Origin of the sequence: Pseudomonas sp. NBRC 100443 (genome assembly GCF_030268185.1) — a bacterium.
Classification (GTDB): domain Bacteria; phylum Pseudomonadota; class Gammaproteobacteria; order Pseudomonadales; family Pseudomonadaceae; genus Pseudomonas; species Pseudomonas citronellolis.
In genome coordinates, this window is sequence record NZ_BSQE01000009.1 from 1 (window position 1) to 56,144 (window position 56,144).

The window sequence follows — 56,144 nt, forward strand, 5'->3', positions numbered from 1 at the left end:
CGCCGCGAGGCAGCGCTTTTAGTACATCGTGAAAACGGCTTATCCTGAACATCTTGCGGGGGCTGTGAGGTTGAGTTGGCGCTCAACGGTTTAACCCGTGCCTTCAGCCCCCGCAAGCCCTCCAGACTTTCCCCGATAAATATTCCGGACAGTAGTGCGCGTTTGCGGGAATGACGGGGTGAGGTTAGGCGTTTCAGGATGACTCCGAACTTCCCACCCACTCCGAACAGCCCCCTCTCCCTTCAGGGAGAGGGTTGGGGAGAGGGCGCTCTTAACCCCAACACCTACGCCCCCGGCAAACCCCCTGCGCGAGCAAGCTCGCTCCTACAAAAAACGCCCCAGCCTCACCCCAGCCCCTACGTAGCCTTGCGCACTGCCTTGGGAATCTGGATCACCACGCTCTCCGAATAGCGGTCGTGCCAGGTGCGCTTGTCCTTGTCCCAGAGCATCCACAGGAAGCCCAGCCCGCCGCAGGCCCAGGAGCCAATGGCGATCATGAAGCGCAGCAGCGCCTGCATCAGGCTGATCGGCGTGCCGTCGGCGTTCTGCACGCGCACGCCCCAGACCTGCATACCGAGGGTCTGGCCCTTGTGCGTCCAGAACTTGGCGAAGAAGGCGAACAGGCTGATGAACAGCAGGCTGGACAGCAGCGGGTCGCCGACCAGAGCGCCCTGGTCGGCAAGCTGCCTGAGCTTTTCGCCGCCCAGGATCAGCCGCAGCAGCACCTGCTGGTAGAGCAGGGTGACCACCATCAGCAGGGCCACGCAGAGCAGGAAGTCGTAGAACATGGCCGCGAAGCGGCGCAGCAGGGGCGCGGGGGGGAAGTTCCCCTCCGGCTGGAGTCGGGCTTTGGGCATGGCGTCGTTCGGCGCTCGGAGCAGGGACGAGGGCGGGGATTATACGACCTTTGGCCGATCGCCACCGAGGGCAGGGTGCCGCAGGCGGAATGATCTACGCTGGTTTCAGGCGCCCGCTCAGGCTGCTCGCCGAGCCCGATGACAGCGGCGGCGCCCGGGATGACACGGATGCCTGGATCGAGCAAAGTCCGGCGCCTGCTCTGGCGCCTGTGCGTTTCCCTGCTGGTCGCCCTGCTGCCGCTGCTGCTGGGCGGGGGCATCATCTATTGGCAGACACTGGTCAGCCTCCAGCGCGAAGCGGGGCTCGCCTCGAGCGAGGCGCTGCATCTGATCGACATCATGCTCGGCAACGCCGCCGGCTCGGCGCGGGCCACCATCGCCTACGCCGAAGGGCCATGCGCCGTGGCCGAGCTGGTGCTGCGCGAGCAGGTCGCCACCGTGCCCTTCGTGCGCACCGTCAACCTGGTGCGTGACGACCGGGTGTTCTGCAGCTCGCTGTTCGGCAACATCGACGAAGCGGTGAACACGGCCGATTTCGTCGACGGGCGCCTCAACCTGTTGCCCGGCAATGCGGTGACGCCGGACTTCGCGCTGATCGTGTACCGCCTGGCCGAAGGCCCCGCCGCCGTGCTGGCGGCGGTGGACGGGCGCTACCTGAGCAACGTCCTGCAACTGGTGGACCAGCGCAGCGAACTGCTGGTCCGGGTCGGCCCGCGCTGGATGGACGAGGCGGGCGAGGTGCACGAGGGCGCGCCCGACGCCTTCCCCCTGGCCGAGACGCGCCAGGCCTCGACGCGCTTTCCCTACCAGGTGGTCGGTGGCTTCCCGGCCGGCGCCCAGTGGGGTGTGATGCGCGACGACTACTGGCCGCTGTTCGCCATGCTGGCGGTGCTTGGCGGGCTGTTCGGCCTCGGTTGCCACTGGATGCTGGGGCGCGCGGCGACGCCTGCCCGCGAGATCGAGCGGGCCATGTACGCCGGCGAATTCGTGCCCTTCCTCCAGCCGCTGGTGGACGCCGCCAGCGGCCGCTGGATCGGCGCCGAGGTGCTGATGCGCTGGCGCCACCCGCGCGCGGGGCTGGTCAGCCCGGACATCTTCATCCCCCTGGCCGAGCAGAGCGGCCTGATCGTACCCATGACCCGCGCGCTGTTGCAGCAGTTGGCGGCGCAACTGCCGAAGCACGCGCACCTGCTGGGCGAGGGTTTCCACCTGGGCGTCAACGTCAGCGCCGTGAATTGCCGCAGCAGCAGCCTGTTGACCGATTGCCTGGACTTCCTCGGCGCCTTCCCGGTGGGTTCGGTGCAACTGATGCTGGAGCTGACCGAGCGCGAACTGATCGACACCCCCACCGACGACCTGCTCGGCTGCCTGCGCGACCTGGGCGTGACCCTGGCGATAGACGACTTCGGCACCGGCCATTCCAGCCTGGCCTACCTGCGCCGCTTCCGCGTGGACGCCCTGAAGATCGACAAGAGCTTCGTCGCCACCGTCGACGACGACAGCCGTTCCCGGCACATCCTCGACAGCATCCTCGACCTCTGCGACCGCCTGGACCTGCAGGTCATCGCCGAAGGCATCGAGACGCCGGCGCAGCGCGACTACCTGGCGGCCCGCGGCGTGCCCTGCCTGCAGGGCTACCTGTTCGGCAAGCCGATGCCGCTGGCGGAGTTCGTCGCCGAACTGGAGCGCCGCGTCCGCGCGGGCGTCTAGGACGGTGGTGGACTGAACTGCGTATGCCGAGCCCATACCGACGGCGCCCAGCGGGCACCGTCGGTAGCGCAGCGGCGATCAGACGTAAGCTTGGGCGCGGCGGTTGCCGCGGGGCAGGCGGGCCTTGCCGGACAGGGCGCTCAGGTGCGCCTGCCAGGCTTGCCGGGCGGCGTCGCGGCCGGATTGCGCCGGTGTCGGTGCCGGGGCGCGGGCGGGCTGCTTGCTCTTCGGCGCCGCAGCCGGCGCAGGATTCGGGACGGTGGGCGCGCTGCCCGCGGCTTCCTGCGCCTGGGTGAAGGCGTTGGTGCGGCGGCAGGTCTTGCAGCTGACCTGCGCGACGTCCTGCGAGCCCGCCACGTTCGGGTCGCTGCGGCCGCAGGCGGCCTGGCTGGTGCCAATCAGGAAGTGAGTGACCATGTGGACCTCCTAGTCAAAAAAGGGGCGGCATTATTCCACAGGGTTCCCGGCGCGCCAGCGCTGCCGGTCATTTTCGGATGAACGTCCGAATCAGCCGTGCTGCACCCCGGCGCGCTTGAGCAACTGCTTGCAACGCTCGGACAGGTGCACCACGCGCAGGTGCTTCCCGGCCCTGGCGTAGCGCTCGCGCAGGGTCTTCAGCGCGGCGATGGCCGAGTAGTCGACGAAGCTCAGGTGGCGGCAGTCCAGGGTGACCTGCGGCGGGTCGCCGGCCGGGTCGAATTGCTCCAGGAAGGTCGTGGTGGAGGCGAAGAACAGCGTGCCGTGGAGGCGATAGAGCTTGCTGCCGTCAGCCTCCAGGTGGCTGTCGGCGTAGAGTTCGCGGGCATGCTTCCAGGCGAAGTCCAGGGCGGCCACGACTATGCCGCAGAGCACGGCGGTGGCCAGGTCGGTGAACACGGTGACGACGGTCACCGCGACGATCACCAGCACGTCGCTCGCCGGCACCTTGTTCAGCACCCGCAGCGAGGCCCAGGCGAAGGTCTGCTGGGCCACCACGAACATCACCCCGACCAGCGCCGCCAGCGGGATGCGCTCGATCAGCGGGGAGAGGAACAGCACGAAGAGCAGGATCATCACCCCGGCGACCACCCCGGAAACCCGCCCGCGGCCGCCGGAGCCGAGGTTGATCATGGTCTGGCCGATCATGGCGCAGCCGCCCATGCCGCCGAACGCCCCGGAGACCATGTTGGCCGCGCCCAGGGCCACGCACTCGCGGTCCGGGTAGCCGCGGCTCCGGGTGATTTCGTCGGTGAGGTTGAAGGTCAGCAGGGTTTCCAGCAGGCCGACCAGCGCCATGAGGATGGCGTAGGGCGCGATGATCCGCAGCGTCTCCAGGTTCCACGGCACCTGCGGCAGGGCGAAGGCGGGCAGGCCGCCGGCGATGTGCGCCATGTCGCCGAGGGTGCGCGTGGGCAGGCCGAGCAGGTACACCAGCAGGCCGACGCCGAGGATCGCCACCAGCGCCGGCGGCACCGCGCGGGTCAGCTTCGGCAGCAGGTAGACGATGGCCATGGTCAGCGCCACCAGGCCCAGCATCAGGTACAGCGGCGCGCCGTCGAGCCAGGCCCCGCCGGTCTTGAAGTGCTCCAGCTGGGCCAGGGCGATGACGATCGCCAGGCCGTTGACGAAGCCCAGCATCACCGGGTGCGGCACCATGCGCACCAGCTTGCCCAGGCGCAGCAGGCCGAAGGCGATCATCACCAGGCCGCCCAGCAGCACGGTGGCCAGCAGGTACTGCACGCCGTGCTGCACCACCAGCGCCACTATCACCACGGCCATGGAGCCGGCGGCCCCGGAAACCATGCCCGGGCGCCCGCCGAACAGGGCGGTGAGGGTGCAGATGAAGAAGGCGCCGTACAGGCCCATCAGCGGGTTGAGGTGCGCCACCAGGGCGAAGGCGATGCACTCGGGCACCAGGGCGAAGGACGTGGTGAGGCCGGCCAGGATGTCGGCGCGCAGACGGGCGGGTTTCATGGCGTTCCTGAGGTCAGGGCCGGTGGTGCCGGCCGCGGGTGGTGCGGATAGAGGACGCGCATGGTACGCAATGCCGCATGCTCGAACCAGTCGCGGCGCATGCCGTTTTGTCCGAGCCCCATCCCGGTGCTTCCCTCATGGCGAAGGGTTCGCTGCCCACAGGTGGCAGCGAACCCTTGAAAGGCGCCGCTGTTGCGAGCGGCGAATGTATGGCCTGTTCAGCGGCTGCTGGAAATGGCCAGCTTGCCGGTGGCTATGAGTGCGGCGATTTCCTCCATGTGCAGGGATGTCTCCTTCAACGCCTCCACCACACCTTCGATCAGGTGTTGCGAGAGCGGGTTGGCGACAGGCAGCCCCTTCAGGTAGTCGGCGAGAAGCTCGGCCGCCATGTCGTTGTTGTAGGCGGTCGTCATCAGAGAGCTGTGGATATTCTTCGGATCGAGAAACATGGCTTCCACCTGCGGGGGCGCGCGGACGCGCCCCCGTCACACTGAGTCAATCCCACTGGTAGCCAACGCCTACCGAGACGCCGACGTCGCCATCGCTGTCCGCGCTTCCCTGGAGCTTGGTGACCCACTTGCCGTCCTTGGTGATGTGCGACACGCCGACCGCCAGCGCCTGCTCGCCACGGAAGTTGCCCAGGCCGGCGGAGGTCATGCTCGCCCCCGGCGCATGGGGCTGGGGCAGGCTGGCCATGGCCATGGCCCCGGCGATGCCGGCACTGAGTTCGTCGTCCAGTTCGTTCATGTCCTTGCGCAGGGCGTGGTAGCTGGCGTCGGTGTAGGCCTTGGCGCCGCTGATGCCGCTGTTCAACTGACCGAGGTTGACGGCGTCGGTGGCCTGGGTGCCGGCGGCCACATTGGTGATCTGCCGGGCGTTGGTCGCGCTGCCGACGGATACCGTGTTCGCCCTGTCGGCCACCGAGTTGGCGCCCAGGGCCACCGAGTTGGAGGCCTTGGCGTGGGCGCTTTCGCCCAGCGCGGTGCTGTGCTCGGCGCTCGCCTGGGCCCTGGTGCCGATCGCCGCGCTGTTCCTGCCGCTGGCCTGGGCGCCGGCGCCGCCGGCGATCGCATCCTGGCCGACAGCCTGCGGCTTGCTCAGCGCAGAGCTGTTGTTGCTCTGGAACATGCCGTCGGTGCCGTTCTGCAGGTTGGTCACATGGTTATGGACATCGCTGACCCGCTGGTCCACCTGCGCCACGCTGTCGTTCAGGGCGCCGGCCGAGGTGTTGACGGCGTCCGTGAGCTGGTCGACGTTGACCGCGTCGGTGCCGGCGGTGCCGCGGGCGACATTGGTGATCTGCCGCTCGTTGCCCTGGCTGCCCACGGAAACGCTGTTGTCGCGATCGGCCAGGGAGTCCGCGCCCAGGGCCACGGCGTTGCTGGCGGTGGCATTGGCGCCGCTGCCGATGGCGGTACTGCGTTCGCCGCTGGCTTGTGCGGCGCTGCCCACTGCCGTGGCGTCCGCCGCGCTGGCGGAGGCGCCGGCGCCGGCGGCCATGCTGCGCTCGCCGCTCGCCTGGGCGGCGTCGCCCAGGGCCATGGACGAGGTGCCGGTGGCCGAGGCGGCCGGTCCGACTGCGATGGAGTCCGCGCCGGCCGCAGAGGCATCGGCCTTTTCCGAATTGGCGCGGAAGTAGCGTGACACGCCGGTCTGGTTGATCCCGTCCTCCAGGGCGCTGACGCGGGTGTCGGTGCGGTACAGCTGCGAGCCGACCACCACGTCGCTGGAATCCGCGGCGATCCGGCCTTCCTCGACATTGGTGATGCGCGAGCGGCTGGTTGCGCCGGCGCTGCCATGCATGGCGCTGAAGGCGCCCAGGGAGTCGTCCCAGAGCAGGGCGTCACCGCGCAGTTCGCTCACTTCGTCGCGGGTGGCGTTGAGTTGGGAGACGTTCACGGCGTCGGTGTCATTGCTACCCGCGGCGACGTTGGTGATCCGCCGCTTGAGATCCTGGTTGCCCACCGAAACGCTGTCGTCGGCATCGGTTACCGAACCATGGCCCAGGGCCACGCTGCGGGCGTGTTCGGCGCGGCTGGCGGTGCCCAGCGCCATGGAGTGCTCGCCGCTGGCCACGGACCAGCCGCCGATGGCGTTGGCGGCCTGGCCTGTCGCCGCCGAGGCGATGCCCAGGGCGGTGCTGCCGTCGGTGGAGGCCAGGGCTTCCTTGCCGAGCGCCGTGCTGCCTACGCCCAGAGCGCGGGACCAGGCGCCGGCCGCCGTGCTGGCGAGGGCCGCCGCCTCGGCTTCGGCGCCCAGGGCGGTGGCGCTTTGCGCCGTGGCTTCGGCGCTGTTGCCCAAGGCCACGCTGTGCCCGCCGGTGGCCTGGCTCCAGGCGCCGACGGCAGTGCTTTGCTGACCGCTGGCCTGCGCGCTGGTACCCAGTGCGGAGCTCTTTTCACCGCTGGCCTGCGCCTGCACACCCAGGGCGCTGGCGCCGGCGCCGCTGGCGCTGGACCAGCCGCCGACGGAGGTGGCGCTGCTGCCCGTCGCCTGGGCCTGCAGGCCTATCGCCGTGCTGCCATGGGTGCTGGCCCGGGCCTCCTTGCCGACCGCGGTGGCGCCAATGCCATGGGCCATCGCCCAGTTGCCGACGGCGGTGGCGGAGTTCGCGCTCGCTTCGGCATCGACACCCACTGCCAGCGCGTCGCTGGCGGTGGCTTCGGCACTGCTGCCCAGCGCGGTGCTGCGCTCACCGGTGGCCTGGCTCCAGCCGCCCAGCGCGGTGGCGCGATCGCCGAGGGCATCCGCCCTGACGCCAACGGCCGTCGCGTGCTGGCCGGATGCGTGGGCCTGGTTGCCGGCTGCCAGCGCGTTCTCGCCGCTGGCCAGCGCCGCCGTGCCCATGGCGATGGCGTTGCTGCCGCTGGATTCGGACTGCGGGCCTATGGCAATGGCGTTCTCGCCGCTGGCGTTGGCGTCCGGGAGTTCGGAGTTGGCGCGGAAGTAGCGTGTGCCGCGCTGGTAAACGTCGCCCAGCCAGTCCGCTACGTCGCCAATGGCGTCGGCCGCTTCTTCGCCCAGGCGCTGGAGTTGCGAGAGGTTGACCGCGTCGGTGGCCTGGGTGCCCTCGGCCACGTTGGCGATGCGGCGCTGCAGGTCGGCGTTGCCGACCGAGACCTCGTTGTCCGCTCCTGTGGCGGAGTTCAGGCCCAGTGCGACGCTGCCCTGATGCGACGCCAGGGCTTCCTTGCCGAGAGCCACGCTGCCGATACCGCTGGCCTTGGACCAGGTGCCCACGGCAGTGCTGGCCAAGGCGGCGGCTTCGGCTTCGGCGCCGAGCGCGGTGCTGTCCTGTGCGGTGGCTTCGGCGCTACCGCCCACGGCGGTGCTGCGCAGTTGCGTGGCCTGGCTCCAGGCCCCGAGGGCGAGGGCACGTTCGCCCGCCGCGTCGGCGGAGACACCCACCGCAGTGGCGTTCGCGCCGCTGGCGGAGCTTTGCGTGCCGAGTGCGGTCGAGCCGCCGGCGGTGGCGCTGGCCAGCTTGCCCAGCGCAGTGGCGTTTTCGCCGCTGGCTGCGGTTCTTGCGCCAACTGCGGTTGCCCCGTCGCCGGTGGCCTGGGCCGCGATGCCCAGGGCGCTGGCATCGCCCTGGGAGGCCAGGGCTTCCTTGCCGATGGCCACGCTGCCGACGCCGCTGGCCTTGGACCAGGTGCCCACGGCAGTGCTGGCCAAGGCGGCGGCTTCGGCTTCGGCGCCGAGCGCGGTGCTGTCCTGTGCGGTGGCTTCGGCGCTACCGCCCACGGCGGTGCTGCGCAGTTGCGTGGCCTGGCTCCAGGCCCCGAGGGCAAGAGCTCGTTCGCCCGCCGCGTCGGCGGAGACACCCACCGCAGTGGCGTTCGCGCCGCTGGCTTGGGCGGCGCTGCCCATGGCGATGCTGTCGCTGCCCGAAGCCACGGCCTCGGGGCCGATGGCTACGCTGTCCTGGCCGCTGGCCTGGGCCATCGCCTTGTCGGAGTTCGCCTGGAAATACTTCGTCCCGCTTTCATAGACGTCGCTGAGCCAGTCGGAAACCGACTGCAGCGCTGCTTCGCCTTGCTGGCGCAGCGTCTCCAGCTGGGAAAGGTTGATGGCGTCGTTGGCCTGGGTGCCGTCGGCTACATGGGTCAACTGGCGATCGAGGTTGGCGTTGCCGATGGAGACGCTATCGTTCCTGTCGGTCGCCGAGCCGGCACCCAGGGCTACCGAGTTGGCATGGTTGGCGCCAGCCCAGGCCCCCAGGGCCAGGCCATTGGCGCCGGCCGCCTGCGAATCCAGGCCCAGCGCGGTGCTGTGCTCGCCCTGGGCGCTGGCTCCCTTGCCGATCGCCGTGCTGGCCAGGCCCGATGCCGAGGAGTACGCGCCCAGGGCGGTGCTGCTGGCCTGGCTGGTGGCGGCGTTGCGGCCGATGGCCAGGCTGCTGTCGCCCTTGGCCTCGGTATTTCGTCCAAGCGCCACGCTGTTGTCGCCATAGGCGGCCGCCCACGGGCCGACGGCGGTGGCGTGGCTTGCCGATGCCGTGGCGTAGTCGCCCAGGGCCGTGCTGTTTACACCTGACGCACTGGCGCCGGTGCCTTCCTGCACGCTGGTGAGCATGGCGCCCAGGCGCACCTCGGCGCGCGGCTGGACCACCTGGCTGGCGCTGGCCTTGTCGTCGCCCTCGATCTCGGCTTCGGTGACCGCCCCGGCAGGAATGCCGAACAGCGCCAGGCAGGCGGAGGAAAGCAGGCCCACTGCGCCGGCCAGGCCGCGGTTGCGGTGCTTGCCGTGGCTTCTGGCGAATTCGCTGGCGACTACCCAGGCGCGGCGCGCCGCACTCCAGACCAGTCGGAATGACTTGTTCATGAGAGACTCCTTGCGGGGAGCTCCCCGCAAATGGTGAGAGGCCCCTGATCCGGGATCAGCGGGCGTTCGAGGTGGGGAGAGGGGGAAGGGCGCGTGCCGCCTGGGCAATCAGCGGGCGCTCCGGACAGGCCACCGGCGGTAGCCCCAGCTCCACCTGGTAGAGCCATCGGGCAGCGGCAGCGTCGTTACGCATGCCTTGCAGGTAGCCGCCGGCGAAGAGGGTGGCTTCGGCGATCAGGGCCCGGCGTTGCGGCAGCGTCAGCGGCATCCGGTCGATCGCCGCGAAAACACTGGCGGAGTCGGCCTTGCCGCGATACAGCTCGACCAGCGCGTGCTGCGCCGCGTCGTCGGGCCGCACTGCGGCGAGCAGGCGCTTGAACGCCGTGTCGCGGGCGCGCCTGGAGGAGGCGTTGTCGCGCGTGACCAGCCACAACCGCCAGAGCTGCGCATAGGCCTTCTCATCGGCGTTCGCGCCCTTCGAGGCGATTTGCGCGAAGGCGCGGTCGGCGTCGCGGTAGCGCCCCAGGGCGGCCAGGTTGGCGGCGGAAGGCAGGGCGACCAGGTCGCTCCAGACGGAGCGGCCCAGCCGGTCGTAGTGGCGCCGTGCCTGCTGCGGCCTGCCCAGGGCGTCGTCGACCAGGGCCAGTTCCATTTCGAGCCGTCCGCTGCTGGTGCCCTTGGCCAGGAGTTTGTCGAGGAGGCGGTCGGCGCCCTGGAAATCGCCGGCGAGATAGGCCGCATGGGCGGTGCCCAGAAGCTGCTGGCTTTCGCTGGCGTTGACCATTGCGGCGAACAGCCAGCAGGCCAGGGCGATGAGCAGCCAGGTGGCTTGCGAGGGGCGGCCACGCCGGCCGCGGCCTCTGGCGTTCGTTCGAAGGCTATGAGCGCTGAATCCGAACATGATGTCTGCTCCCAAGAAAACGATGGGGGCAGGCTATGGCCGAAGGCTTCGTGTGGCTGTCGTGATGCGCCGGGATCGTTGTAGCGATTGCGCTACGCCGGGGGAGAGGGCGGCGGTTCAGGGCCGGAGAGCAACTGCAGTTCGATGACGCAGGGCAGCCGCAAGGGCAAGCCGGAAAACGTCAGCGAGGCCCGTATCAGGGGGGCCAGGCGCCTGGCCAGGCCGAGATGGGCGTCGAACCTGTCGAAGGGGAGGCCGGCATCCGGCGTGTTCACGTCGATCCGCCAGACGGACTCGCCGTGGCCGCGGTATTCCTGCCGTGCTTCCACATGCAGGTTCGCCGAGGACTCCGCGCTGACGAAGGCCAGGGCCGTCGCCAACAGTTCGCCGTACAGTCCGGCGTCCATCCAGGCGCATGTCGCCGTTTGCGGCAGCGAGAGCGTCACGCTGGCGGCGTAGCGCCTGGCGAAGGTCTCGACCGCCTGGTTGGTGAGCGCGTTCAGGTCGCAGGTCTCCGGTAGCGGAACCCTGTTGCCCTGGTCCAGTTCGGCCAGTTCCAGCAGCAGCTCGGTATGTCGCTTGAGCATGCCGACGGGGTTTCGCAGCGAAGCCGCCTCCGGGGTGCTTTTCGCCAGGTCGGCCAGTTGCTCTTCCAGGATCGATAGCTGCTCTTCGAAGCGCTTGCATTCGGCGATGAAAAAATGGGTGCGCAGCTGCCGCAGGGAGAGCATCCGCTGCTGCGCTTGCGTCAGTTGGGCCACTTCGCTGTCGAAGTCGCTGACATCCACGATCGCGCACAGCATGCCGAGCACCTGGCCGCTTTCGTCCCGGTGGGGCACGCCCCAGACCCGCACGGTGCGGGGGCCCTGGGGGAAGTGGGCCACGAAATCCGACACGAAGGATCTGGCGTCGGCCACGGCCTTGAGATAGCCACGACGCACCTGCTCGGTGAGTTGTTCCCCTACGATGCCGTTGGGGGCGATCTCCATGCCCAGGCACGCCTGCCGGGAAAGACCATGCAGGTCGGCGAAGCCCTGGTTGCACAGCAGCAGGGCCCCGTCTCGCGCGCGCAGTGCCGTCGGGAAGGGCAGCATTTCGATGAATTCCTGCAGGCGCGAGCCTTGCCCGCTGGCGAAATGCATTTTCCCCAGGCCCGCGGCGGGGGCGACGCCATGCCGCCAGGCGAATGCCAGCAGGTCCGCGTTCGAGTGCAGGTCCAGCTTCTGGAACAGGCGCGTCTTGTAGGTGCTGACGGCGCTGGGGCTCAGCTTCATCGTGGCGGCGATGGACTTGATCGGGTTGCCCTGCGCCAGTTGCTTCATTACGGTCAGCTCGCGGGGTGACAGGGTGGCCAGCAGCCGGCTCTCCTGGCGGTCGCCCGGGCGCCGCGACACATCCTCGAAGGCATGGCGCGGAAAGAAGGTCCGGCCACTGAGCAGCGTCCGAACCGCGAGAAGCAACTGCTCGGGCGGCTCGGACCTGGACAGGTACCCGGCTGCCCCGTATTGGCGGGCGAGATCGATGAAATGGGGCTGGTAATCGTTTCCCAGGACCAGCACGGGGAGGTTGCGCCCGCTTTGCCGCAGCCACTGCAGGACTTCGGTGCCGTTGGTATCCGGAAGCATGAAGTCGAGCACCAGCAGGTCCGGCGCAGTGCTCCGCAGCGCGGCTATCGCGGCGGCCCCGTTGAACACACGGGTGGGAACCTCATGCGCCTGGTCTTTCAGGGCGGAGCTGGCACCGGCGCTGAACAGGGGTTCAATGCATGCAAGCAGTATGTTCGCCATGCGGACACCTCGGGTTGCCGAGCAGAGTAGTAAAAAAACCGGCGATTGGCGAAAAGGCGGGGCATGGGCTGGAGCCGCCGCCCCGTTCGCGGGGCGCGACGCGGCATGGCGGAGCCCGAAGGGGCTTGCAGAGGGAAGGGCGGGGAAGGGCAGGCAACAAAAAACCGGCTCGATGGCCGGTTCTTCTGGTGTTCCGAGATTCGCTGGGAATCTGGATGGTGCCCCGGGAGAGACTCGAACTCTCACTCTGTCGCCAGAAACGGATTTTGAATCCGCCGCGTCTACCATTCCGCCACCGAGGCAATGGCGCGGCAGTATAGGGAGGCCCTCGGTACCGGTCAATCCACCCGCGTGGCGATGCCATCGCAATTCCAGTAATATATCCGGCCCTTCGAGATATACCCCATGCGCGTCGCCGACTTCCATTTCGATCTGCCCGAGGCCCTGATCGCCCGCCACCCGCTCGCCGAACGTCGCGCCAGCCGCCTGCTGGTGCTGGACGGGCCGAGCGGCGCCCTCAGCCACCGTCACTTCGCCGACCTGCTGGAATACCTGCGGCCGGGCGACCTGATGGTGTTCAACAACACCCGGGTGATCCCGGCGCGGCTGTTCGGCCAGAAGGAATCCGGCGGCAAGCTGGAGATCCTCGTCGAGCGCGTGCTGGACAGCCGCCGCGTGCTGGCTCACGTGCGTTCGAGCAAGTCGCCCAAGCCGGGTTCGAAGATCCTCATCGACGGTGGCGCCGAGGCGCAGATGCTGCAGCGCCACGACGCGCTGTTCGAACTGGGCTTCGCCGAAGACGTGCTGCCGCTGCTGGAGCGCGTCGGGCACATGCCGCTGCCGCCCTATATAGACAGGCCCGACGAGGCCGCCGACCGCGAGCGCTACCAGACCGTCTACGCCGAGCGCGCCGGCGCCGTGGCCGCGCCCACCGCCGGGCTGCACTTCGATGAAGGGCTGCTGGCGGCCATCCGCGAGAAGGGCGTGGACACCGCCTTCGTCACCCTGCACGTCGGCGCCGGCACCTTCCAGCCGGTGCGCGTGGAGAAGATCGAAGACCACCACATGCACAGCGAGTGGCTGGAGGTCGGCCAGGACGTGGTCGACGCCGTGGCCGCCTGCCGCGCCCGTGGCGGCCGGGTGATCGCCGTCGGCACCACCAGCGTGCGTTCGCTGGAGAGCGCGGCCCGCGACGGCCAGCTCAAGCCGTTCAGCGGCGACACCGACATCTTTCTCTACCCGGGCCGGCCCTTCCATGTGGTCGATGCCCTGGTGACCAACTTCCACCTGCCCGAATCGACCTTGCTGATGCTGGTCTCGGCCTTCGCCGGCTACCCGCAGACCATGGCCGCCTATGCCGCGGCGGTGGAACACGAATACCGTTTCTTCAGCTACGGCGATGCCATGTTCATCACCCGCAACCCCGCGCCGCGCGGGCCCGAGGACTGATCCATGAGTTTCATGAAGTTCGAACTGCTGGCCACCGACGGCAAGGCCCGGCGCGGCCGCCTGAGCTTCCCCCGCGGAGTGGTCGAGACCCCGGCGTTCATGCCGGTGGGCACCTATGGCACGGTCAAGGGCATGTTGCCGCGCGACATCGAGGGCATAGGCGCGCAGATCATCCTCGGCAACACCTTCCACCTGTGGCTGCGCCCGGGCACCGAGGTGATCCGCAAGCATGGCGACCTGCACGACTTCATGCAGTGGCAGGGGCCGATCCTCACCGATTCCGGCGGCTTCCAGGTGTTCAGCCTGGGCGCGCTGCGCAAGATCAAGGAAGAGGGCGTGTACTTCGCCTCGCCGGTGGACGGCGCCAAGGTCTTCATGGGCCCCGAGGAGTCCATGGCGGTGCAGCGCGCGCTGGGCTCGGACATCGTGATGATCTTCGACGAGTGCACCCCGTACCCGGCCGAGTTCGACGTGGCCAAGCGCTCCATGGAGCTGTCGCTGCGCTGGGCCAAGCGCTCGAAGATCGCCCATGGCGACAGCCCCTCGGCGCTGTTCGGCATCGTCCAGGGCGGCATGCACGAGGAACTGCGCATGCGCTCGCTGGAAGGCCTGCAGGAGATCGGCTTCGACGGCCTGGCCATCGGCGGCCTGTCGGTGGGCGAGCCGAAGGAAGAGATGATCCGCGTGCTGGACTTCCTGCCGCCGCGCATGCCGGCCGACAAACCCCGTTACCTGATGGGGGTGGGCAAACCCGAGGACCTCGTGGAAGGTGTGCGCCGCGGCGTCGACATGTTCGACTGCGTGATGCCCACGCGCAACGCGCGCAACGGCCATCTGTTCGTCGATACCGGGGTGATCAAGATCCGCAACGCCGTGCACAAGCACGACGAGTCGCCGCTGGATCCGACCTGCGATTGCTACACCTGCAAGCACTTCTCCCGCGCCTACCTCTACCACCTGGACAAGTGCGGGGAAATGCTCGGCAGCATGCTCAATACCATCCATAACTTGCGGCATTATCAGCGGCTTATGGCTGGTTTGCGCGAGGCAATCCAACAGGGTACATTGGCCGCCTTTGTCGACGCCTTCTATGCCAAACGCGGCCTTCCGACGCCGCCGTTGGGCGATTGATCCCGATTTTCCAAAAGAATATAGAGACAGGAGTATCCGATGAGCTTTCTGATTCCCGCCGCCTACGCCGACGCCGCTGCTCCCGCGGCCGCCGCAGGCCCGATGGGCACTGGTTTTGAGTGGGTCTTCCTGGTCGGCTTCCTGGTCATCTTCTACCTGATGATCTGGCGTCCGCAGGCCAAGCGTAACAAGGAGCACAAGAACCTCCTGTCCAGCCTGCAGAAGGGTGACGAAGTCGTCACTTCCGCGGGTATCGCCGGCAAGGTGCTGAAAGTCGCCGAGGACTTCGTGGTCGTCGAGGTCGCCGACAACGTCGAGCTGAAGTTCCAGAAGGGCGCTATCGCCGCGACCCTGCCGAAAGGCACGCTCAAGGCCATCTGAGTTCCAGGCAAAGAAAACCAATAGACGGGGCGCATGAAGCGCCCCGCGTCATAACGGGCGGTATCAATGCTCAACAAATATCCCCTGTGGAAATACCTGCTGATCCTGGCGGTGCTTGCCGTCGGCTTCATCTATTCCGCACCCAACCTCTACCCGGACGATCCGGCCGTGCAGGTCAGCGGCGCCAGCAGCGCGCTGCAGATCACCCAGGCCGACATCGACAAGGCCAGCAAGGCGCTGACCGACGCGGGCATCGCCGTCAAGGCGGGCAGCCTCGGCAAGAACAGCGGCCTGATCCGCCTGGTCAAGCAGGAAGACCAGCTTCCCGCCAAGGACATCGTGCGTCGCGCCCTGGGCGACGACTACGTGGTCGCCCTGAACCTGGCGCAGACCACCCCGAACTGGCTGCGCAACATCGCCGCCCACCCGATGAAGCTGGGCCTCGACCTTTCCGGTGGCGTGCACTTCCTCCTCGAAGTGGACATGGACAAGGCCGTCGACGCCCGCCTGAACGTCTACGAGAGCGAGATCAAGAGCGCCCTGCGCAAGGAGCGCCTGCGCTACCGCAGCCTGCCGGTGCAGGACCGCGCCATCCAGCTGGGCTTCACCGACGACGAATCGCTGGACAAGGCCAAGGCGCTGATCGCCAAGGACTACCGCGACTTCGAGGTGACCCAGGATTCGCGCAACGGTATGCAGGTGCTGCGCCTGGCCATGACCGCGGCCAAGCTCGCCGAAATCCGCGAATACTCGATCAAGCAGAACCTCACCACCGTGCGCAACCGCGTCAACGAGCTGGGCGTGTCCGAGCCGCTGGTGCAGCGCCAGGGCGCCAACCGCATCGTGGTCGAGCTGCCGGGCGTGCAGGACACCGCCGAAGCCAAGCGCATCCTCGGCAAGACCGCCAACCTGGAGTTCCGCCTGGCCGCCGAGCCCGACGCCATCAAGTCGGCCACCGAGACCTTCGAATTCCGCGAGCCGCGCCGCCCGCCGGTGGCCCTGGAGCGCAGCGTGATCATCACCGGCGACCAGGTCACCGACGCCAGCGCCAGCTTCGACGAGAACGGCCGCCCGCAGGTGAACATCCGCCTCGACGGCCACGGCGGCGAGCTGATGAACCGCGCCACCCGCAACAACGTCGGCCGCAGCATGGCCGTGGTGTTCATCGAGCAGAAGCCGATCACCCGCTATGCCAAACAGGTGGTCGACGGCGTCGAGCAGGAAGTCGCCGTCCCGGCCTTCAAGGAAGAGAAGAAGATCATCAGCCTGGCGACCATCCAGTCGGCCCTGGGCAACCAGTTCCGCATCACCGGCCTCGACGGCCCGGGTGAGTCCTCGGAGCTGGCCCTGCTGCTGCGCGCCGGCGGCCTGGCCGCGCCGATGTACTTCGCCGAGGAACGCACCATCGGCCCGAGCCTGGGTGCGGACAACATCGCCAAGGGCATCGACGCCTCGCTGTGGGGCATGGTGTTCGTGTCGCTGTTCATCATCGTCATCTACCGCTTCTTCGGCGTGATCGCCACCGTCGCCCTGGCCTTCAACATGGTCCTGCTGGTGGCGCTGATGTCGATCCTCGGCGCGACCCTGACGCTGCCGGGCATCGCCGGTATCGTGCTGACCATGGGCATGGCGGTGGACGCCAACGTGCTGATCTTCTCGCGGATACGCGAGGAGCTGGCTGGCGGTATGTCGGTGCAGCGCGCCATCCACGAAGGCTTCAACCGCGCCTTCACCGCCATCGTCGACGCCAACCTGACCTCGCTGCTGGTCGGCGGCATCCTCTACGCCATGGGCACCGGCCCGGTGAAGGGCTTCGCCGTGACCATGTCGCTGGGCATTCTCACCTCGATGTTCACGGCCATCATGGTCACCCGCGCAATGGTCAACCTGATCTTCGGCGGGCGTGACTTCAAGAAGCTGTGGATCTAAGGGGGATCATGAGATGAATATCAAGATCGGTACCATCAACTTCATGGGCGTGCGCAACATCGCGTTCGCCGCCACCCTGGTCCTCACCCTGATCGCCCTCGGCAGCTGGATCACCAAGGGCATCAACTTCGGCCTGGACTTCACCGGTGGCACCCTCATCGAGCTGAACTACCAGCAGCCGGCCGACCTGGGCAAGGTCCGCGACGAGCTGGTCAAGGCCGGCTATGCCGAGGCCGTGGTGCAGAGCTTCGGCGACACCAAGGACGTGCTGGTGCGCATGCCCAGCGAAGACCCGGAACTGGGCAAGAAAGTCGCCGCGGCGCTGCAGCAGGCCGACACCCAGAACCCGGCCAGCCTCAAGCGCGTGGAATACGTCGGCCCGCAGGTCGGCGAGGAACTGCGCGACCAGGGCGGCCTGGGTATGCTCCTGGCCCTGGGCGGCATCCTCATCTACGTCGGCTTCCGCTTCCAGTGGAAGTTCGCCGTGGGCGCCATTCTCTCGCTGATCCACGACGCCATCATCGTGATGGGCGTGCTGTCGTTCTTCCAGATCACCTTCGACCTCACCGTGCTCGCCGCGGTGCTGGCGGTGGTGGGCTACTCGCTGAACGACACCATCGTGATCTTCGACCGGGTGCGCGAGAACTTCCGCGTGCTGCGCAAGGCCAGCCTGATCGAGAACATCAATATCTCGACCAGCCAGACCCTGCTGCGGACCATGGCCACCTCGATCTCCACCCTGCTGGCCATCGCCGCGCTGCTGTTCTTCGCCGGCGACAACCTGTTCGGCTTCTCCATCGCGCTGTTCGTCGGCGTGCTGGCCGGCACCTACTCGTCGATCTACATCGCCGACGTGGTGCTGATCTGGCTGAAGCTCTCGGCCGAGGACCTGATCCCGCCGCAGGCCAAGGAAGTCGATGACCGCCCCTGAGGCCGTCCCGCCGCTCCTCGAAACTCCCGCTCCGGCGGGAGTTTTTCTTTGTGCGCGATCCGGCCGTGTGTCGACATGCAGTGGCGGATCGTGAAGGAATGTCGGAACTTTCCTAAGGATTCCCTGCTCCAAGGCAAGGACAAGGGCAAGTGCCCATATGAAAGGAAAGCCAGGAGGTCTATGTGAACAAGTCGTTGCTCATCGGTACCGTGTTGGGCGCAGTCGGCGTTACGGCAGGTGGAGCGGTGGCCACGTACAGCCTGGTGGACCGCGGCCCCGAGTATGCCGAGGTGGTCGCCGTCCAGCCGGTCAAGGAGACCATCAAGACACCGCGCCAGGTCTGCAAGGACGTGGCGGTCACCCACCAGCGCCCGGTCAAGGACCAGCACCAGATCGTCGGCACCGCCATCGGCGCCATCGCCGGCGGCCTGCTGGGCAACCAGATCGGCGGCGGCAATGGCAAGAAGATCGCCACCGTGGCCGGTGCGGTCGGCGGCGGCTACGCCGGCAACAAGGTGCAGGAAGGCATGCAGGAGCGTGACACCTACACCACCACCGAAACCCGCTGCAGCACCGTGAACGACACCAGCGAGAAAGTGGTGGGCTACGACGTCAAGTACATGCTCGACGGCAAGGCCGGCGAGGTGCGCATGGACCGCGACCCGGGCAGCCAGATCCCGGTGGACAAGAGCGGCCGGCTGATCCTTAGCCAGCAGTAAGCATCGAAGCACGAGAAGGCGCCCCGCGGGGCGCCTTCTTCGTTTCCGGCAGAGGCTCTTCGTAGGATCTCATCCGCGATCCGCGCCGGGACGTCCGGCTATCGCGGACAAGGTCCGCTCCTACGGGAGAGGAGGAATACCATGCTCCCCGGCAACCTGTAGGAGCGGGCCCTGCGCGCGATTTCGCGCGCAGGGCCCGCTCCTACATGGGAATGGCGTGGGTAGGGCGGCGTAGCGGATCTTATCCGCGAATCGCGCCGATGCCTCCGGCTATCGCGGACAACGTCCGCTCCTACGGGAGAGGAGGAATACCATGCTTCCCGGTAACCTGTAGGAGCGGGCCCTGCCCGCGATTTCGCGCGCAGGGCGCGCTCCTACATGGGAATGGCGCGGGTGGGGCGGCGTAGCGGATCTTATCCGCGAATCGCGCCGATACCTCCGGCTATCGCGGACAAGGTCCGCTCCTGCAGGGGGGGCTGCGCCGAGGTGCTTTCGGAGGGGAGTTGAGCTTGCCGAACAAAAAAGCCCGGCACATGGCCGGGCTCTTTCATTCCGCTGATGCTCAGCGCTTGAACGACGGCGGCAGGTGCGGCTGGATGCTGGTCAGCAGCGCCTTGAAGCACTTGGTGTTGCCGGCGACGATGTGGCCCTTCTCGAGGAATTCGTGGCTGCCGGTGAAGTCGCTCACCAGGCCGCCGGCTTCCTGCACCAGCAGCGCGCCCGCGGCCATGTCCCACTCGGACAGGCCGAACTCCCAGAAGGCGTCGAAGCGGCCGGCCGCGACGTAGGCCAGGTCCAGGCTGGCGGCGCCGGCGCGGCGGATGCCGGCGGTCTGGCCGACCAGGCTGCGGAACATGCCCAGGTAGGCGTCCAGGTGGTCCAGCTGGCTGTCGCGGAACGGGAAGCCGGTGCCCAGCAGGGCGCCTTCCAGGCTCTTGCGGTTGCTCACCCGCAGGCGGCGGCCGTTCAGCGCGGCGCCGCGGCCGCGGCTGGCGGTGAACTCTTCCTGGCGCACCGGGTCGAGGACCACGGCGTGCTCCAGGCGGCCCTTGTACTTGCAGGCGATGCTGACGGCGAAGTGCGGGACGCCGTGGATGAAGTTGGTGGTGCCATCCAGCGGGTCGATGATCCACAGGTAGTCGGCGCCTTCGCCGCTGCCCTCGAGGAAGCCGCCTTCCTCGCCCATGATGCCGTGGTTCGGGTAGGCCTTGCGCAGGGCGGTGACGATGCTGAGTTCGGCGGCGCGATCGACTTCGGTGACGTAGTCCTTGGCGTCTTTTTCGTTGACCGAGAGGGTGTCCAGGCGTTCGATGGAGCGGAAGATCAGTTCACCGGCGCTGCGGGCCGCGCGCAGGGCGATGTTCAGCATGGGCTGCATGGAGAGGTCACCTGGATGATGTTAAAGAAAGCCGAACATTGTACCAGAAAACCGTGGCGCTCATAGGGCGGCCTGTCGCTTGCGTGGCGCAAGACCGAGCGCTGCGGTAGGATTCCGTTCCTTTTCGTATCTGCTTGTGTGGAGAGCTTCGGTTGCTCGACAGAATTCGCGTGGTGCTGGTGAACACCAGTCATCCCGGCAATATCGGCGGTACCGCCCGGGCCATGAAGAACATGGGCCTGTCGCGCCTGGTGCTGGTCGACCCCATGGACTTCCCCAGCGGCGAGGCGGTGGCCCGCGCCTCCGGGGCGACCGACATCCTCGACGCCGCCCAGGTGGTGCCGACCCTGGAAGACGCCCTGGTGGGCTGCAGCCTGGTGCTCGGCACCAGCGCCCGTGACCGGCGCATCCCCTGGCCGCTGCTCGACCCCCGCGAGTGCGCGACCACCAGCCTGCAGCACGCCCAGCAGGGCGGCGAGGTGGCCCTGGTGTTCGGCCGCGAGTACGCGGGTTTGACCAACGAAGAATTGCAGCGATGTCAGTTCCACGTGCACATTCCCGCCAACCCCGAGTTCAGCTCGCTGAACCTGGCGACGGCGGTCCAGGTGCTCGCCTACGAGGTGCGCATGGCCTGGCTGGCCGCCGAAGGCCGGCCGACCAAGCAGGAGAAGCTGGAGACCACCGCCATGCTCAACAGCCTGCCGGTGACCGCCGACGAGCTGGAGCGCTTCTATGCGCACCTGGAGTCCACCCTGGTCGACATCGGCTTTCTCGACCCGCAGAAGCCGCGGCACCTGATGTCGCGCCTGCGCCGCCTGTACGGCCGCGCCGGGGTCAGCAAGCTGGAGATGAATATCCTCCGGGGTATCCTCACCGAAACACAGAAGGCCGCGCAGGGCGCGGCCTGCAAGCGGAGTGAAGATGATGTTTGAGCGTGTGCGCGAAGATATCCAGAGCGTATTCCATCGCGACCCGGCAGCGCGCAATGCCTTCGAGGTACTCACCTGCTACCCGGGCCTGCACGCCGTGTGGCTGCACCGCCTGGCGCACCTGCTGTGGACTTCCGGCTGGAAGTGGCTGGCGCGCCTGGTGTCCAACTTCGGCCGCTGGATGACCGGCATCGAGATCCACCCCGGCGCCAGGATCGGCCGGCGCTTCTTCATCGACCACGGCATGGGCATCGTCATCGGCGAGACCGCCGAGATCGGTGACGACGTCACCCTCTACCAGGGCGTGACCCTCGGCGGCACCAGCTGGAACAAGGGCAAGCGCCACCCGACCCTGGCCGACGGCGTGGTGGTCGGCGCCGGCGCCAAGGTGCTCGGCCCGTTCACCGTCGGCGCCGGGGCGAAAGTGGGTTCCAACGCCGTGGTCACCAAGGAAGTGCCGCCGGGCGCCACCGTGGTCGGCATTCCCGGGCGCATCATCATGAAGGACGATGCCGAGCAGCAGGCCAAGCGCCAGGCCATGGCCGAGAAGCTCGGTTTCGACGCCTACGGCGTCAGCCAGGACATGCCCGACCCGGTGGCCCGCGCCATCGGTCAACTGCTCGACCACCTGCAGGCGGTCGACGGCCGGCTGGAGGGCATGTGCCAGGCGCTGACGGCCCTGGGTAGCGACTACTGTGCGAAAAAACTGCCGGAGCTGCGTGAAGAGGACTTCGCCGGCGTCAAGGATGAAGAGGGCAAGGCGGCGCATTGATGCGTCGCTAACGATTTCCTGCTACATTATGCCGCCCTTCGCTGGCTAATCCCGAGTAATTTGATAGGTCTTATAGTTGACTCAAATACTCGGAAATGGCATCCTTTCGCCAGTCCAGTGATCCATTCGGGAATGTTCCATGCGTCTGACCACCAAAGGCCGCTATGCCGTAACCGCCATGCTCGACCTGGCGTTGCATGCCCAGCGTGGTCCGGTTTCCCTGGCGGACATTTCCGAGCGCCAGGGCATATCCCTGTCCTACCTTGAACAGCTGTTCGCCAAGTTGCGCCGTGGCAACCTGGTGACCAGCGTGCGCGGTCCCGGCGGCGGCTATCAGCTGTCCCGCGACATGGCCGGCATCCACGTCGCCCAGGTGATCGATGCGGTCAACGAATCGGTCGACGCCACGCGCTGCCAGGGGCAGGGGGATTGCCACTCCGGCGACACCTGCCTGACCCACCACCTTTGGTGCGACCTCAGCCAGCAGATCCACGAATTCCTCAGCGGCATCAGCCTCGCCGACCTGGTCGAGCGCCGTGAAGTCCAGGAAGTCGCGCAGCGGCAGGATGAGCGTCGTTGCGGAGGCACCGGCAAACGGCCGAGCCTCGATAAGATTGAAGCGTCCGCCATCGATTGAGCGCGCGCCAGCCTGTAGGAGTTACCTGATGAAATTGCCGATCTACCTCGACTACTCCGCCACCACCCCGGTGGACCCGCGCGTCGCTCAGAAGATGGCTGACTGCCTGCTGGTGGACGGCAACTTCGGCAACCCCGCCTCGCGCTCCCACGTGTTCGGCTGGAAGGCCGAGGAAGCCGTGGAGAACGCCCGCCGCCAGGTCGCCGAGCTGGTCAATGCCGACCCCCGCGAAATCGTCTGGACCTCCGGCGCGACCGAGTCCGACAACCTCGCCATCAAGGGCGTGGCGCACTTCTACGGCAGCAAGGGCAAGCACATCGTCACCTCGAAGATCGAGCACAAGGCGGTACTGGACACCACCCGCCAGCTGGAGCGCGAAGGCTTCGAAGTGACCTACCTCGACCCCACCGAGGAAGGCCTGATCACCCCGGCCATGGTCGAGGCGGCGCTGCGTGACGACACCATCCTGGTCTCGATCATGCACGTGAACAACGAGATCGGCACCATCAACGACATCGCCGCCATCGGCGAGCTGACCCGCTCGCGTGGCATCCTGTTCCACGTCGACGCCGCGCAGTCCACCGGCAAGGTCGACATCGACCTGGACAAGCTCAAGGTCGACCTGATGTCCTTCTCCGCCCACAAGACCTACGGTCCCAAGGGCATCGGCGCCCTGTACGTGCGCCGCAAGCCGCGCGTGCGCCTGGAAGCCCAGATGCACGGCGGCGGCCACGAGCGCGGCATGCGCTCGGGCACCCTGGCCACCCACCAGATCGTCGGTATGGGCGAGGCCTTCCGCATCGCCAAGGAAGAAATGCACGCCGAGAACGAGCGCATCCGCGCCCTGCGCGACCGCTTCTTCGCCAAGCTCGAAGGCCTGGAAGAGCTCTACGTCAACGGCAGCCTGACCCAGCGCGTGCCGCACAACCTGAACCTGAGCTTCAACTACGTGGAAGGCGAGTCGCTGATCATGGCCCTGAAGGACCTCGCGGTCTCTTCCGGTTCGGCCTGCACCTCCGCCTCCCTGGAGCCGTCCTACGTGCTGCGCGCCCTGGGCCGCAACGACGAGCTGGCGCACAGTTCCATCCGTTTCACCTTCGGCCGCTTCACCACCGAGGAAGAGGTCGATTACGCCGCCGGTATCGTGGGGCAAGCCGTTTCCAAGCTGCGCGAGCTCTCGCCGCTGTGGGACATGTTCAAAGAGGGCGTCGACCTGTCCAAGGTCGAATGGCAGGCCCACTGACCCGCCCCATAGAGAGTGAGGATTAGCCATGGCATACAGTGACAAGGTCATCGACCACTACGAAAACCCGCGCAACGTCGGCAAGCTCGACGCCGAGGATCCCGATGTCGGCACCGGCATGGTCGGCGCGCCGGCCTGCGGCGACGTGATGCGCCTGCAGATCAAGGTCAACGAGCAGGGCGTGATCGAAGACGCCAAGTTCAAGACCTACGGCTGCGGTTCGGCCATCGCCTCCAGCTCCCTCGCCACCGAGTGGATGAAGGGCAAGACCCTGGACGAGGCCGAATCCATCAAGAACACCACCATCGCCGAAGAGCTGGCCCTGCCGCCGGTGAAGATCCACTGCTCGGTGCTCGCCGAGGACGCCATCAAGGCGGCCGTGCGCGACTACAAGCAGAAGAAGGGTCTGCTCTAACCGCTCAGTTGAGTAAGGAGTTCCCATGGCCATCAGCATGACCGAAGCCGCCGCCAAGCATGTCCAGCGCTCCCTCGAGGGGCGCGGCAAGGGCGAGGGCATTCGTCTTGGCGTGCGCACCACCGGGTGTTCCGGGCTGGCCTACGTGCTCGAGTTCGTCGATGAGCTGGCGCCCGAGGACCTGGTCTACGAGAGCCACGGCGTGAAGGTCATCATCGACCCGAAGAGCCTGGTCTACCTCGACGGCACCGAGTTGGACTTCACCAAGGAAGGCCTCAACGAGGGCTTCAAGTTCAACAACCCGAACGTTCGTGGCGAGTGTGGCTGCGGCGAAAGCTTCAACGTCTGAGGCCGGCGTGGGTAGTCCTTGCCACTTCGCGCTCTTCGACCTGCAGCCGGCTTTCCGCCTCGATCTGGATGCCCTTGGCCAGCGTTACCGTGAGCTGGTCCGCAGTGTCCACCCGGACCGTTTCGCCGATGCTTCCGAGCGCGAGCAGCGCGTGGCGCTGGAACGCGCCGCCGAGCTGAACGACGCCTACCAGACGCTGAAGAGCGCGCCGCGCCGGGCGCTGTACCTGCTGTCCCTGCGTGGCCAGGCGCTGCCGCTGGAAGCGACGGTGCAGGACCCGGAGTTCCTCCTGCAGCAGATGCAGTTGCGCGAGGAGCTGGAAGACCTGCAGGACAGCGCCGACCTGGATGGCGTAGCCGCCTTCAAGCGCCGCCTGAAGGCCGCCCAGCAGCAGCTGGAGGACAGCTTCGCCGATTGCTGGGACGACGCCGCGCGCCGCGAGCAAGCCGAGCGCCTGGTGCGCCGCATGCAGTTTCTCGACAAGCTGGCGCAGGAAGTGCGCCAGCTCGAAGAGCGACTCGACGATTAATCCGCGCGGCCCGTGCCGCGCCCGTTACGCCTGATTAGAAGCCGCATGGTCCTATTGCAGATCGCCGAGCCCGGACAAACCCCTCAGCCGCACCAGCGCCGGCTGGCCGTGGGCATCGACCTGGGCACCACCAATTCCCTGGTCGCCGCCGTGCGCAGCGGCGTCGCCGCACCCCTGGCCGATGCCGAGGGGCGCCTGATCCTGCCGTCGGCGGTGCGCTACCTGGCCGACCGCGTCGAGGTCGGCGAGTCGGTCAGGCGCGGCGCCTCCGCCGACCCGCTGAACTCCATCATCTCGGTCAAGCGCCTGATGGGCCGTGGCCTGGAGGATGTGAAGCAGCTCGGTGGCCAGTTGCCCTACCGCTTCACCCAGGGCGAGTCGCACATGCCCTTCATCGAGACCGTGCAGGGCCCGAAGAGCCCGGTCGAGGTCTCCGCGGAAATCCTCCGCAGCCTGCGCCAGCGCGCCGAAGCCACCCTGGGTGGCGAACTGGTCGGCGCGGTGATCACGGTGCCGGCGTATTTCGACGACGCCCAGCGCCAGGCCACCAAGGACGCCGCGCGCCTGGCCGGCCTGCACGTGCTGCGCCTGCTCAACGAGCCCACCGCCGCGGCGGTCGCCTACGGCCTGGACAAGAACGCCGAGGGCGTGGTGGCCATCTATGACCTGGGCGGCGGCACCTTCGACATTTCCATCCTGCGCCTGACCCGCGGCGTCTTCGAGGTCCTGGCCACCGGTGGCGACAGCGCCCTGGGCGGCGACGACTTCGACCATGCCATCGCCGGCTGGATCATCCAGCAGGCCGGCGTTTCCGACGACCTCGACCCGGGCAGCCAGCGCCAGTTGCTGCAGGCCGCCTGCGCGGCGAAGGAAGCCCTGACCCTCAACGAAAGTGTCGAAGTCGCCTATGGCGACTGGCGCGGCAGGCTGGACCGCAGCCAGCTGGACGCCCTGATCGAACCCTTCGTCGCCCGCAGCCTCAAGGCCTGCCGTCGCGCCGTGCGTGATTCCGGCATCGAGCTGGAAGACATCGGCGCGGTGGTCATGGTCGGCGGCTCCACCCGCGTGCCGCGTGTGCGCCAGGCGGTGGGCGAGCTGTTCGGCCGCGAACCGCTGGTGGACATCGACCCCGACCAGGTGGTGGCCATCGGCGCCGCCATCCAGGCCGACGCCCTGGCCGGCAACAAGCGTGGCGAAGAGCTGCTGCTGCTGGACGTCATCCCGCTGTCCCTGGGTCTCGAGACCATGGGTGGGCTGATGGAGAAGGTGATCCCGCGCAACACCACCATTCCGGTAGCCCGCGCCCAGGAGTTCACCACCTACAAGGATGGCCAGACGGCCATGATGATCCACGTGCTGCAGGGCGAGCGCGAGCTGGTCAAGGACTGCCGTTCCCTGGCGCGCTTCGAGCTGCGCGGCATCCCGCCGATGGTGGCCGGCGCGGCGAAGATCCGCGTCAGCTTCCAGGTGGACGCCGACGGCCTGCTGGCGGTGTCCGCCCGCGAGATGAGTTCCGGCGTCGAGGCGAGCATCCAGGTCAAGCCGTCCTACGGCCTGACCGACGGCGAGATCGCCCGCATGCTGCAGGACTCCTTCCAGTACGCCGGCGACGACATGAACGCCCGCGCGCTGCGCGAGCAGCAGGTCGAGGCCGAGCGTCTGCTCGAAGCCGTGCGCTCGGCGCTGGACGCCGATGGCGAGCGCCTGCTGGACGCCGACGAGCGGCTGGCCATCGAGGCCAGCATGGATACCCTGCGCGAACTGGCCGCCGGTAGCGATACCGCCGCCATCGAGCAACAGATCAAGCGTCTGTCCCAGGTGACCGACGCCTTCGCCGCGCGACGGATGGACGCTTCCGTCAAGGCCGCCCTGGCCGGTCGCCGGCTCAACGAAATCGAGGAATAAGCGAAGATGCCGCAGATCGTATTTCTGCCCCACCCCGAGCATTGCCCGGAGGGCGCGGTGGTCGAGGCCCAGCCGGGCGAGACCATCCTCAAGGCTGCGCTGCGCAACGGCATCGATATCGAGCACGCCTGCGAGATGTCCTGCGCCTGCACCACCTGTCACGTGATCGTGCGCGAGGGCTTCAACTCCATGGAGCCGTCCGACGAGCTGGAAGACGACATGCTGGACAAGGCCTGGGGCCTGGAGCCGGATTCGCGCCTGTCGTGCCAGGCGGTGGTGGCGGACGAGGACCTGGTGGTGGAGATTCCGAAATACACCATCAACCAGGTTTCCGAAGGTCATTGAGGGAGCGGACATGAGCCTGAAATGGACCGATGTGCTGGAAATTGCCATCCAGCTGGCCGATAGCCATCCCGACGTGGACCCGCGCTACGTCAACTTCGTCGACCTGCACAGCTGGGTGGTCGGCCTGCCGGAATTCAGCGACGACCCGTCGCGCGGCGGCGAGAAGGTCCTGGAAGCCATCCAGGGCGCCTGGATCGAAGAGGCGGAATAGGTGGGCTGGAAGCTGGAAGCCGGAAGCTTGAAGCCGGAAGTGAAAGGCGCCACGCTTTCTAGCTTCTAGCTTCTAGCTTCTAGCTTCTAGCTTCTAGCTTCTAGCTTCTAGCTTCTAGCTTCTAGCTTCTAGCTTCTAGCTTCTAGCTTCTAGCTTCTAGCTTCTAGCTTCCAGCTTCCAGCCGCCCTTATGCTTTTCCCCGAACCCGCGTATAATTCGCGGGTTTTATCTTTAGGTGTTCGCTCAGGTTCCCCGCGGTGCCTGTCGATACCGCCGGAGCGCTGCGTGCGTACCGGCCCCGCGCGTGCCAGCCAGAGGCTGCCGCTGTCGCGCGGCTCACCCTGAATCACAGAAGCTCCTGGGCTCGTCCCAGGGGCTTCTCGGCATTACCAACCTTGCTTTTCGGAGTTATCCCAAATGGCCCTGCAACGTACCTTCTCCATCATCAAGCCCGACGCCGTCGCCAAGAACGTCATCGGCGAAATCCTGACCCGCTTCGAGAAGGCCGGTCTGCGCGTCGTCGCTTCCAAGATGGTCCAGCTGTCCGAGCGCGAAGCCGGCGGCTTCTACGCCGAGCACAAAGAGCGCCCCTTCTTCAAGGACCTGGTTGCCTTCATGACCTCCGGCCCGGTCGTCCTGCAGGTTCTGGAAGGCGAAGACGCCATCGCCAAGAACCGTGAGCTGATGGGCGCCACCGATCCGAAGAAAGCCGACGCCGGCACCATCCGCGCCGATTTCGCCGTTTCCATCGACGAGAACGCCGTTCACGGTTCCGACTCGGAAGCTTCGGCTGCCCGCGAGATCGCCTACTTCTTCTCCAGCACCGAGGTGTGCGAGCGCATTCGCTGATCCAGGCGAATGGGCGAGGGTGAATCCATGACTGATACCGCTGCAAAGGCCAACCTGCTGGGCATGACCAAGCCCCAGCTCGAGGAATTCTTCGAGTCCATCGGTGAAAAGCGCTTCCGCGCTGGCCAGGTGATGCAATGGATTCACCACTTTGGCGCCGAAGACTTCGACGCCATGACCAATGTCGGCAAGGCCTTGCGCGAAAAGCTCAAGGCCTGTGCCGAGATCCGCGGCCCCGAAGTGGTCAGCCAGGACATCTCCAGCGACGGCACCCGCAAGTGGGTGGTGCGCGTGGCGTCCGGCAGCTGCGTCGAGACCGTGTACATCCCGCAGAACGGCCGCGGCACCCTGTGCGTGTCGTCCCAGGCCGGCTGCGCCCTGGATTGCAGCTTCTGCTCCACCGGCAAGCAGGGCTTCAACAGCGACCTGACCTCCGCCGAGATCATCGGCCAGGTGTGGCTCGCCAACAAATCCTTCGGCACCGTGCCCGGCAAGATCGACCGCGCCATCACCAACGTGGTGATGATGGGCATGGGCGAGCCGCTGCTGAACTTCGATAACGTCGTCACCGCCATGAGCATCATGATGGAGGACTTCGGCTACGGCATCTCCAAGCGCAAGGTGACGCTGTCCACCTCCGGCGTGGTGCCGATGATCGACAAGCTCGGCGAAGTCACCGACGTGTCCCTGGCGCTGTCGCTGCACGCGCCCAACGACGAGCTGCGCAACCAACTGGTGCCGATCAACAAGAAGTATCCCCTGGCGGTGCTGCTGGATGCCTGCCAGCGCTACATTAGCCGCCTGGGCAAGGAACGCGTGCTGACCGTCGAGTACACCCTGCTCAAGGACGTCAACGACCAGCCCGAGCACGCTGAGCAGATGATCGCATTGCTCAAGGAAATTCCTTGCAAGATCAACCTGATTCCGTTTAATCCGTTCCCCCATTCCGGTTACGAGCGGCCGAGCAACAACTCGATCCGCCGTTTCCAGGACATGCTGCACAAGGGCGGCTTCAACGTCACCGTGCGCACCACCCGCGGCGACGACATCGACGCCGCCTGCGGCCAGTTGGTCGGCCAGGTGATGGACCGTACCCGCCGCAGCGAACGCTACATCGCCGTACGCCAGTTGGCGGCCGACGCCGAGAAGGCGCCCGCCAATCGAAACTGATCTCGAGGGAGGATTCCGATGACCTTGCGCGCCGCGCTGTTCGTGTTCCTGGCCAGCCTGCTGGCGGGTTGCGTGACGTCTGGGAAGCAGGACCCCCTGAGCACCGCCAAGGGCCGTGAAGAGGCCCGCGACGCCTACATCCAGCTGGCCATCGGCTACCTGCAGAACGGCAATACCGAGCAGGCCAAGGTGCCGCTGCGCCAGGCCCTGGAGCTGGACTCCTCGAGCGCCGACGCCCACGCCGCGCTGGCCCTGGTCTACCAGCAGGAGATGGAGCCCAAGCTGGCCGAGCAGGAATACCGCAAGGCACTGTCCTCGCGCTCGGATGCGCGCATCTGGAACAACTACGGCAGCTTCCTGTACGAACAGAAGCGCTACGACGAGGCCACCAATGCCTTCCAGAAGGCCGCCGAGGACAGCCTCTACCCGGAGCGCTCGCGGGTCTTCGAGAACCTCGGCCTGGTCAGCCTCCAGCTGAAGCAGCGCGAGCAGGCCAAGCAGTACTTCGAAAAGGCCCTGCGCCTGAACCGCCGGCAACCCAGCGCCTTGCTGGAAATGTCGCAGCTGTCCTACGACGATCGCCAGTACGTGCCGGCGCGCGACTACTACAACGAATACCTGAAGCAGGGACAGCAGAACGCCAAGAGCCTGCTGCTGGGCGTGCGGCTGGCCAGGGTCTTTGACGACAAGGACACCGCCGCCAGCTACGGCCTGCAGCTCAAGCGCCTGTATCCCGCATCCCCCGAATACCAGGCATACCAGGCAGAGAAATGATGAAGACGTCGCAGCCAGAAGTCGCCAGCACGAGCCGCGCCAATCCGGGTGAGGCCTTGCGCCAGGCGCGCGAGAGCCGGGGCTGGTCGACCTCGCAGGTGGCCGGTCAACTGAACCTCACCGAGAACTCCCTGCGCCAGCTGGAACTGGGCAATTTCGACAAGCTGCCGGGCCACACCTTCGCCCGCGGCTACGTGCGCGCCTACGCCAAGCTGCTGGGCATGGACCAGGCGCAGATGGTCAGCGCCTTCGACCAGTACACCGGCACCGACGCCACCGGCAGCAACGTGCAGAGCCTCGGCCGGGTGGCCGAGCCGATGCGCCTGTCGCGCAACCTGCTGCGCCTGTTCAGCCTGTTGCTGCTGGCCCTGCTGGTGGGCTTCGGCTACTTCTGGTGGCAGGAGCGCGCCGGGCGCAACCTCGCCGAGAACAGCGGCCTGAACCTGGAGCACGTCGAGGTCGAGAGCGCCGACGGCACCACCGAAGTGCACAGCCTCGACGAGCCCGAAGACCAGGCCGTCGCCGAGGACAAGGCCAGCGCGCCGAGCGAACCGGCTGGCGACAGCGGCGCCGCCGAGCCCGAACAGAATGCCGAGGCCCCAGCCAACCCGGCCGAGACCGCGCGCCAAGTGGCCGCCCCTGCAGCGCCGGCTGCTCCCGCCGCGCCGGCCGCCAACATCGCCGCCGTGCCCGCGACTCCGGCCGCTCCTGCCGCCCCGGCGGTTCCGGCCGCGCCCGCTGCCGAACCTGCTGCCCCGGCTGCCGCTCCGGTGGTGGCTTCGGCCGGCCAGGGCGTGGTCAAGGTGCAGTTCATCGCCGACTGCTGGACCCAGGTCACCGACGCCGACGGCAAGGTCCTGGTCAGCGCGCTCAAGCGCAAGGGCGACTCCATGGAAGTCGCCGCCAAGGTTCCCCTGGAGCTGCGCCTGGGCTTCGCCCGCGGCGCCCAGGTCAGCTACAACGGCCAGCCGGTCGACGTTTCGCCCTATTCCCGCGGCGAGACGGCACGCATGAAGTTGGGTGGTAACTAAAGATGCATTGCGCTTCTCCGATCAAACGCCGCCAGTCCCGCAAGATCTGGGTCGGCTCGGTGCCGGTGGGCGGTGACGCGCCCATCGCCGTACAGAGCATGACCAACACCGATACGCTGGACGTGGCCGCCACAGTCGCGCAGATCCGCCGCCTGGAAGACGCCGGCGCGGACATCGTGCGCGTCTCGGTGCCGGACATGGACGCGGCCGAGGCCTTCGGCAAGATCAAGCAGCAGGTCCGCGTGCCGCTGGTGGCCGACATCCACTTCGACTACAAGATCGCCCTGCGCGTGGCCGAGCTGGGCGTCGACTGCCTGCGCATCAACCCCGGCAACATCGGCCGCGAGGACCGCGTCAAGGCGGTGGTGGACGCGGCCCGCGACAAGAACATCCCGATCCGCATCGGCGTCAACGCCGGTTCGCTGGAGAAGGACCTGCAGAAGAAATACGGCGAGCCGACCCCCGAGGCCCTGCTGGAATCGGCCATGCGCCACGTCGAGCATCTCCAGCGCCTGGACTTCCAGAACTTCAAGGTCAGCGTGAAGGCCTCCGACGTGTTCATGGCCGTGGCGGCCTACCGCCTGCTGGCCAGGGAAATCGAGCAGCCTCTGCACCTGGGCATCACCGAGGCTGGCGGCCTGCGTTCGGGCACCGTGAAGTCCGCGGTGGGCTTGGGCATGCTGCTGGCCGAGGGCATCGGCGACACCATCCGCATCTCCCTGGCCGCCGACCCGGTGGAAGAGATCAAGGTCGGTTTCGACATCCTCAAATCCCTGCACCTGCGCTCGCGCGGCATCAACTTCATCGCCTGCCCGAGCTGCTCGCGGCAGAACTTCGACGTGGTCAAGACCATGAACGAGCTCGAAGGCCGCCTCGAAGACCTGCTGGTGCCGATGGACGTGGCCGTGATCGGCTGCGTGGTCAACGGCCCGGGCGAGGCCAAGGAGGCCCACATCGGCCTCACCGGCGGCACGCCGAACAACCTCGTCTACATCGACGGCAAGCCGGCGCAGAAGCTGCAGAACGAAAACCTGGTGGATGAGCTGGAACGGCTGATCCGCGAAAAAGCGGCCGCCAAGGCCGAAGCCGACGCCGCCCTGATCGTGCGCGGCTGACCGCAACAAGGACAACATGTGAGCAAGTCCCTGCAAGCCATTCGTGGCATGAACGACATCCTGCCGGACCAGACCCCGGTGTGGCGCTACCTGGAAAACACCTTCGCCGGCCTGCTGGAAGAATACGGCTACAGCGAAATCCGCCTGCCGATCATGGAGTTCACCGAACTCTTCGCCCGCGGCATCGGCGAAGGCACCGACGTGGTCGACAAGGAGATGTACACCTTCCTCGACCGCAACGAGGAGTCGCTGACGCTGCGCCCCGAAGGCACCGCGGGCACCGTGCGGGCCATGCTCGAACACGGCCTGACCGGCGGCGGCCAGGTGCAGAAGCTCTGGTACACCGGGCCGATGTTCCGCTACGAGAAGCCGCAGAAGGGCCGCTACCGCCAGTTCCACCAGATCGGCGTGGAAGTCTTCAACCTGCCGGGGCCGGACATCGACGCCGAGCTGATCATCCTCACCTGGCGCCTGTGGCAGAAGCTGGGCATGGCCGACGCCGTGACCCTGCAGCTCAACACCCTGGGCTCCAGCGAGGCCCGCGCGCGCTACCGCGAAGCGCTGGTGGCCTACCTGCAGGAACGCTTCGAGCAGCTCGACGAAGACAGCCAGCGGCGCATGACCACCAACCCGCTGCGCATCCTCGACAGCAAGGTGGAAAGCACCCAGGCGCTGCTGGTCGGCGCGCCGACCCTGCACGACTACCTGGACGAAGAGTCGATCGCCCACTTCGAGGGCCTGAAGGCCCGCCTGGACGCGGTCGGCCTGCGCTACGAGATCAACCAGAAGCTGGTGCGCGGCCTGGACTACTACTGCCGCACCGCCTTCGAATGGGTCACCGACAAGCTCGGCGCCCAGGGCACCGTCTGCGGCGGGGGCCGCTACGACGGCCTGGTCGGCCAGTTCGGCGGCAAGCCGACGCCGGGCGTGGGCTTCGCCATGGGCGTGGAACGCCTGGTGCTGCTGCTGGAGACCCTGGGCGTGGTGCCCGCCGAGCTGAAGCGCCCGGCCGACGTCTACGTCTGCGCCTTCGGCGAGCCGGCAGAACTGGCCGCCCTGAGCCTGGCCGAGAAGCTGCGCGACGCCGTCCCCGGCATCCGCCTGCTGCTCAATGCCGGCGCCGGCAGCTTCAAGAGCCAGTTCAAGAAAGCCGACAAGAGCGGCGCCCAATTCGCCCTGATCCTGGGTGACGACGAACTGGCCGCGCGCGTGGTAGGTTTCAAGCCCCTGCGTGGCGAGGGTGAGCAACAGAACATAGCCTGGGAGGCTCTGCCCGAGCACCTGGCAGCCTGCATCCAGCGGGCCTGAGAATCGAGCGGATTAGGAGTATTGGGGTGACCACGCGTACCGAAGAAGAACAACTGGCGGATCTCAAGGACTGGTGGCAGCGCAACGGCATGCCCCTGCTCACCGGGGCCGCCCTGGCGCTGGTGGTGGTGTTCGGCTGGCAGGCCTGGAAGAAGTACCAGGCCAACCAGGCGCAGAACGCCTCCATCCTCTACCAGCAACTGGTCGAAGCCTCGCTGACGCCCTCCGGCCAGCCGGACACCGCGCGCGTCGCCGAGCTGGCCAACAAGCTGACCAGCGAGTACGGCGGTACCCACTACGCCCAGTACGGCCGCCTGTTCGTCGCCAAGGTGGCGGTGGACGCCGGCAAGCTGGACGATGCCGCCAGCGAGCTGAAGGCCGTGGTCGACAAGCCGGTTGACGCCACCCTCGGCGAACTGGCCCGCCAGCGCCTGGCCCGTGTCCTGGCCGCCCAGGGCAAGGCCGAGGACGGCCTGAAGCTGCTCGAAGGCGACGCCGACAAGGCCTACGTCTCCAGCCGCGAAGAACTCAAGGGCGACCTGCTGGTGCAGCTCAAGCGCACCGACGACGCCCGCAGCGCCTACGAGAAGGCCAAGGCCGCCCTGCCCGAAGAGGCCGCCGCCGGCGCCCTGCAGGTGAAACTCGACGACCTCGCCAAGGGAGGTGCCTGAGATGCTGCGCTGGAAACATGCGGCGCTGCTGGCGCTGACCCTGCTCGCGGTCGGTTGCAGCAGCAACAGCAAGAAGGAACTGCCGCCGGCGGAACTCACCGACTTCAAGGAAGAGGTGCGCCTGGACAAGCAATGGAGCCGCTCGGTCGGTGACGGCCAGGGCGACCTCTACGAACTGCTGCAGCCGGCCGTGGACGGCTCCAGCATCTATGCCGCTTCCGCCGAAGGCCGCGTCATGGCCATGCAGCGCGAGAACGGCGATGTGCTCTGGAAACAGGACCTCGACCTGCCGATCTCCGGCGGTGTCGGCGTCGGTGGCGGCCTGGTGCTGGTCGGCACCCTGAAGGGCGACGTCATCGCCCTGGACGCCGCCAACGGCGAGCAGAAGTGGCGTACCCGCGTGCCCAGCGAAGTGCTGGCGGCGCCGGCCACCGACGGCGACGTGGTGATCGTGCAGACCCAGGACGACAAGCTGATCGCCCTCGACGCCAGCACCGGCAACCAGCGCTGGGTGTACGAGAACACCGTGCCCGTGCTGACCCTGCGCGGCACCGGCACCCCCATCATCGCCGGGCGCATGGCCATCGCCGGCCTGGCCAGCGGCAAGGTGGTGGCGGTGGACGTGCAGCGTGGCCTGCCGATCTGGGAAACCCGCGTCGCCGTGCCCCAGGGCCGTTCCGAGCTGGACCGCGTGGTGGACATCGACGGCGGCCTGACCCTGATCGACAACGTGATCTACGTAGCCAGCTACCAGGGCCGCGCCGCCGCCCTCGACCTGGCCAGCGGCCGGGTGATCTGGCAGCGCGAGGCCTCCAGCTACGCCGGCGTCGCCGAAGGCATCGGCAGCGTCTACGTCAGCGATGCCAGCGGCACCGTGGAAGCCCTGGACGGCCGCAGCTCGTCCTCGCTGTGGAGCAACGACGCCCTGGCGCGCCGCCAACTGTCGGCCCCGGCGGTGTTCTCCAGCAACGTGGTGGTGGGCGACCTGGAAGGCTACGTGCACCTGCTGAGCCAGGTGGACGGCCGCTTCGTCGGCCGCGAGAAGGTCGACGGCGACGGCGTGCGCGTGCGCCCGCTGGTGGTCGACCGGTGGATGTACGTGTATGGCAACAGCGGCAAGCTGGTCGCCTTCACCATTCGCTAAGCTATGTTCTACCTGCCGGCCGCTGTTGGATGACGACAGCGGCCGGCGTGTTTTTTACGAATTCCTGAAATTTCCTGGAGAGCCGCATGGTTCCCGTAATCGCCCTGGTGGGCCGCCCCAACGTCGGCAAGTCCACCCTGTTCAACCGCCTGACCAAGACTCGCGACGCCATCGTCGCCGAGTACGCCGGCCTGACCCGCGATCGCCAGTACGGCGAGGCCAAGTGGCAGGGCAAGAAATTCATCGTCATCGATACCGGCGGCATCACCGGTGACGAGGAAGGCATCGACGCCAAGATGGCCGAGCAGTCGATGCAGGCGATCGAGGAAGCCGATGCGGTGCTGTTCATGGTCGACGCGCGCGCGGGCCTGACCGCCGCCGACGAGATGATCGCCGAGCACCTGCGCAAGCGGAACAAGCGCAGCTACCTGGTGGCCAACAAGATCGACACCGTCGATCCGGACATCGCCCGCGCCGAATTCAGCCCGCTGGGCCTGGGCGACGCCCTGACCATCGCCGCCGCCCACGGCCGCGGCATCACCCACATGCTGCAGACGGCCCTGGGCGAGATGTTCCAGCCCGAGCCCGAGGCGCCGGAAGACAACGACCTGCCGGACGAGCTGGAAGAGGTCGCCGAGGGCGAGGAAGCCAAGCGCATTCCCGGCCCCAGCGAGAAGGATGGCATCAAGATCGCCATCATCGGCCGCCCCAACGTCGGCAAGTCGACCCTGGTCAACCGCATGCTCGGCGAGGAGCGGGTGATCGTCTACGACCAGGCCGGCACCACCCGCGACAGCATCTACATCCCCTTCGAGCGCAACGAAGAGAAGTACACCCTGATCGACACCGCCGGCGTGCGCCGCCGCGGCAAGATCTTCGAGGCGGTGGAGAAATTCTCGGTGGTGAAGACCCTCCAGGCCATCCAGGACGCCAACGTGGTGATCTTCGTGATGGACGCCCGCGAGGGCGTGGTCGAGCACGACCTCAACCTGCTCGGCTTCGTGCTGGAGACCGGCCGCGCGCTGGTCATCGCGCTGAACAAGTGGGACGGCATGGAGTCGGGCGAGCGCGACTACGTCAAGACCGAACTGGAGCGCCGCCTGCTGTTCGTCGACTTCGCCGACATCCACTTCATCTCGGCGCTGCACGGCACCGGCGTGGGGCACCTGTACAAGTCGGTGCAGGAGTCGTTCCGCTCCGCCGTCACCCGCTGGCCGACCAGCAAGCTGACGCAGATCCTCGAGGACGCGGTGCAGACGCACCAGCCGCCGATGGTCAATGGCCGCCGCATCAAGCTGCGCTACGCTCACCTGGGCGGCGCCAACCCGCCGCTGATCGTGGTCCACGGCAACCAGACCGAAGCGGTGCCCAAGGCCTACACCCGCTACCTGGAGAAGACCTACCGGCGCGTGCTCAAGCTGGTCGGCACGCCGATCCGCATCGAGTACAAAGGCGGCGAGAACCCCTTCGAAGGCAAGAAGACCCAGCTCACCGAGCGCCAGGTCAACAAGAAGCGCCGGCTGATGTCGCACCACAAGAAGGCCGAAAAGAAAAAGAAAGACAAGAAGCGCTGAAAGCCGAAAAGAGCGCTGGAGGCTGGAAGGCTGGACGAGCGAGAATCCTCCGGCGCTCTGTATTTCGTTTAGCCTCAAGCCTTCAGCGCTCTTAATCGGCTTTTTGGGAACCGCCATGCTCACCAGCAAACTGCCCAACGTCGGCACCACCATCTTCACCCGCATGTCGCAGCTCGCCGCCGAGTGCGGCGCGCTCAACCTGTCCCAGGGCTTCCCCGACTTCGACGGCCCCGCCGCCCTGCGCGAGGCGGTGGCCCGCCACGTCATGGCCGGGCACAACCAGTACTGCCCGATGACCGGCCTGCCGGCGCTGCGCGAGCAGGTGGCGGCCAAGGTCGCCGCCTTCTACGGGCGCAACGTCAGCGCCGACGCCGAAGTGACCATCACCCCCGGCGCCACCGAGGCGATCTTCTGCGCCGTGCAGGCGCTGATCCGCCCCGGCGACGAGGCCATCGTCCTCGATCCCTGCTACGACAGCTACGAACCCTCGGTGGAACTGGCCGGCGGCCGCTGCGTGCACGTGCCGCTGAACCTGCCGGACTTCCGCATCGACTGGCAGCGCCTGGCCGACGCCATCACCCCGCGCACCCGCCTGATCTTCCTCAACAGCCCGCACAACCCCAGCGGCGCGCTGATCGACCGCGCCGACCTGGACCGCCTGGCGGCGCTGATCCGCGAGCGCGAGATCTACGTCATCAGCGACGAGGTCTACGAGCACCTGATCTACGACGGCGTGCAGCACGCCAGCGTGCTGGCCCACGACGAACTCTATGCCCGGGCCTTCGTGGTCAGCTCCTTCGGCAAGACCTACCACGTCACCGGCTGGAAGACCGGCTACGTGGTGGCGCCGCCGGCACTGTCGGCGGAGATGCGCAAGATCCACCAGTACGTGAACTTCTGCGGCGTCACCCCGCTGCAGTGGGCGCTGGCCGACTTCATGGCCGCGCACCCCGAGCACCTGCGCGAGCTGCCGGGCTTCTACCAGGCCAAGCGCGACCTGTTCTGCGACCTGCTGAACGGTTCGCGCTTCAGCTTCCAGCGCGCCGCCGGCACCTACTTCCAGGTGGTCGACTACTCGGCGATCCGCCCGGACCTGGACGACGTCGCCATGGCTGAGTGGCTGACCCGCGAACACGGCGTGGCGGCCATCCCGGTCTCGGTGTTCTACCAGCAGGCCCCGGCGGACATGCGCCTGGTGCGCTTCTGCTTCGCCAAGAAAGAGGAGACGCTGCGCCAGGCGGCGGACAAGCTATGCGCGATCTGAGCCAACTGCCCGACCTCAACCTGGCCCTGGTGCAGACCACCCTGGCCTGGCACGACGCGCCGGCCAACCGCGCGCACTTCGACGCGCTGCTGGAACAGGCCCGCGGCGCCGACATCGTCATCCTCCCGGAGATGTTCACCACCGGCTTCTCCATGGACTCCGAGGCCCTGGCCGAGGCGGAGGAGGGCGAGACCTACGCCTGGCTGCGCCACCAGGCCGCGCGCCTGGACGCCGTGGTGACCGGCAGCGTGATCGTCCGCACCGCCGACGGCAGCCACCGCAACCGCCTGCTCTGGGCCCGCCCGGACGGCGAGATCCTCCACTACGACAAGCGCCACCTGTTCCGCATGGCCGGCGAGCACAAGCACTACACGCCGGGCGAGCGCCAGGTGCTGCTGGAGTGGAAGGGCTGGCGGGTGCGCCCGCTGGTCTGCTACGACCTGCGCTTCCCGGCCTGGAGCCGCGACGCCCAGGACACCGACCTGCTGCTCTACACCGCCAACTGGCCGGCCGCCCGCCGGCTGCACTGGAACCGCCTGCTGCCGGCGCGGGCCATCGAGAACCTGTGCTACGTGGCGGCGGTGAATCGCGTGGGCGAGGACGGCAAGGGCCACGCCTATGCCGGCGACAGCCAGGTGCTGGACTTCCAGGGCGAAGCGCTGCTGGAAGCGGCCAATAGCGACGGCGTGTTCCACGCCAGCCTCTCGGCCCAGGCGCTGGCCGCCTACCGCGAACGCTTCCCGGCCTACCTCGACGCCGACCGCCTCGTCATCGAGCCCTGAGGCTGTAGGCAGACGCTTTTCGTAGGATGGGTCGAGCGAAGCGATACCCATCGCCCTGCTTGACCGCACGCCGGCCCTGCCGACGCAATCGCGGGGCCTGCTCCGTGCCCCCTGTAGGAGCGGGCCCTGCCCGCGAATCGCGCGCAGGGCGCGCTCCTACAGGTTGATGCCGAACCTTGCAATGCCGGACAGCCCCCTCTCCCGCTTGCGGGAGAGGAGCGGCGTAACCCACAACACGGTTGTCGCCGGTAATCACCATTCGCGAGCAAGCTCGCTCCTACCGCATGAGCGAGCATGGCTTTTCGTAGGATGGTGTTGAACGAAGCGATACCCATCAGCGCAACCGCATGGGTTTCGCAAGCTCAACCCATCCTACGAAGAGCGTCCCGGTGCGGCCCGCAAGACAGTTGCTCCTACAGGTGGAATGCCATGCCTCGCACCCCTGTAGGAGCGGACTCTGTCCGCGATTCGACCGTCAGGACGCCGCCAGCAACCCCTCGATACGCCGATGCAGGTTGCCCAGCGGCGTGAAGTGCGCCGGATCGATGTGGTTGGAATTCTGCTCCAGCTGCACCAGGCGCATGCCGCCGGCGACCTGCCCACGCAGTTCCTCGTAGGCGGCGATGACCTCTTCCGCCAGGGCGCGGGCGTGCTCCGGCACCTGCTCCAGGCTGTAGCGCCTGACCCGGGCGCTGTCGTAGTAGCCGGCGGCCTCGCCCAGGTCGACGCCCAGCCATGCGCCGGTGTCGCGCAGCACCGCCTCGCCGAGGTCCTCGTGGAACACCGCCCTGACCGAGGGCAGGTTGCGCAGGAAGCGGATGTACAGCGCCATCACCTGCAGGAAGCTCTTGAGCACCGTGTCGTAGCCGGCTGCCTCGTCGCCGTTCAACTCGGCCAGGCCGCGGGTCGACATGAGCACGTCGATGGGGTTGCGGAAGGTGAAGACGTAATGCGAGCGGTAGAAATGCCGGCAATGGAATTCGAACAGTTGCTGGCAGGTGCGCGCGGCCTCGTGGGGATTGACCACGATCTTGCTGCCGACGTAGCGGTAGTGCCGGGCGAGCCGGGCCAGGTAGTGGTGCCAGGGGGCGTCTTGCTGGAACAGCGGCGGACAGAAGCTGCTCTTGTTCTCCTGGTTGCCCCAGGACCTGTGCATGGCGTTGTAGCGCGCGGCGAAGTCCGGGGTGCCCGGGTCGTCCTGCAACGCCGGTTCGCCGAGGAGGAAGATCTCCGGTGAGCTGTTCAGCGCGTTCTGGAGGACGGTGGTGCCGCTGCGCGCCGCGCCGATGACGAACAGGCCGCGGTCGTCTGGCACCGCGATGTCGGCGGTTTCCGTCAGGAGCGATTCTTCGCGCTGCGGGTTGGACTTCAGAACCTGCCAGAGGCGTTGCGGCGTGGACAGCATTCTCTGCTCCGTTTTTCTTCTTGTCGGGGGAGACGCGCAGCAGAGAGTACGGGGCCATGGGAGGCCGCGGCAAGTCTCCGCGGCCACCCGGCGGGCGCCTCAATAGGCGCTCGCCGCATCCAGCCGGTGGATATCCTCCTGGCTCAGTTGCAGCCGCGTCGCCGCGACCAGGTCCGGCAACTGCTCCAGGTTGGAGGCGCTGGCGATGGGCGCGGTGATGCCCGGGCGGGCGATCAGCCAGGCCAGGGCCACCTGGGCCGGGGTGGCGTCGTATTCCTCGGCCACTTCGTCCAGGGCCACGAGGATGGTCACGCCGCGCTCGTTCAGGTAGCCCTTGACCTTGTCCGCCCGCGCCGGGCTCTTGTCCAGGTCGGCTTCGCTGCGGTACTTGCCGCTGAGGAAGCCGCCGGCCAGGCCGTAGTAGGGGATGACGCCGATGCCCAGTTCGCGCACCGTCGGTTCCAGGCGCGTCTCGTAGTCGGCGCGGTCGTAGAGGTTGTAGTTCGGCTGCAGGCTCTGGTAGCTGGGCAGGTGCAGGTGCTCGGCCACCTCGCGTGCCTCGCGCAGGCGCCGGCCGTCGTAGTTGGAGGCGCCGATGACGCGCACCTTGCCCTTCTTCACCAGCTCGGCGTAGGCGCCGAGGGTTTCCTCCAGGGAGGTGTGGGTGTCGTCGCAGTGGGACTGGTAGAGGTCGATGTAGTCGGTCTGCAGGCGCTGCAACGAGTGCTCCACGGCCTGTTCGATATACGCGGCGGAAAGGCCCTTGTGGCCGTTGCCCATGTCCATGCCGACCTTGGTGGCGATGATCATCTTGCTACGGTTGCCGCGCTGCTTCATCCACTTGCCGATGATGGCCTCGGACTCGCCGCCCTTGTGCCCGGGCACCCAGCGCGAGTAAACGTCGGCGGTGTCGATGCAGTTCAGCCCGGCGTCCAGCAGGGCGTCGAGCAGGCGGAAGGAGGTCGCCTCGTCGGCGCTCCAGCCGAAGACGTTGCCGCCGAACACCAGCGGCGGAATGGCCAGCCCGGAGCGGCCCAGTTCGCGAGAATTCACCTGTCACTTCTCCATACTGCGGTGTGGTTGAACCAGCATAGACCCTAGGAGAAGGTTGACAGCCAAGTCCGACGTTGAGCATATTCGGTGCCTGATTCGCGCAACGGACTTCCCATGTTCGCCAACTCCGACCACTTGCTGCCGCTCCCGGGCTCCTTCGCCCCGGCCTGCGCGTGCGTCGCCGTTGCCAAGAAATCGAAGAAACAGTCGCTCATTTGACCGGGGCGCGCTGTCCCGTCAGATGGGCTGACAGGACAACCAGGCGCCAGGTCGATCTTCCCCCGCTTGCATCCCGCACCCTCCCTGACGGCGACCAGACGGTCAGCCACAAGGAGTTTTCGCATGTCTACGTTTCGTGGGATCTGGGTGGCCCTGGCCACGCCCTTGCGTGCCGGGGAAATCGACTTCGCCGCCCTGCGCGGCCTGGTGGGCAGGTTGCTGGAGGACGGCGTCGCCGGCTTCGTGGTCTGCGGCACCACCGGCGAGGCCGCCGCGCTCAGCCATGAGGAGCAGCTGGCGGTGCTCGACGCCGTACTGCAGTGGGTGCCGCCGCAGCAGGTGATCATGGGCCTGGCCGGCAACAACCTGCGCGAGCTGCTGGCCTTCCAGCGGGAAATCCAGCGCCGCCCCGTGGCCGGTCTGCTGGTGCCGGCGCCTTACTACATCCGTCCGTCGCAGCAGGGCCTGGAGGCGTTCTTCCAGACCGTGGCCGACGCCGCCAGCGTGCCGCTGGTGCTCTACGACATTCCCTACCGCACCGGCGTGCGCATCGAGCGCGAGACCCTGCGGCGCATCGTCCGCCACCCGCGCATCGCCGCGGTCAAGGACTGCAGCGGCGACTTCGAGACCACCCTGGCGCTGATCGCCGACGGCGACGTCGAAGTGCTGGCCGGCGAGGACCTGCAGATCTTCGCCAACCTGTGCCTGGGCGGCGCCGGGGCCATCTCCGCGTCCGCCCACGTGCGCGCCGACCTCTACGTGCGCATGCAGCGCCAGGCGGAGGCGGGCGACCTGGCCGGCGCGCGGGGCACCTTCCTGCGCCTGCTGCCGTGGATGCAGGCCGCCTTCGCCGAGCCCAACCCGGCGCCGCTGAAGGCCGCCCTGGCGTTGCAGGGGCTGATCGCCGACGAACTGCGCGAGCCCATGCAGCCCTGCTCGGCGGCCACCGTCGAGCGTCTGCGCGGCGTGCTGGCGGCGCTGGCCGACTAGGCGGGGAGGGCCGCCGGCGGGGCTTTGCTCTATGATGGCGGCCTGTCTCACCGGGAATACGAAAAATGTCCGACGAAACCCTCTACCTGCTGGACCAGCTCGAACTGACCGACATGCTCGAACTGGACGGCCTGCACGCCTGGGAATTCAGCCTCGACGAAGACCTGCTGGACCGCGCCGAGATCGCCGCCGAAGCCGGCCAGGCCTTCGCCAGCGAAGACGTGGTGCTGCGCGTGGAGGTGGTCGACGGCCGTGACAAGCGGCGCTGGCAGTTCACCTACAACGAGGTGATGGAAGCCCAGTACGAGGCCAGCGACGACAGCTGGACGCTGCAATCCGACGGCAGCGAGCACCGCCTGCGTTGCCTGGGCGCGGTGAGCGCCAGCGGCGACGACGAATAGCATTCCCCTGGCTGGCCGGTGGGCGCTTCCGGGCGATCGGTAGTTCGAGTGGCCTGTAGTGTGTTGTAGTATGTTGTAGCGATACATATTACAACCGAGGTGCCCCATGCCCGTGATGTCCCTGCGTCTGTCGGACGATCAGTCCGATACCCTCGCGAGGCTTGCCCAGGCGACCGGCCGCAGCAAGAACTTCCTCGCCGCCCAGGCACTGGACGAATACCTCGCCCGGGAAGCCTGGCAGATCGGCGAAATCCAGCAGGCCATCGTAGAGGCCGATGCCGGTGACTTCGCCAGCGGGGCGGAAGTCGAAGCGGTACTGCACAAGTGGACGCGCAATGCAGGTTGAGTGGCTGCGCAAAGCGCTACAGAACCTCGACGACGAAGCCGCCTATCTCGCCCAGCACAATCCGGCCGCCGCACGCGACTTCGTCGCTGCGGTGTTCGACGACATCGCACAACTGGCCCTCCACCCCGCGATGGGGCGCGAGGGACGCGTACTCGGCACCCGCGAATGGCCCATGCCTGGCCACCCTTGCCTGATCCCCTATCGCGTTCGTGACGGGAAGCTGCAGATCCTGCGCATCTTCCACACCCGGCGCCTGCCTCCCGAGCGGTGGTAGCCCGGCAAGCGTGCTGCGGAGAAAGTTACAAGCGAAAACGCTGGAGACCGCCTGAGGCAGAATGCTCTTTATAGCCATGCCGATGGGTATCGCTTCGCTCCACCTATCCTACGGAAAGCGCCATGCCTCCCGGCGGGTTGTAGCGGGCCCTGCCCGCGAATCGCGCGCAGGGCGCGCTCCTACAGGGGAATGGTGCGGGTGGGGCAGCGTAGGAGCGGATCTCATCCGCGATCCGCGCCGGGACGTCCGGTCATCGCGGACAAGGTCCGCTCCTACGCCTCCGGCAAACACCACACCCCGTAGGATGGGTTGAGCGAAGCGATACCCATCACCAGGGTCCGGTGGCTATCGCAAGCTCAATCCATCCTACGAATCGATGCCTGACCGAGAAGATGAGAAAGGGGCCCGAAGGCCCCTTTTTCACATCACCGGCGGGTTCAGGCGGCTTTCGCCTGGCCCAGGGTCACGGCGCGGTTCAGCGCGCTGAACAGGGCGCGGAAGCTGGCGGTGGTGATGTTCTCGTCGATGCCGATGCCGTGCAGCGAGCGGCCGCCTTCGACGCGCAGCTCGATGTAGGCTGCTGCGCGGGCGTTGGTGCCGGCGCCGATGGCGTGCTCGTTGTAGTCCATGATCTCGACTTCCACCGGCAGCGCGGCGACCAGGGCTTCCAGGGTGCCCTTGCCCTTGCCGTGCCAGCGGTGCTGCTCGCCCTTGTGGGTCACGTCGATGTCGATGGCGCAGATGCCGTTCTCTTCCTGCAGGCGGTAGTTCTTCAGGCCGAACGGCGAGACGGCTTGCAGGTACTCGCTCTGCAGCAGGTTGTAGATCTGCTCGGCGGTCATTTCCAGGCCGAGACGGTCGGTCTCGTTCTGCACCACCTGGCTGAACTCGATCTGCATGCGGCGCGGCAGGCTGATGCCGTATTCCTGTTCGAGCAGGAAGGTGATGCCGCCCTTGCCCGACTGGCTGTTGACGCGGATGACCGCCTCGTAGCTGCGGCCGATGTCGGCCGGGTCGATCGGCAGGTAGGGCACTTCCCACACGGCGTCGTCCTTCTGCTGGGCGAAGCCCTTGCGGATGGCGTCCTGGTGGGAGCCGGAGAAGGCGGTGTGGACCAGGTCGCCGACGTAGGGGTGGCGCGGGTGCACCGGAATCTGGTTGCACTCTTCCACCACCTTGCGCACGGCGTCGATGTCGGAGAAGTCCAGCCCCGGGTTGACGCCCTGGGTGTACATGTTCAGCGCCATGGTCACCAGGCAGAGGTTGCCGGTGCGCTCGCCGTTGCCGAACAGGCAGCCTTCCACGCGGTCGGCGCCGGCCATCAGCGCCAGCTCCGAGGCGGCCACGCCGGTGCCTCGGTCGTTGTGGGTGTGCAGGCTGATGATCACGCTGTCGCGCTTATCGATGTGGCGGCCGAACCACTCGATCTGGTCGGCGTAGTTGTTCGGCGTGGCGCACTCGACGGTGGCCGGCAGGTTGAGGATCAGGCGGTTGGCCGGGGTCGGCTGGAACACGTCGATCACCGCGTTGCACACCTCGACGGCGAAGTCGGTCTCGGTGGAGCTGAACACCTCGGGGGAATACTCGAAGCCCCACTGGGTTTCCGGCGCGGCGGCGGCCAGGCGCTTGATGGTCTTGCCGGCGGCGATGGCGATCTGCTTGACGCCTTCCTTGTCCTGGTTGAAGACGATCTTGCGGAAGCTCGGCGCGCAGGCGTTGTAGTAGTGCACGATGGCGCGCTTGGCGCCCTTCAGCGACTCGAAGGTGCGCTCGATGAGGTCGTCGCGGGCCTGGGTCAGCACCTGGATGGTGACGTCATCGGGAATGTGGCCGCCCTCGATCAGCTCGCGGACGAAGTCGAAGTCGGTCTGCGAGGCGGACGGGAAGCCCACTTCGATTTCCTTCAGGCCCACCTGCACCAGGCACTTGAAGAAGCGCATCTTCTTCTCGGCGTCCATCGGCTCGATCAGCGACTGGTTGCCGTCGCGCAGGTCGGTGCTCAGCCAGATCGGCGCCTTGTCGATGATCTTGTCCGGCCAGGTGCGGTCGGGCAGGGTGATCGGGGTGAAGGGACGGTATTTCTTCGACGGGTCTTTGAGCATGGTCATGGGCGGAATCCTTGTTCTTCCGGGCCAGCGGCGGCCCTGCGCGGTAGAAAGATGAAGAGGTGAAGCCGGGAAACGGATTCAGCCACGCAGTCGCGGGCTGACCAGGCGCAGGCAGGCGTGTTGGCGAAGCAGGATGAGGGTGTGTGCGGTTTTCATGACGACCACCCTAGTGCGCTTTGGGGGTGGATGGCAAGCATTGTGGAAAAATTGGTAGCCATAATCGGGTTATAAAAATAAACGAGATTTTCTGCTTCTGTATTCGCTTTATTGCGCAAGGAATTGCGAAGCGCTTTTTCTGCTTTACTCCCTGATGCGTCTCCATGCCGCACAGCATTGAGCCATCGGCGAATTGCGCCCATCGGCCCGGCAGGGTAAAACGCCGCCAATCGATTCGGGGACTTCCAGTGACAGGTCGCAGACGGCGAGGCACAGGACAAGGCACGGGCATCTGGCTGGCGCTCTTCGCCATGCTGATGATCCACCTCGGCCCGCTGCTGTCGCAGTCCATGCCCATGGACCACCCCATGCCGGCCATGGCCGGCATGGAAGACATGGCCTGCTCCGAACAGATGCGCGGCGGCCACCACGGCTCCGATGCCGCGCAGCAGGGCTTCTCCGCCGACCACTTCATGGAGAAGTGCGGCTACTGCGGCCTGCTGCTCCACAGCCCGGCGCTGGAAACCCCGCGCCTGGCGCTCTCCGCCGACCTGCCCGGGGCCGCCCCGGCGCCCCAGGTCGTCATCGAACAATCCATCCCGCCTTCGCCGATCTTCCCCGGCGCCCGTTCGCGCGCGCCGCCGTCCATGAGCGCCTGACCTTTCTTTCGCCGTAGCCAGCGCAAGCGCCATCGCGCAGAGGAACCTTCCTCCGTGCGCGTCCGCCGTGCCTGGCCAGAAGAACATCGTCATCGATCATGGAATTTCGCATGTCCAGACTCTTCCTGCGCGGGCGCGTTCGCCCGGCGCACCTGCGTACCCTTTGCGCACTCACCGCCCTCGGCGGCATCGTCGGCCTGAGCCCTTCCGTTCGCGCCGACGAGGCCGACGACCCGCACGCCGGCCACCACGCCATCGAACTGCAACCCAGTGTCATCACCGCGGTGGCGCAGAGTTCGCCGCTGACCGTGGTCACCGATCCGAAGCAGGCGCGCCAGCCGATCCCGGCCAGCGACGGCGCCGACTACCTGAAGACCATCCCCGGCTTCTCCGCCATCCGCAACGGCGGCAGCAATGGCGACCCGGTGCTGCGCGGCATGTTCGGCTCGCGGCTGAACATCCTCACCAACGGCGGCGTGATGCTCGGCGCCTGCCCGGCGCGGATGGACGCGCCCACTTCCTATATATCGCCGGAGACCTACGACCGGCTCACCGTGGTCAAGGGCCCGGAAACCGTGATCTGGGGCCCTGGCGCCTCGGCCGGGACCATCCGCTTCGACCGCGATCCGGAGCGCTTCGGCGAGCTGGGCACGCGGATAAACGGCAGCCTGGTGGCCGGCTCCAACGGCCGCTTCGACCGCGTGCTGGATGCTGCCGCCGGCGGTCCCGAGGGCTACCTGCGCTTCACCGGCAACCGCTCGCAGTCCGACGACTACGAGGACGGCGGCGGCAACACCGTGCCCTCGCGCTGGAACAAGTGGAACGGCGACGTCGCCCTGGGCTGGACGCCGGACGCCGACACCCTGGTCGAACTGACCGCCGGCAAGGGCGACGGCGAGGCGCGCTACGCCGGGCGCGGCATGGACGGCTCGCAGTTCAAGCGCGAGAGCCTGGGCCTGCGCTTCGAGAAGTCCAACCTCGGCGGTGTGCTCGACAAGTTGGAGGCGCAGGTCTACTACAACTACGCCGACCACGTGATGGACAACTACAGCCTGCGCACGCCCTCGGGCACCGGCATGATGGCCGGGCCCATGGCCTCCAACGTCGACCGCCGCACCCTCGGCGGGCGCCTGGCGGCCACCTGGCGCTGGGATGATTTCAAGCTGATCTCCGGCGTCGACGCCCAGAGCAGCGAGCACCGCCAGCGCAGCGCCATGGGCATCGGCGCCTACGACGAGGTGCCGTGGAACAAGGACGCGACCTTCCACAACTACGGCGCCTTCGGCGAGCTGACCTGGTACGCCGCCGAGCGCGACCGGGTGATCGCCGGCGCGCGCCTGGACCGCGCTTCGGCCAAGGACTACCGGCAGACCACCGGCTCGGGAATGATGACGCGGCCCAACCCCACGGCCGACGACACCCGCGCCGACACCCTGCCCAGCGGCTTCCTGCGCTACGAGCACGACCTGGCCGACTCGCCCACCACGCTCTACGCCGGCCTCGGCCACGTGCAGCGCTTCCCCGACTACTGGGAGCTGTTTTCCCCGAACATGGGCCCGGCCGGCTCGGCCAACGCCTTCGACGCCATCAAGCCGGAGAAGACCACCCAGCTCGATTTCGGCGCCCAGTACGAGGGCGAGAAGCTCAAGGCCTGGGCTTCGGGCTACGTCGGCGAGATCCGCGACTACATCCTGTTCACCTACACCAGCGGCGGCATGATGGGGGCAACGTCCCAGGCGACCAACGTCGACGCCCGCATCATGGGCGGCGAGCTGGGCGCGGCCTACCAGTTGGCGCCGAACTGGAAGACCGACGCCACCCTGGCCTACGCCTGGGGCAAGAACACCAGCGACGACCGCGCGCTGCCGCAGATGCCGCCGCTGGAAACCCGCCTGGGCCTGACCTACGAGCAGGGCGACTGGAGCGCCGGCGCCCTGTGGCGCCTGGTGGCGAAGCAGGGGCGGGTGGCCGAGGGGCAGGGCAACGTGGTCGGCAAGGACTTCGACGAGAGCGCCGGCTTCGGTGTCTTCTCGCTCAACGCCGCGTACCGCGTGAACAAGCACTTCAAGGTCAGCACCGGCGTCGACAACCTGTTCGACAAGGACTATGCCGAGCACCTGAACCTCGCCGGCAACGCCGGCTTCGGCTACCCGGCGAACGACCCCCAGGCGATCCGCGAACCGGGCCGCACGCTCTGGACCAAGGTGGACTTCAGCTTCTGAGCCCCGGCGACCGCGGTCGCCGGCTTGAGTGGGGGCGCGAAGCGGCTATGCTGGCCGTGCCCCCGGCGAAGCCGCCCGCTCGACGGGCGGCCCATGAGATCGTTAGGAGTTTCCAACATGCGCAAGACCCTCCTGGCCCTGGCGGCCATGCTGTCCTTCTCCACCCCGCTGCTGGCCCACGAATACAAGGCCGGCGACCTCGACGTCGAACACCCCTGGTCGCTGCTGCTGCCGGCCAACTCGGAGAACGGCGCGGCCTATTTCGTCGTGCACAACCACGGCAAGGCGGGCGACCGCCTGCTCGGCGCCGACACCGAGCGCGCGGCCAGCGCCGAGGTCCACGAGCACCAGATGAAGGACGGCATGATGAAGATGCAGAAGGTCGACGGCGTGGATATCCCCGCCGGCGGCACCGTCACCTTCGCCCCGGGCCATTACCACCTGATGCTGCTCGGCCTGAAGAAGCCGCTGGCCGACGGCGAGCGCTTCCCTGTGACCCTGCACTTCCAGCAGGCCGGCGACCTCAAGGTCGAGGTACAGGTGCAGAAACAGGCGCCCGAGGCCGGTGAGCACGGCATGTCCGGCCACGATATGTCGGGCCACGACATGCCCGGGATGAAGATGAACTGACCGTCCGGCCGGCCGCGCGCCGGCCTTTTCCCAGGGTGGGAAAATGGAGCCGGGCCGGTTTCGGCTCGGCATGGCCACCCATCGTGGCCGGGAGGTGAGCATGCGCAATGTCCGCAGCGCCGCCATGCTGGCGGTCGCCGTTCTGCTGGCCGCCTGCAGCCAGTCCGGGCTGCGCAACGACCAGTTGCCCCTCGACCAGCACCTGGAACGCCTCGGCTACCGCCAGGGCGAGGCGGTGAAATCGATCCCGGTGTGGGAAACCCAGGGCTGGGAATACCTCGACAAGGGCCACATCGTCCTCGGCCACGCGCCCGGGCGGCGCTACCTGGTGGCCTTCTCCTCGCCGTGCGACAACCTGTCGTTCAGCAACCGCCTGAACATCGGCAGCACGGTGGGAGCGGTGACCAGGCTCGACCGCATCCTCTCGTATGACTCGAGCGGCATCCCCGAGCCCTGCCTGATCGGCGAGCTCTACCGTCTGGAGCGCATTCCCAGCCGCGCGGAATGAAGCTTACGGCTTGAAGGCGCCGATGAATATCGCCGGGTCGACGCGGGCGTCGTTGAGGCTGACGTTCCAGTGCATGTGCGGCCCGGTGGCCCGGCCGGTGGCGCCGACGCGGCCGACCACGCCGCCGCGCGGGACCTGGTCGCCGAGCTTCACGTCGATCTTCGACATATGGCAGAACATGCTGATGAAGCCCTGGCCATGGTCGACGAACACGGTGTTGCCATTGAAGAAGTAGTTGCCGATGAGGATCACCTTGCCCGCCGCCGGGGCCTTGATCGGCGTGCCGGCGGGCACCGCGAAGTCCAGCCCGGAGTGCGGGTTGCGTTCCTCGCCGTTGAAGAAGCGGCGCAGGCCGAAGGGGCTGGAGAGCGGGCCGTTGACCGGCTTGTCCAGCACCAGGTTGCTCGGCGTGCCGGGGCTGAAGCTGCGGTAGGCGGCAGTCTGCTCGGCCAGCTCGCGGTTGATGCGCTTGAGGTCCTCGGGCAGCGGGTTGACCTGGCGGGTGTTCTTCAGGGTGATGCGCTGTTCGCGGTAGTGCTTGCTGCCGACCTGGAACGGCAGGCTGCGGCTGGCGCCGGCCTGCTTCACCTGCAGTTGTTGCTGGCCCGGCTTGACGCTGAGCGGGATGCCGACCACGGCGATCCAGTCGCGGCCTTCCTCGCGCACCACCAGCACCGGCTTGCCCTGGTAGCTGGCGCTCGGCGCCGGCCCCGCGCTGCCCAGCTGGATCACGGCGACGCCGCCGGGCACCGGCTTGTTCAGGGTGCGGCTGATGAAGCCCTCGGCATGGGAGGGCAGGGCGAGAAGGGTGGCGAACAGCAGGCAGAAGACGCGGAACATGGGCTTTCCGTAAATCCGGTAAAGCCGGCAGTCTACATGGCGCGCACGTCGGGGGTGTAACCGTTGGCGGTTATTCGTCAGTCCCTGTAGGAGCAACTGTCTTGCCGGCTGCGCCGGGGTGATGGGTATCGCTTCGCTCAACGCCATCCTACGGGCTGTCTTGCGCTGGGGGGCTCTTCGTAGGATGGGTTGAGCCTGCGAAACCCATGCGGTCGGGGTGATGGGTATCGCTCCGCTCAACGCCATCCTACGGGCAATCTTGCGCCGGAGGGCTCTTCGTAGGATGGGTTGAGCTTGCGAAACCCATGCGGTCGTAGTGATGGGTATCGCTTCGCTCAACGCCATCCTACGGGCAATCTTGCGCCGGAGGGCTCTTCGTAGGATGGGTTGAGCCTGCGAAACCCATGCGGTCGGGGTGATGGGTATCGCTTCGCTCAACGCCCTACGGGGCAATCTTGTGCCGGAGGGCTCTTCGTAGGATGGGTTGAGCCTGCGAAACCCATGCGGTCGTGGTGATGGGTATCGCTCCGCTCAACGCCATCCTACGAAGAGCCGTGCTTCCTGGAAACGTAGGAGCGGACTCCGTCCGCGATTTCGGCGCATGTCACAGCCAAGGCCCAGGTCAGTCCAGCAGCGAGAGGGTGACCGGGGCCTGGTGGTTGTCTTCCACCCGTACTTCCAGCTGGCCTTCGCCCAGTTTCGCGGTCAGGCGCTGGCCGGGCTGGGCCTGGACGGCGCGGCGGATGGCCTGGCCGCGTTCGTCGAGGAGGATGCTGTAGCCGCGCCCGAGGGTCGCCAGCGGGCTGACGATGTGCAGGCTCTGGGCCAGGCCGTCGAGGCGCTGGCGGCGTTCGCGGAGGATCGCCCGGGTGGCGCGGGGCAGGCGCGCGGCCAGGCTGTCGAGCTTCTGCCGCAGCAGCGCCAGGGCCCGGCCCGGGTGCTGTGCCTGCAGGCGCGTCTGCAGGCGGCCGATGCGTTCCTGGCGCACCTGCAGCTGGCGCTCGAAGGCGCGGCGCAGGCGCATGTCCAGGTCGTCCAGGCGCTGGGCCTGCTGGCGCAGGCGCTCGCCGGGGTGGCGCAGGCGCCGGGCGGTGCCTTCCAGGCGCAGGCGCTCGCGGGTCAGGCGGTCCTGGATGCGCAGGATCAACCGGCGGCGCAGGCCGTCCAGGCGCTGCTGCAGGTCGCCGGCGTGCGGCGCCAGCAACTCGGCGGCGGCCGAGGGCGTGGGCGCGCGGACGTCGGCGACGAAATCGCTGATGGAAACGTCGGTCTCGTGTCCCACGGCGCTGACCACCGGGGTGGCGCAGGCGGCGATGGCGCGGGCCACGACTTCCTCGTTGAAGCACCAGAGGTCCTCCAGCGAGCCGCCGCCGCGGGCCAGGATGATGGCGTCGAAGCCGCGCGCATCGGCCAGCTTCAGGGCGCGGACGATCTGCGCGGTGGCCTCGCGGCCCTGCACCGCGGTGGGCACCAGGGTCAGCTCGACCTGGGGCGCGCGGCGGCGGAACACACTGATGATGTCGCGGATCACCGCGCCGGTGGGCGAACTGACGATGCCGATGCGCCGCGGATGGGCCGGCAGCGGCCGCTTGCGCTCGGCGGCGAACAGGCCCTCGGCGGCGAGCTTCTGCTTCAGCGCCTCGAAGGCCAGGCGCAGGGCGCCGTCGCCGGCCGGTTCGACGGCGTCGGCGATCAGCTGGTAGTCGCCGCGGCCCTCGAACAGCGAGACCTTGCCGCGCACCTTGACCGCCAGGCCGTCGCGCAGGGCCTGGCGCACGCGCAGGGCGTGCTGGCGGAACAGCGCGCAGCGCACCTGGGCGTTGCCGTCCTTCAGAGTGAAATAGATGTGCCCGGAGGCGGGGCGGGCGAGGTTGGAGATCTCGCCTTCCACCCACACCTGCGGGAACACGTCCTCCAGGAGCTGGCGGGCGCGCTGGTTGAGCTGGCTGACGGTCAGCACCTCGCGGTCGAGGCCCAGCCGTTGGAAAGGGTCATTGAACATGGCGCTGGATGATAAGCCCGGGGCCTTGCCGAGGGCCAGCGCGAAACCCGCGAATCCAGCGGTCGGGCGCGTTGAGCCCGAGCGTGAAGCTGGGGTATAATGCCGCGCTTCCATTTTCCCGTGTGGGAGCCCTCGCCATGCTGCGCATCAGCCAAGAAGCCCTGACGTTCGACGACGTCCTCCTCATCCCCGGTTACTCCGAGGTCCTGCCCAAGGACGTGAGTCTGAAGACTCGCCTGACCCGGGGCATCGAACTGAACATCCCGCTGGTGTCCGCCGCCATGGATACCGTGACCGAATCCCGCCTGGCGATTGCCATGGCGCAGGAAGGCGGTATCGGCATCATCCACAAGAACATGGGCATCGAGCAGCAGGCTGCCGAGGTGCGCAAGGTCAAGAAGCACGAGACCGCCATCGTTCGCGACCCGGTCACCGTGACCCCCTCCACCAAGATCATCGAGCTGCTGCAGATCGCCCGCGAATACGGCTTCTCCGGCTTCCCGGTGGTGGAAGAGGGCGAGCTGGTGGGCATCGTCACCGGCCGCGACCTGCGCGTGAAGCCGAACGTCGGCGACAGCGTGGCGGCGATCATGACGCCCAAGGACAAGCTGATCACCGCCCGCGAAGGCACCGCCTTGGAAGAGATCAAGGCCAAGCTGTACGAGAACCGCATCGAGAAGATGCTGGTGGTCGACGAACAGTTCCGCCTCACCGGCCTGGTCACCTTCCGTGACATCGAGAAGGCCAAGACCTACCCGCTGGCCTCCAAGGACGAGCAGGGCCGCCTGCGCGTCGGCGCCGCCGTTGGCACCGGCGCCGATACCGCCGAGCGCGTCGCCGCGCTGGTCGCCGCCGGCGTGGACGTAGTGGTGGTGGACACCGCCCACGGCCACTCCAAGGGCGTGATCGACCGCGTGCGCTGGGTGAAGGAAACCTTCCCGCAGGTCCAGGTGATCGGCGGCAACATCGCCACCGGCGAAGCCGCCAAGGCCCTGGCCGACGCCGGCGCCGACGCGGTCAAGGTCGGCATCGGCCCGGGCTCCATCTGCACCACCCGCATCGTCGCCGGTGTCGGCGTGCCGCAGATTTCGGCCATCGCCAACGTCGCCGCCGCCCTCGAAGGCACCGGCGTTCCGCTGATCGCCGACGGCGGCATCCGCTTCTCCGGCGACCTGGCCAAGGCCATGGTGGCTGGCGCCTACTGCGTGATGATGGGCTCCATGTTCGCCGGCACCGAAGAGGCCCCGGGCGAGATCGAGCTGTTCCAGGGCCGTTCCTACAAGTCCTACCGCGGCATGGGCTCCCTGGGCGCGATGGCTGGCGCCACCGGCTCCTCCGACCGCTACTTCCAGGACGCCTCCGCCGGCGCCGAGAAGCTGGTTCCCGAGGGCATCGAAGGCCGCGTCCCGTACAAGGGCCAGCTGACCGCCATCGTCCACCAGCTGATGGGCGGCCTGCGTGCCGCCATGGGCTACACCGGCAGCGCCGACATCCAGGACATGCGCACCCGGCCGCAGTTCGTGCGCATCACCGGCGCCGGCATGGCCGAATCCCACGTGCATGACGTGCAGATCACCAAGGAAGCGCCGAACTACCGCGTCGGCTAAACCGCTCTTTCGCTGGAGGCTGGAGGCTGGAGGCTGGACGAGATTGCTCTTTCGTTCAGCCTTCAGCCTTCAGCCTTCAGCCATTTCCCCAGGGGAAGAAAATGGCCCATCAAGATATCCATGCTCACCGGATCCTGATCCTCGACTTCGGTTCCCAGTACACCCAACTGATCGCCCGCCGCGTGCGCGAGATCGGCGTGTACTGCGAAATCCACCCGTTCGACATGAGCGACGACGACATCCGCGCCTTCGCCCCGCGCGGCATCATCCTGGCCGGCGGCCCGGAGTCGGTGCACGAGCTGGACAGCCCGCGGGCGCCCAAGGCGGTGTTCGACCTGAACGTGCCGCTGTTCGGCATCTGCTACGGCATGCAGACCATGGCCGAGCAACTGGGCGGCAAGGTCCAGGGTTCGGACCTGCGCGAGTTCGGCTACGCCCGCGTCGACGTGGTCGGCAAGGCGCGCCTGCTGGACGGCATCGAAGACCACGTCGATGAAGACGGCGTGCTCGGCCTCGACGTGTGGATGAGCCACGGCGACAAGGTCACCGACATCCCCGAGGGCTTCCACATCCTTGCCAGCACCCCGAGCTGCCCGATCGCCGCCATGGCCGACGACGCCCGCGGCTACTACGGCGTGCAGTTCCACCCGGAAGTGACCCACACCAAGCAGGGCGGCCGCATCCTCTCGCGCTTCGTCCTCGACATCTGCGGCTGCGAAGCCCTGTGGACGCCGTCGAACATCGTCAACGACGCCATCGCCACCGTGCGCGCCCAGGTGGGCAACGCCAAGGTGCTGCTGGGCCTGTCCGGCGGCGTCGACTCCTCGGTGGTCGCGGCCCTGCTGCACAAGGCCATCGGCAACCAGCTGACCTGCGTCTTCGTCGACAACGGCCTGCTGCGCCTGCACGAGGGCGACCAGGTGATGGCCATGTTCGCCGAGAACATGGGCGTCAAGGTGATCCGCGCCAACGCCGAAGACAAGTTCCTCGGCCGCCTGGCCGGCGTCGCCGACCCGGAAGAGAAGCGCAAGATCATCGGCCGCACCTTCATCGAGGTCTTCGATGAGGAAGCCACCAAGCTGCAGGACGTGAAGTTCCTGGCCCAGGGCACCATCTACCCCGACGTGATCGAGTCGGCCGGCGCCAAGACCGGCAAGGCCCACGTGATCAAGTCGCACCACAACGTCGGCGGCCTGCCCGAAGACATGCAGTTCGAACTGGTCGAGCCGCTGCGCGAGCTGTTCAAGGACGAAGTGCGCAAGATCGGCCTGGAACTGGGCCTGCCCTACGACATGGTCTACCGCCACCCGTTCCCCGGCCCGGGCCTGGGCGTGCGCATCCTCGGCGAAGTGAAGAAGGAATACGCCGACCTGCTGCGCCGCGCCGACCACATCTTCATCGAAGAGCTGCGCAACTTCGACTGGTACCACAAGACCAGCCAGGCCTTCGTGGTGTTCCAGCCGGTGAAATCCGTCGGCGTGGTCGGCGACGGCCGCCGCTACGCCTGGGTCGTGGCCCTGCGCGCGGTGGAAACCATCGACTTCATGACCGCCCGCTGGGCGCACCTGCCCTACGAGCTGCTGGAGAAGGTCAGCAACCGCATCATCAACGAGATCGAAGGCATCTCCCGCGTCACCTACGACGTGTCGAGCAAGCCGCCGGCGACCATCGAGTGGGAGTGATCCAGCCGCCCGCCGCAGGGCTCTGCCTTCCAGAGCGGTGGCTCGACTGATTGGGGCGAGCCCCTTTCCTGTTGG

General features: G+C 67.4%; 51 protein-coding genes and 1 tRNA gene. 38 read left to right on the forward strand and 14 right to left on the reverse strand.

All coding sequences use genetic code 11. The features are described from left to right. Positions 1–356: 356 nt before the first annotated feature. Entirely contained in the window at positions 357–857 is a 501-nt protein-coding gene (locus tag QSJ95_RS13365) for an RDD family protein (RefSeq protein WP_285642954.1), read from the reverse strand. 168 nt (positions 858–1,025) lie between these two features. On the opposite strand from QSJ95_RS13365, the gene QSJ95_RS13370 reads away from it, so the two are divergent. After that, positions 1,026–2,567: an EAL domain-containing protein gene (locus QSJ95_RS13370; protein ID WP_285642955.1), complete on the forward strand. Its 1,542-nt coding sequence runs from the start codon at positions 1,026–1,028 to the stop codon at positions 2,565–2,567. 78 nt (positions 2,568–2,645) lie between these two features. On the opposite strand, the gene QSJ95_RS13375 is transcribed toward QSJ95_RS13370, so the two are convergent. The 7 genes from QSJ95_RS13375 to QSJ95_RS13405 all read right to left on the reverse strand — a co-directional run bounded on the left by QSJ95_RS13375 (position 2,646) and on the right by QSJ95_RS13405 (position 12,334). After that, on the reverse strand, positions 2,646–2,984 hold the full coding sequence (locus tag QSJ95_RS13375) for a hypothetical protein (protein ID WP_285642956.1): 339 nt from the start codon (positions 2,982–2,984) through the stop codon (positions 2,646–2,648). A 90-nt stretch (positions 2,985–3,074) separates the two neighbouring features. Then, positions 3,075–4,520, reverse strand: a complete 1,446-nt coding sequence (locus QSJ95_RS13380) for a SulP family inorganic anion transporter (protein ID WP_285642957.1) — start codon at positions 4,518–4,520, stop codon at positions 3,075–3,077. A gap of 218 nt (positions 4,521–4,738) precedes the next feature. Continuing rightward, positions 4,739–4,969: a hypothetical protein gene (locus tag QSJ95_RS13385; RefSeq protein ID WP_009616149.1), complete on the reverse strand. Its 231-nt coding sequence runs from the start codon at positions 4,967–4,969 to the stop codon at positions 4,739–4,741. Positions 4,970–5,015: 46 nt separating this feature from the next. Next, positions 5,016–9,344, reverse strand: a complete 4,329-nt coding sequence (locus tag QSJ95_RS13390; protein ID WP_285642958.1) for a YadA-like family protein — start codon at positions 9,342–9,344, stop codon at positions 5,016–5,018. Between the two features lie 55 nt (positions 9,345–9,399). Next, the gene (locus tag QSJ95_RS13395) at positions 9,400–10,245 is read right to left on the reverse strand and encodes a hypothetical protein (RefSeq protein WP_009616151.1); all 846 of its coding nucleotides are present in this window, start codon (positions 10,243–10,245) and stop codon (positions 9,400–9,402) included. Positions 10,246–10,337: 92 nt separating this feature from the next. Continuing rightward, positions 10,338–12,032, reverse strand: a complete 1,695-nt coding sequence (locus tag QSJ95_RS13400) for a LuxR C-terminal-related transcriptional regulator (RefSeq protein ID WP_285642960.1) — start codon at positions 12,030–12,032, stop codon at positions 10,338–10,340. A 216-nt stretch (positions 12,033–12,248) separates the two neighbouring features. Continuing rightward, a tRNA-Leu gene (locus tag QSJ95_RS13405) sits at positions 12,249–12,334 on the reverse strand. Positions 12,335–12,437: 103 nt separating this feature from the next. On the opposite strand from QSJ95_RS13405, the gene queA reads away from it, so the two are divergent. From queA to QSJ95_RS13435, 6 genes are all read left to right on the forward strand, one after another. Further along, positions 12,438–13,481, forward strand: coding sequence for a tRNA preQ1(34) S-adenosylmethionine ribosyltransferase-isomerase QueA (queA, locus tag QSJ95_RS13410; protein ID WP_009616153.1), 1,044 nt, complete (start codon positions 12,438–12,440; stop codon positions 13,479–13,481). Between the two features lie 12 nt (positions 13,482–13,493). Beyond that, positions 13,494–14,612: a tRNA guanosine(34) transglycosylase Tgt gene (tgt, locus tag QSJ95_RS13415; protein WP_134163504.1), complete on the forward strand. Its 1,119-nt coding sequence runs from the start codon at positions 13,494–13,496 to the stop codon at positions 14,610–14,612. A gap of 39 nt (positions 14,613–14,651) precedes the next feature. Next, positions 14,652–14,993: a preprotein translocase subunit YajC gene (gene yajC / locus QSJ95_RS13420; RefSeq protein WP_009616155.1), complete on the forward strand. Its 342-nt coding sequence runs from the start codon at positions 14,652–14,654 to the stop codon at positions 14,991–14,993. Positions 14,994–15,059: 66 nt separating this feature from the next. Then, positions 15,060–16,922: a protein translocase subunit SecD gene (gene secD / locus QSJ95_RS13425; protein WP_285642964.1), complete on the forward strand. Its 1,863-nt coding sequence runs from the start codon at positions 15,060–15,062 to the stop codon at positions 16,920–16,922. A 13-nt stretch (positions 16,923–16,935) separates the two neighbouring features. Next, on the forward strand, positions 16,936–17,853 hold the full coding sequence (gene secF, locus QSJ95_RS13430) for a protein translocase subunit SecF (protein WP_276216055.1): 918 nt from the start codon (positions 16,936–16,938) through the stop codon (positions 17,851–17,853). 182 nt (positions 17,854–18,035) lie between these two features. Beyond that, positions 18,036–18,572 (forward strand): glycine zipper 2TM domain-containing protein, encoded by a 537-nt coding sequence (locus QSJ95_RS13435; RefSeq protein WP_285642965.1) that lies wholly within the window; start codon positions 18,036–18,038, stop codon positions 18,570–18,572. A 562-nt stretch (positions 18,573–19,134) separates the two neighbouring features. Here QSJ95_RS13435 and suhB read toward each other — a convergent pair. Further along, entirely contained in the window at positions 19,135–19,950 is an 816-nt protein-coding gene (gene suhB / locus QSJ95_RS13440; protein WP_043315890.1) for a type III secretion system regulator SuhB, read from the reverse strand. Positions 19,951–20,102: 152 nt separating this feature from the next. Between suhB and trmJ the strand changes: the two genes are divergently transcribed. The 21 genes from trmJ (at position 20,103) to QSJ95_RS13545 (ending at position 38,967) form a co-directional block, all read left to right on the forward strand. Next, on the forward strand, positions 20,103–20,882 hold the full coding sequence (gene trmJ, locus QSJ95_RS13445; protein ID WP_285642967.1) for a tRNA (cytosine(32)/uridine(32)-2'-O)-methyltransferase TrmJ: 780 nt from the start codon (positions 20,103–20,105) through the stop codon (positions 20,880–20,882). After that, a complete protein-coding gene (gene cysE / locus QSJ95_RS13450) occupies positions 20,875–21,651 on the forward strand; it encodes a serine O-acetyltransferase (RefSeq protein WP_009616161.1) in 777 nt (258 codons plus the stop codon). The genes trmJ and cysE overlap by 8 nt, the downstream gene beginning before the upstream one ends. A gap of 139 nt (positions 21,652–21,790) precedes the next feature. Next, positions 21,791–22,288 (forward strand): Fe-S cluster assembly transcriptional regulator IscR, encoded by a 498-nt coding sequence (iscR, locus tag QSJ95_RS13455; RefSeq protein ID WP_009616162.1) that lies wholly within the window; start codon positions 21,791–21,793, stop codon positions 22,286–22,288. Positions 22,289–22,316: 28 nt separating this feature from the next. Then, a complete protein-coding gene (locus tag QSJ95_RS13460; protein WP_009616163.1) occupies positions 22,317–23,531 on the forward strand; it encodes an IscS subfamily cysteine desulfurase in 1,215 nt (404 codons plus the stop codon). A gap of 28 nt (positions 23,532–23,559) precedes the next feature. Further along, the gene (gene iscU, locus QSJ95_RS13465; RefSeq protein WP_009616164.1) at positions 23,560–23,946 is read left to right on the forward strand and encodes a Fe-S cluster assembly scaffold IscU; all 387 of its coding nucleotides are present in this window, start codon (positions 23,560–23,562) and stop codon (positions 23,944–23,946) included. 25 nt (positions 23,947–23,971) lie between these two features. Next, positions 23,972–24,295, forward strand: coding sequence for an iron-sulfur cluster assembly protein IscA (iscA, locus tag QSJ95_RS13470; RefSeq protein WP_009616165.1), 324 nt, complete (start codon positions 23,972–23,974; stop codon positions 24,293–24,295). Positions 24,296–24,302: 7 nt separating this feature from the next. After that, positions 24,303–24,824, forward strand: coding sequence for a co-chaperone HscB (hscB, locus tag QSJ95_RS13475; RefSeq protein ID WP_043273029.1), 522 nt, complete (start codon positions 24,303–24,305; stop codon positions 24,822–24,824). Between the two features lie 45 nt (positions 24,825–24,869). Beyond that, on the forward strand, positions 24,870–26,729 hold the full coding sequence (hscA, locus tag QSJ95_RS13480; protein WP_043273027.1) for a Fe-S protein assembly chaperone HscA: 1,860 nt from the start codon (positions 24,870–24,872) through the stop codon (positions 26,727–26,729). A 6-nt stretch (positions 26,730–26,735) separates the two neighbouring features. Beyond that, a complete protein-coding gene (gene fdx, locus QSJ95_RS13485) occupies positions 26,736–27,074 on the forward strand; it encodes an ISC system 2Fe-2S type ferredoxin (RefSeq protein WP_009616168.1) in 339 nt (112 codons plus the stop codon). Positions 27,075–27,084: 10 nt separating this feature from the next. Next, complete coding sequence (gene iscX, locus QSJ95_RS13490; RefSeq protein ID WP_064584191.1) at positions 27,085–27,285, forward strand: Fe-S cluster assembly protein IscX; 201 nt, start codon at positions 27,085–27,087, stop codon at positions 27,283–27,285. Positions 27,286–27,702: 417 nt separating this feature from the next. Further along, positions 27,703–28,134: a nucleoside-diphosphate kinase gene (gene ndk / locus QSJ95_RS13495; protein WP_009616170.1), complete on the forward strand. Its 432-nt coding sequence runs from the start codon at positions 27,703–27,705 to the stop codon at positions 28,132–28,134. Between the two features lie 27 nt (positions 28,135–28,161). Then, on the forward strand, positions 28,162–29,304 hold the full coding sequence (gene rlmN / locus QSJ95_RS13500) for a dual-specificity RNA methyltransferase RlmN (RefSeq protein ID WP_285642975.1): 1,143 nt from the start codon (positions 28,162–28,164) through the stop codon (positions 29,302–29,304). 18 nt (positions 29,305–29,322) lie between these two features. Next, positions 29,323–30,078, forward strand: a complete 756-nt coding sequence (pilW, locus tag QSJ95_RS13505) for a type IV pilus biogenesis/stability protein PilW (protein ID WP_058487332.1) — start codon at positions 29,323–29,325, stop codon at positions 30,076–30,078. Next, positions 30,075–31,109, forward strand: coding sequence for a helix-turn-helix domain-containing protein (locus tag QSJ95_RS13510; RefSeq protein ID WP_285642979.1), 1,035 nt, complete (start codon positions 30,075–30,077; stop codon positions 31,107–31,109). Before pilW ends, QSJ95_RS13510 begins: the two co-directional genes overlap by 4 nt. 2 nt (positions 31,110–31,111) lie before the next feature. Further along, positions 31,112–32,224, forward strand: a complete 1,113-nt coding sequence (gene ispG / locus QSJ95_RS13515; RefSeq protein ID WP_089389503.1) for a flavodoxin-dependent (E)-4-hydroxy-3-methylbut-2-enyl-diphosphate synthase — start codon at positions 31,112–31,114, stop codon at positions 32,222–32,224. A gap of 18 nt (positions 32,225–32,242) precedes the next feature. Then, a complete protein-coding gene (gene hisS, locus QSJ95_RS13520) occupies positions 32,243–33,532 on the forward strand; it encodes a histidine--tRNA ligase (RefSeq protein ID WP_043271459.1) in 1,290 nt (429 codons plus the stop codon). A 26-nt stretch (positions 33,533–33,558) separates the two neighbouring features. After that, positions 33,559–34,203 (forward strand): YfgM family protein, encoded by a 645-nt coding sequence (locus tag QSJ95_RS13525; RefSeq protein WP_009616176.1) that lies wholly within the window; start codon positions 33,559–33,561, stop codon positions 34,201–34,203. Position 34,204: 1 nt separating this feature from the next. Further along, complete coding sequence (gene bamB, locus QSJ95_RS13530) at positions 34,205–35,347, forward strand: outer membrane protein assembly factor BamB (RefSeq protein WP_285642988.1); 1,143 nt, start codon at positions 34,205–34,207, stop codon at positions 35,345–35,347. 86 nt (positions 35,348–35,433) lie between these two features. After that, the gene (gene der / locus QSJ95_RS13535; RefSeq protein ID WP_009616178.1) at positions 35,434–36,921 is read left to right on the forward strand and encodes a ribosome biogenesis GTPase Der; all 1,488 of its coding nucleotides are present in this window, start codon (positions 35,434–35,436) and stop codon (positions 36,919–36,921) included. 115 nt (positions 36,922–37,036) lie between these two features. After that, positions 37,037–38,185, forward strand: coding sequence for a pyridoxal phosphate-dependent aminotransferase (locus QSJ95_RS13540; protein ID WP_285642991.1), 1,149 nt, complete (start codon positions 37,037–37,039; stop codon positions 38,183–38,185). After that, positions 38,173–38,967, forward strand: a complete 795-nt coding sequence (locus QSJ95_RS13545) for an amidohydrolase (RefSeq protein WP_285642993.1) — start codon at positions 38,173–38,175, stop codon at positions 38,965–38,967. Before QSJ95_RS13540 ends, QSJ95_RS13545 begins: the two co-directional genes overlap by 13 nt. A gap of 475 nt (positions 38,968–39,442) precedes the next feature. Here the strand turns inward: QSJ95_RS13545 and QSJ95_RS13550 are convergent, their stop codons facing one another. Together QSJ95_RS13550 and QSJ95_RS13555 are read right to left on the reverse strand one after the other, a co-directional pair. Continuing rightward, a complete protein-coding gene (locus QSJ95_RS13550) occupies positions 39,443–40,372 on the reverse strand; it encodes a sulfotransferase (RefSeq protein ID WP_285642995.1) in 930 nt (309 codons plus the stop codon). A 99-nt stretch (positions 40,373–40,471) separates the two neighbouring features. After that, the gene (locus QSJ95_RS13555; RefSeq protein ID WP_069863513.1) at positions 40,472–41,425 is read right to left on the reverse strand and encodes an aldo/keto reductase; all 954 of its coding nucleotides are present in this window, start codon (positions 41,423–41,425) and stop codon (positions 40,472–40,474) included. A 342-nt stretch (positions 41,426–41,767) separates the two neighbouring features. Here QSJ95_RS13555 and dapA point away from each other — a divergent pair, with 342 nt between their 5' ends. The 4 genes from dapA to QSJ95_RS13575 all read left to right on the forward strand — a co-directional run bounded on the left by dapA (position 41,768) and on the right by QSJ95_RS13575 (position 43,655). Then, positions 41,768–42,634, forward strand: coding sequence for a 4-hydroxy-tetrahydrodipicolinate synthase (gene dapA, locus QSJ95_RS13560; protein ID WP_285643000.1), 867 nt, complete (start codon positions 41,768–41,770; stop codon positions 42,632–42,634). A gap of 65 nt (positions 42,635–42,699) precedes the next feature. Beyond that, a complete protein-coding gene (locus QSJ95_RS13565) occupies positions 42,700–43,035 on the forward strand; it encodes a DUF5629 family protein (RefSeq protein ID WP_043315869.1) in 336 nt (111 codons plus the stop codon). Between the two features lie 106 nt (positions 43,036–43,141). Further along, positions 43,142–43,381, forward strand: a complete 240-nt coding sequence (locus QSJ95_RS13570) for a CopG family ribbon-helix-helix protein (RefSeq protein WP_043315866.1) — start codon at positions 43,142–43,144, stop codon at positions 43,379–43,381. Then, positions 43,371–43,655 carry a type II toxin-antitoxin system RelE/ParE family toxin gene (locus tag QSJ95_RS13575; protein ID WP_285643004.1) on the forward strand — a complete coding sequence of 95 codons (285 nt, stop codon included), beginning with the start codon at positions 43,371–43,373 and terminating at the stop codon, positions 43,653–43,655. The genes QSJ95_RS13570 and QSJ95_RS13575 overlap by 11 nt, the downstream gene beginning before the upstream one ends. Positions 43,656–44,092: 437 nt before the next feature. Here the strand turns inward: QSJ95_RS13575 and leuA are convergent, their stop codons facing one another. Further along, complete coding sequence (leuA, locus tag QSJ95_RS13580) at positions 44,093–45,763, reverse strand: 2-isopropylmalate synthase (RefSeq protein WP_009616188.1); 1,671 nt, start codon at positions 45,761–45,763, stop codon at positions 44,093–44,095. A gap of 404 nt (positions 45,764–46,167) precedes the next feature. Between leuA and QSJ95_RS13585 the strand changes: the two genes are divergently transcribed. The 4 genes from QSJ95_RS13585 (at position 46,168) to QSJ95_RS13600 (ending at position 49,938) form a co-directional block, all read left to right on the forward strand. Then, positions 46,168–46,578 carry a DUF2946 domain-containing protein gene (locus QSJ95_RS13585; protein ID WP_225617183.1) on the forward strand — a complete coding sequence of 137 codons (411 nt, stop codon included), beginning with the start codon at positions 46,168–46,170 and terminating at the stop codon, positions 46,576–46,578. 110 nt (positions 46,579–46,688) lie between these two features. Next, entirely contained in the window at positions 46,689–48,800 is a 2,112-nt protein-coding gene (locus tag QSJ95_RS13590) for a TonB-dependent copper receptor (protein ID WP_285643005.1), read from the forward strand. 117 nt (positions 48,801–48,917) lie between these two features. Further along, on the forward strand, positions 48,918–49,430 hold the full coding sequence (locus tag QSJ95_RS13595; RefSeq protein WP_285643007.1) for a copper chaperone PCu(A)C: 513 nt from the start codon (positions 48,918–48,920) through the stop codon (positions 49,428–49,430). Positions 49,431–49,530: 100 nt separating this feature from the next. After that, entirely contained in the window at positions 49,531–49,938 is a 408-nt protein-coding gene (locus QSJ95_RS13600; RefSeq protein WP_285643009.1) for a DUF6491 family protein, read from the forward strand. A gap of 3 nt (positions 49,939–49,941) precedes the next feature. Here the strand turns inward: QSJ95_RS13600 and QSJ95_RS13605 are convergent, their stop codons facing one another. Both QSJ95_RS13605 and xseA read right to left on the reverse strand, forming a co-directional pair. Further along, on the reverse strand, positions 49,942–50,778 hold the full coding sequence (locus tag QSJ95_RS13605) for a M23 family metallopeptidase (RefSeq protein ID WP_285643011.1): 837 nt from the start codon (positions 50,776–50,778) through the stop codon (positions 49,942–49,944). 622 nt (positions 50,779–51,400) lie between these two features. After that, on the reverse strand, positions 51,401–52,780 hold the full coding sequence (gene xseA / locus QSJ95_RS13610) for an exodeoxyribonuclease VII large subunit (protein ID WP_285643012.1): 1,380 nt from the start codon (positions 52,778–52,780) through the stop codon (positions 51,401–51,403). A gap of 137 nt (positions 52,781–52,917) precedes the next feature. Here xseA and guaB point away from each other — a divergent pair, with 137 nt between their 5' ends. Both guaB and guaA read left to right on the forward strand, forming a co-directional pair. Next, the gene (gene guaB / locus QSJ95_RS13615; protein ID WP_009616195.1) at positions 52,918–54,387 is read left to right on the forward strand and encodes an IMP dehydrogenase; all 1,470 of its coding nucleotides are present in this window, start codon (positions 52,918–52,920) and stop codon (positions 54,385–54,387) included. A 101-nt stretch (positions 54,388–54,488) separates the two neighbouring features. Beyond that, positions 54,489–56,069 carry a glutamine-hydrolyzing GMP synthase gene (gene guaA, locus QSJ95_RS13620; RefSeq protein ID WP_285643013.1) on the forward strand — a complete coding sequence of 527 codons (1,581 nt, stop codon included), beginning with the start codon at positions 54,489–54,491 and terminating at the stop codon, positions 56,067–56,069. Positions 56,070–56,144 lie beyond the last annotated feature (75 nt).

What these genes read in the sequence shown, in the direction of transcription:
- QSJ95_RS13365 (WP_285642954.1), bottom strand. Translation starts at nt 857, where the DNA reads ATGCCCAAAGCCCGACTCCAGCCGGAGGGGAACTTCCCCCCCGCGCCC.
- QSJ95_RS13370 (WP_285642955.1), top strand. Translation starts at nt 1,026, where the DNA reads ATGCCTGGATCGAGCAAAGTCCGGCGCCTGCTCTGGCGCCTGTGCGTT.
- QSJ95_RS13375 (WP_285642956.1), bottom strand. Translation starts at nt 2,984, where the DNA reads ATGGTCACTCACTTCCTGATTGGCACCAGCCAGGCCGCCTGCGGCCGC.
- QSJ95_RS13380 (WP_285642957.1), bottom strand. Translation starts at nt 4,520, where the DNA reads ATGAAACCCGCCCGTCTGCGCGCCGACATCCTGGCCGGCCTCACCACG.
- QSJ95_RS13385 (WP_009616149.1), bottom strand. Translation starts at nt 4,969, where the DNA reads ATGTTTCTCGATCCGAAGAATATCCACAGCTCTCTGATGACGACCGCC.
- QSJ95_RS13390 (WP_285642958.1), bottom strand. Translation starts at nt 9,344, where the DNA reads ATGAACAAGTCATTCCGACTGGTCTGGAGTGCGGCGCGCCGCGCCTGG.
- QSJ95_RS13395 (WP_009616151.1), bottom strand. Translation starts at nt 10,245, where the DNA reads ATGTTCGGATTCAGCGCTCATAGCCTTCGAACGAACGCCAGAGGCCGC.
- QSJ95_RS13400 (WP_285642960.1), bottom strand. Translation starts at nt 12,032, where the DNA reads ATGGCGAACATACTGCTTGCATGCATTGAACCCCTGTTCAGCGCCGGT.
- queA (WP_009616153.1), top strand. Translation starts at nt 12,438, where the DNA reads ATGCGCGTCGCCGACTTCCATTTCGATCTGCCCGAGGCCCTGATCGCC.
- tgt (WP_134163504.1), top strand. Translation starts at nt 13,494, where the DNA reads ATGAAGTTCGAACTGCTGGCCACCGACGGCAAGGCCCGGCGCGGCCGC.
- yajC (WP_009616155.1), top strand. Translation starts at nt 14,652, where the DNA reads ATGAGCTTTCTGATTCCCGCCGCCTACGCCGACGCCGCTGCTCCCGCG.
- secD (WP_285642964.1), top strand. Translation starts at nt 15,060, where the DNA reads ATGCTCAACAAATATCCCCTGTGGAAATACCTGCTGATCCTGGCGGTG.
- secF (WP_276216055.1), top strand. Translation starts at nt 16,936, where the DNA reads ATGAATATCAAGATCGGTACCATCAACTTCATGGGCGTGCGCAACATC.
- suhB (WP_043315890.1), bottom strand. Translation starts at nt 19,950, where the DNA reads ATGCAGCCCATGCTGAACATCGCCCTGCGCGCGGCCCGCAGCGCCGGT.
- cysE (WP_009616161.1), top strand. Translation starts at nt 20,875, where the DNA reads ATGTTTGAGCGTGTGCGCGAAGATATCCAGAGCGTATTCCATCGCGAC.
- iscR (WP_009616162.1), top strand. Translation starts at nt 21,791, where the DNA reads ATGCGTCTGACCACCAAAGGCCGCTATGCCGTAACCGCCATGCTCGAC.
- QSJ95_RS13460 (WP_009616163.1), top strand. Translation starts at nt 22,317, where the DNA reads ATGAAATTGCCGATCTACCTCGACTACTCCGCCACCACCCCGGTGGAC.
- iscU (WP_009616164.1), top strand. Translation starts at nt 23,560, where the DNA reads ATGGCATACAGTGACAAGGTCATCGACCACTACGAAAACCCGCGCAAC.
- iscA (WP_009616165.1), top strand. Translation starts at nt 23,972, where the DNA reads ATGGCCATCAGCATGACCGAAGCCGCCGCCAAGCATGTCCAGCGCTCC.
- hscA (WP_043273027.1), top strand. Translation starts at nt 24,870, where the DNA reads ATGGTCCTATTGCAGATCGCCGAGCCCGGACAAACCCCTCAGCCGCAC.
- fdx (WP_009616168.1), top strand. Translation starts at nt 26,736, where the DNA reads ATGCCGCAGATCGTATTTCTGCCCCACCCCGAGCATTGCCCGGAGGGC.
- iscX (WP_064584191.1), top strand. Translation starts at nt 27,085, where the DNA reads ATGAGCCTGAAATGGACCGATGTGCTGGAAATTGCCATCCAGCTGGCC.
- ndk (WP_009616170.1), top strand. Translation starts at nt 27,703, where the DNA reads ATGGCCCTGCAACGTACCTTCTCCATCATCAAGCCCGACGCCGTCGCC.
- rlmN (WP_285642975.1), top strand. Translation starts at nt 28,162, where the DNA reads ATGACTGATACCGCTGCAAAGGCCAACCTGCTGGGCATGACCAAGCCC.
- pilW (WP_058487332.1), top strand. Translation starts at nt 29,323, where the DNA reads ATGACCTTGCGCGCCGCGCTGTTCGTGTTCCTGGCCAGCCTGCTGGCG.
- QSJ95_RS13510 (WP_285642979.1), top strand. Translation starts at nt 30,075, where the DNA reads ATGATGAAGACGTCGCAGCCAGAAGTCGCCAGCACGAGCCGCGCCAAT.
- ispG (WP_089389503.1), top strand. Translation starts at nt 31,112, where the DNA reads ATGCATTGCGCTTCTCCGATCAAACGCCGCCAGTCCCGCAAGATCTGG.
- bamB (WP_285642988.1), top strand. Translation starts at nt 34,205, where the DNA reads ATGCTGCGCTGGAAACATGCGGCGCTGCTGGCGCTGACCCTGCTCGCG.
- der (WP_009616178.1), top strand. Translation starts at nt 35,434, where the DNA reads ATGGTTCCCGTAATCGCCCTGGTGGGCCGCCCCAACGTCGGCAAGTCC.
- QSJ95_RS13540 (WP_285642991.1), top strand. Translation starts at nt 37,037, where the DNA reads ATGCTCACCAGCAAACTGCCCAACGTCGGCACCACCATCTTCACCCGC.
- QSJ95_RS13545 (WP_285642993.1), top strand. Translation starts at nt 38,173, where the DNA reads ATGCGCGATCTGAGCCAACTGCCCGACCTCAACCTGGCCCTGGTGCAG.
- QSJ95_RS13550 (WP_285642995.1), bottom strand. Translation starts at nt 40,372, where the DNA reads ATGCTGTCCACGCCGCAACGCCTCTGGCAGGTTCTGAAGTCCAACCCG.
- dapA (WP_285643000.1), top strand. Translation starts at nt 41,768, where the DNA reads ATGTCTACGTTTCGTGGGATCTGGGTGGCCCTGGCCACGCCCTTGCGT.
- QSJ95_RS13565 (WP_043315869.1), top strand. Translation starts at nt 42,700, where the DNA reads ATGTCCGACGAAACCCTCTACCTGCTGGACCAGCTCGAACTGACCGAC.
- QSJ95_RS13570 (WP_043315866.1), top strand. Translation starts at nt 43,142, where the DNA reads ATGCCCGTGATGTCCCTGCGTCTGTCGGACGATCAGTCCGATACCCTC.
- QSJ95_RS13575 (WP_285643004.1), top strand. Translation starts at nt 43,371, where the DNA reads ATGCAGGTTGAGTGGCTGCGCAAAGCGCTACAGAACCTCGACGACGAA.
- leuA (WP_009616188.1), bottom strand. Translation starts at nt 45,763, where the DNA reads ATGACCATGCTCAAAGACCCGTCGAAGAAATACCGTCCCTTCACCCCG.
- QSJ95_RS13590 (WP_285643005.1), top strand. Translation starts at nt 46,689, where the DNA reads ATGTCCAGACTCTTCCTGCGCGGGCGCGTTCGCCCGGCGCACCTGCGT.
- QSJ95_RS13595 (WP_285643007.1), top strand. Translation starts at nt 48,918, where the DNA reads ATGCGCAAGACCCTCCTGGCCCTGGCGGCCATGCTGTCCTTCTCCACC.
- QSJ95_RS13600 (WP_285643009.1), top strand. Translation starts at nt 49,531, where the DNA reads ATGCGCAATGTCCGCAGCGCCGCCATGCTGGCGGTCGCCGTTCTGCTG.
- QSJ95_RS13605 (WP_285643011.1), bottom strand. Translation starts at nt 50,778, where the DNA reads ATGTTCCGCGTCTTCTGCCTGCTGTTCGCCACCCTTCTCGCCCTGCCC.
- xseA (WP_285643012.1), bottom strand. Translation starts at nt 52,780, where the DNA reads ATGTTCAATGACCCTTTCCAACGGCTGGGCCTCGACCGCGAGGTGCTG.
- guaB (WP_009616195.1), top strand. Translation starts at nt 52,918, where the DNA reads ATGCTGCGCATCAGCCAAGAAGCCCTGACGTTCGACGACGTCCTCCTC.
- guaA (WP_285643013.1), top strand. Translation starts at nt 54,489, where the DNA reads ATGGCCCATCAAGATATCCATGCTCACCGGATCCTGATCCTCGACTTC.